Origin of the sequence: Caldalkalibacillus thermarum (genome assembly GCF_014644735.1) — a bacterium.
GTDB classification, from domain to species: Bacteria; Bacillota; Bacilli; order Caldalkalibacillales; family Caldalkalibacillaceae; genus Caldalkalibacillus; species Caldalkalibacillus thermarum.
Map to the genome: position 1 here is coordinate 1 of NZ_BMKZ01000012.1, position 54156 is coordinate 54156.

A 54156-nucleotide genomic window follows, 5' to 3' on the forward strand; every position below is an offset into this window, starting at 1 on the left:
GTCTCGCTTTCTCTGCTATTCTTTCTAATTTTGTTGTCATGGCTAGGTTTCCCCTTCCTTTGGATGAAGGCCTGTATCCTCCCTTTGAATGGAGCCCATGTTGCCTTAGAAAGATTCCATTTCTGCTTGACCGCTTCCCCACGTAGCAGGCTCTCCCTGCCTCAGAGTACTATCAGTCAGTAAGACTTCCAGCAGGTCATCAGGTATCCCTTGCTTTGTTAGGCTTGTTCAACCCTATCCACTCAGGTGGAAGCCTGCTGGATCTCCCTTGTTCCCAAGGAGCCCATGGGCAGCATGCCGTAGGTACGAACCCCGGAAGCAACAGTCATCCCCTCGCCTTAACGGTGATGCTGTTTCTGCTTTCCCCATAGAGAAATAAGGTCAGCTACTTCGAGCACGTGTGATTTCGGGGCTAATAATCCTGTTCACTTTATTCCGGCCTACTGCCTTCCTGTCTACGCTTCGCCGTACATGTTACCATGCACCACGCAAGACTCGGTACAGGACTGCTGGCTAAGCTTTATCCTGGTAGCCATTTCAGACTACTTGTGCTCCTTGAACTTGCAAGGCGCAACTCTCACACCACCTAGCATGCGGGTCGCTACTCTTCGGTTCGCCAATCTTGACGAACATCGAAATATCTCTCCGTTAAACTCCTAAGCCCTTGCGCAAGCCAGTAGGCTTTGCTGAGGGCTTTATGCAATTGAGGTGTCTTGGTCGTTCGCCATGCTCCTTTACGGGTATTGGCGATTTCGAACACTTCGTGTTCTTTAAGNAGCCTATCCATCCCATCATGTATTGATTCAGTTTCTTGATTCGTTCCTCCATTGATATGCTCCAGTTTGGATTGGTCAGCTGTCGTATCTTGTTCTTAAAGCGTTTGGTCACGTAAAATATCTCGAAGTCTTAGGAGAAACGTCCAATGCAATCTCCTTTTCTTGAAGTCCGTTGCTAACGGCCCCCGGATCGCGGCCGCCATGTCCAGGGTCAATGAAGATTTTAGTCACTATTTTTCGCCTCCTTCACGCAATTTTTCAATTGCCCCCTTTAGCTTTTCTGGTGCAGGAACCCCAATCCGCCCTACGTTCTCCAAGATGCTTATACCTTCATTAGCAATATAGAAAAAAATGGCCAGATCTCTGAACAGGGTAGCCTCTCCTCCCAGCGAAACGTCTACAAGATGTCCGACTGCCACTACAGCAAAAATAGCGACTTTTTTGGCAATGCCTCGTAATCCCACTTCGCTGTTCAGTTTTCCGTCCAGTGCAGATGCAATTACTCCGGAAGCATAGTCTATCACAACGAATACGAGCAGAATTGATAGCAACATTGACCAACCTCCAAACAAAAAAGAGGCGACCGAGCCGCCCACTGCAACGATCCACTTAAACAAAATTTCAGACATTTTCCTCCCCTCCTTGTTTAGGAATTAGCGAGTGTGTAGAGCATATGATCCTGGGTTGTTAGTGATATAATTGACATCGACATATAGCCCAAACGTCTCTTGCACCGTACCGTTTGGTCTGATATAGCCCCAACACCGTACCATGTTTAAGTTTACGGATCGTTTTTCGTTTGATCGAGTAAATCCTTGTCCTCCTCCTATGATGACTCTGTGATCCGAACTCAGCCATCTATCCGTTTCCCATGACGTCCCTAGATTATTTAAAGGTCTGGCCAGCCTCGTTTGTTTCCGCAAACCATAATGAGAACCTTTTCCTCCTTCAGTCCAATGCGCATAACGGTCTCCATATACCCTCCAATTAAATTGCGATAACACGTAAATCCTATCTCCTCTATCATTCGCAGTTTCAACGGGATTGGGAGGGTATGATCTTCTATTGCTTAAGATAAAACCATCTCTCCATGCTCTTTCGTTATAGTTGTAATAATAGAATAAATGCAGATACGGAGCCCCTCCTTCTTCGCTATAAGGCCAAACATTTCCTGTGAAAAAAATCAACTGACCATTTACAACAGGCGACCCAGGAAACCCAATAACATCGGAGTTATTCCCACCGTTCCGGTGACGGTAAACATAGGCAAGCGCCATGTTTTCATCTCCTTTCACAGATATCCTAAATCCAATAAAAAACACCCCACAAACGGGGTGTCAGTATATATGCGATCTGTCGTTTTCAGTCGGCCTCTCATACTTGTCTTCAGGATCATAAGGCTGGATGTTATTCTCCTCTCTCCACCGATTTAGTTCCTCCAGCGTTTTAGCCGATCCACCAAGTATCAGATCTACATCATTTTCGTTGATCAGGTTGGCATTTCTGACTAATTCCCTCCGGCCTTCAGCGTTGTTGACAAACATGTGTAACACATGATGAGTAGTGTATATATACCATCTAATATGCTCAGGAAGCTGTTCCAGCTGTTCAATCATCTCTGGTGTGAGCGATTCCTGCAGTCTTCTCGTCACCTCATCAAATGGGCCGTCAATATGATACGTTTCAAAACTCACCAAGTGTTCTTGCCCTTCAACCTCATCTTTGTAACCCTCACTACTGGGCTTATTCACCTCGCTGGCACTCATATCCGGTTCTTCCTTGACTTCCTCCACCACACCACAACCTGCCAAAAACAGCAAGGCAACGAAAACCGTCAATAACGGTTTCCGGCACATGATGAATCCCTCCTTGTTTTTGCCTGATTATTTCCAGTTTACCACCACCTTTCAAGGTACACAAATTAAGTTTTATATTGCGCCGGGCAGATAAGTAAACACCCTGGGATCTTCTTGCCCCAGTGTCCACATGGCTACACCTTTGCAACCATATTCCCGAATGAAACCAAGCGTTTTAATAAACCCTTCAAGATCACTGTTCCAGGCGATCGAAAACTCGGAACCATCACCGACATAGAAGTTTCTCAACCAGACCCCGGCATCAACCATCCGGATCCTCACTTTTTTCTCACCAATCCAGGATGGAACATTCACCACTGGCAAATTGTCGAGTCGTTGTCAATTTCAATCCCCAAGCCTTCATCCGGATCAAAGACGCCATACACCAAATAACCCCACTCGTCATAGTTATAGGGACGATCTTCTTCAAAGGCAATGTATTCCTCCCCGTCCACAATAGCTGCGATTTTTTCCATTGGTTCATATCGGTCGTTTGTGCGATTTGTAGCTGGTAACATTTTACCCTGGTGTCGTTGGCATACACGCCGTGAGCCCCCCTGGACAATGAACCAGGCAACGATCCGGAATAATCAATGTATTCCGTTGAACCAACCAAGATTTTAATGCGGCCGTTATAAACACGGACGGTTAAGGTATACCGGTTCCCTAGTCCACAGGCCAAGGTTTGGGACATTGGTGCAGTCGCCAGCATCTGACTGGATCCATTGCTTTCATAAGTGAGCCGTACGGTTTGATTCCGATAATCCAGTTGCGCTATATAACCATTTTCAACGCCGCCAGGGTTTCTGGCATATCAATGTTGTCTATCCGATGGTGGGCCGCCTCTGTTCTTTCTTCAAGCTCCTTGATCTTCTTTTCATGCTCAACAAGTTTCTGGGCAGCCATCAGCATGAGTTCAGCTGGTGTTTTCAGTTGTTCCAGGGAGTATTGACCTGTTTTGCGGATGGTTGGGAGCACATCTTTTGTCACCCATTTCCTGAATGCGCGGGCCTCTGGTTTGCGACTCTCAAGAATCACATCATATAGTCCGTCTTCGTTGATGATAGTCATTTGCTGTATTCCATCAGGTGTCTCAAGGGGGTGATTTGAAATCACATCCTTTGACAACCTGCGTTTAACTCCAGCTACTTGACCAAGATCAAGAATGTGGCAAACATCTTTCAAAACAAACCAAGGCTCGCCGTCTTTGACTACCGTTCTTACCTGTTGGCCGTGATAATCAAAGATGTGTTGTAGCTGATTCAAATAGATAACCCCCTTTTATGCAGTTGATTTCTTAGCGTTTTTCGCTACACTTTCGTCAAAAAAATATTCCAACGGAACATTAAAATGATCCGCAATCATACGTAGTTCTAACGCAGTAAAGGGCTGCTTCCCAGTCTCTTTTCTGTTATATTGGTATACGCTGCGGAACCCTAGAAGATCAGCAAACTCCTTCTGGGAAAGTTTTTGTTTCTTCCGCAGTTCCTTGATTTTGTCTAGATCAATCCTCACAAACCACACCTCCTGAAATTTTAATTATAGCGATTTCCGCAATACTCAATTACATTATAATTAGCGAGTATCGCAAAGTCAAGTATTTATTTGCGATTTTCGCGAAATAAATTTTCAATATACGCTATAATGGTATAATATTATTGCATAAATTGCATATTTCGCATAAGGCGGAGATAAATATGAGTGAGAATGTACTTGGTAAAAGATTAAGAAAACTACGAGAAAAAAGAGGCTTATCTCAAAAAGAGGCAGCAAAGAGATTTGGCATCTCAAATTTCGCTTTATCTAGATATGAAAACGGGACAGCTAACCCAGACCCAGATCTGATCGCTAAATTCAGTGAGTTCTATGATGTTTCTTCTGACTATATCCTTGGCCGCACAGACAATCCCGCCGGTGTCATCCGTGAAGATGGATCGGAAACAGACGTGTATCAGATGCTTATGGAGAATGACAAGTCGCTTACTCTGAACGGCAAGCCACTCACGGATGAACAAAAAGAAATCCTGTCAATAGTGATGGAAAAGCTTGCTGAGGCTGACGAAGATGAGGAAAAGTTTTTAGCGCGGCTCCTTAGGAGGCTATTGGCTGGAGAGTCAGCTAGGGAGATAAAGAAGGATATAAACAAATAAAAAAAATAGAAACAACCCAAGCAACAACTTGTTTATTTTATTGGGGGATCTAAAATTGGAATGGAAGAGAAGACCAACTATACTAGAATATTGGCCAAAAAACGTTGATGTTTTAATGGGTATGGATGAAAACGGGACCGCAGAATTAAAAGGTGTTAAGCGAAGAATAAGGAATGAGCAAGAAGTTCCAGACAATGAAAAGTACTTCACCCTTACAGGGGTTGCAATTAATTTGGATAGTTACTCTAAATTTAAGGAGCATGTTAATAAAATTAAATTTAAACATTGGGAAAACGGAATGGCCGATTACAAAGGTACGATGAAAAGAGTATGCTTTCATTCTAGTGAAATAAGAAAAAGAAAACATCCTTTTGACACTATTGATTATGAAGAATTTATGAATGATATATCAAAACTAATATCAAGTACAAATATAAGGATCATATCTTCTACCGTTAATAAAGAAGCCCATTACAAAAAATATGGAGAAAGAGCTGATCATCCTTATCCCCTTGCTGTTAGATTTATTCTTGAAAGATATTGCAAAAAATTAAACGAAACAAACCAGAAGGGCATCATTGTTTTAGAATCAAGAGGAAAAAAAGAGGATAAATTTGTTCTGAAGCATATATTACAAATAATAGAAAATGGAACTTATTACAATCCAGCAAGTCACTTTAAAAGTCTCGTAGGTGTTTATTTCAATCCAAAATGGTGGGCAGCTGATGATTCGAAATCATCGTTTGTAATTCTGGAGCTTGCTGATTTGGTTTCATATCCAATTCACAAGTTTGCTAGAAGCAATTGCATCGTTAAGGATAGGGCCTTTTTAAATATTGAAGAAAAACTTACCAATTACCCTAATTACATGGGCTGGGGAATAAAAATTTTTCCTTAAAAAAATTAAAACCGCCACAGCCATTAGGCTGGGCGGGCGACCGGCATACACCGATCCCTTAACTGAGTTAATCAGTTATTAACATTATGTTCAAGATTACAAAAGAGTATACATAACCTTTTAATCTTTGTACTCTAATTTTATGACATTAACATAGAATTCGTCAACTGGTAAGTCAAAAATAGGTACAGAGTATCATTTTAAAGACATTTGTTTACAGCCTTAATTTTTTATCCTGTTCCGAACATATATTCCTAAGGGGGTAACATGATGAAAGGACACGTCCGAAAACGCGGTAATAAATGGTGCTTTGTACTTAATGTCGGGCGTAAGCCAGACGGATCTAGAAACCGCAAATGGTTCAGTGGCTATAACACCAAGAAAGAAGCAGAAAAAGCGTGCGCTGAGATGATTGCACAATTGACCTAAAGCACATATGTTGAGCCAACCAAAAAACAGTGGCAGAGTACATGCAGGAATGGCTGGAATACAAAGAAAAAAGCTGCGTCCGACAACCCTGGACACATATCAACGTTTGATTAATAATCACATCATCCCTCATATCGGAATGATCAGGATGGACAAGCTACACGAGACAAATATAGAGGACTTATATGACTATCTTCGTGAAGAAAAAGAGCTTGCAGAATCAACCATTGTCAAAATCCATGCAGACATCCTCAAACCGGTTTTTAAGACGTGCTGTCAGGTATCGTATTCTCCACCACAACCAGCAGACATTGAGGATCCGCCGAAACATGGGAAACCTCAGATAAATGTATGGAATCAAGAAGAAATGAACGCCTTTCTTGATGCAGCTAAAGGTGATTGGATGTATCCCGTTTTTCACCTTTCTTTAAATACTGGCATGAGAATCGGCGAAGTCCTTGGCCTTCAATGGAAACATGTTGACTTTGATAAAAAGTTGATTTATGTACGCCAATCACTGACGGCAAAAACACGTGAACTAACAAGTCCTAAGACTGAATCAAGTATACGCGATGTTCCGTTTGATGATATCACGTCTAAGATACTCAAAAATCAAAAGTCCGCTATAAATGAAAAAAAGTTGCGAGCCGGCAGCAGTTACAATGATCAGGATTTTGTATTTGTGTCTGGCGAAGGGGCTCCATTACTTCAAAGTAATGTTCGTCGCAAATTTAACAGTTTAATCAAAAAAGCTGGAGTACCTAAAATCCGCATTCATGACATGCGCCACACCTGGGCCACGTTGCAGCTGATGACCGGGACAGATATTAAGACAGTCAGTTCGATCCTGGGCCATTCTTCGGTATGGTTTACCTATGATACCTATGCCCACGTTCTGCCTGAGATGCAAAAACTGGCTGTGGAAAATCAACTCCAGATTATCCAGCGAAAAACTTAACAATTTTTGGATGGTTGCAAAATGGTTGCAATCGAGAGTATAAGCAAAAACGGCGGGGCAGCTGATCGCTTCAAACCCCGCCGTTATGGGCTTTGTCGTATGTATGGAGCTTCCAGCCGGACTTGAACCGGCGACCTCTTCCTTACCATGGAAGCGCTCTACCGACTGAGCTATGGAAGCAAATGGCTCCGCAGGTAGGATTCGAACCTACGACCAACCGGTTAACAGCCGGCCGCTCTACCACTGAGCTACTGCGGAACAACGTTGTCCAACCTGACGACGAATATAAGTATACAACGTTTAGTTCAGTTTTGCAAGGGGTTTTTTTAAACCATTTTTTACTTTTTCGGGTACCATTTCTACCCCTGTTTGAAACTAGTGCGTACGTATTTGGACAGCTCGTGAGGCGGAACAAAGCGGCCATATAAACGGAAGATCAGTTTATATCGCTCTTCCATCGCCCGTCTGACCAGCCCCTCAATGCGCTCATCCTCCAGGTCTAAGAGCAGCTCTTCCAATTCCTTTTTCAACAGATACTCGATCTCCTGCGCTTCTTTCCGTGTCAGCATTAATCCCAGCATCGAGGCGGACACACTCCCTATGTCAAATCTCTGTTTTTGGTATGTCCCAAAACACCCCTTTTTATAAATTATGGGCGCAGAAAATCAAACTCCAAGCACAAACAAGTGGATTAATAACGGTGTGATAAAACTTTCAATCACAGCGGCCACAAACAAAACCAAGATCAAAATGAGGGTCAAGCGGGCGAGCCCCCTTACTCTTTGCTTCAGTACGGGTACGGTTTGCTCACGCCAAAACGTGCCCACATCACTTCTTGTGTTGCCGAATAAATGGGACAATAGCTGGCCTGGACCAAACAGCCAACCTAACAGTCTAAAGCCTAGAAACATGCCCATCCCCCCTGCTACAAAAATGGCCGGCAGCTCCAACAAGCCATGGGGCAAAATCCCAAAGATAAACATGCGTAAGGGTGACACTTCATCTCCCAAGGCCGAATGGACCAGGACATACCCCACAGCCAAACCGTTCATCAGCAAGGAGAAAATAGGCACAAAAACTAAAAACACACCTACAACGATCATGGTGATGGCAGCCAGCACATTATTCTTGAAAATCACCCACATCATATTGACTGGGTTCGGATTGTCAGCCAATTCTCGGGCAATGTTCTCCAACTCCTCTATAAAAGGGGTAATTGCCTTTTCAAAAACCTCATCGAAGACATATCCTAAAACCACACCTGTGCCAAAAATCAGTAAGGCCGCCCACAGATACGCTTTACTCTCCCTTAATAAAGTCTTCAACTCTGACACATCATCACCCCATGTTCCAATCATATTTGGACAACACTGGACATACATTTAATTGTAGACGACATGGACAGGAGGGAAAAGGGTTGAACACGTTTTGGGTGATCAATGGACAAAAAGTAAAAAAATACATTCTCCTGATCATCGCTGCCCTGTTTACAGCAGGCGTGATCTATGTGGAGAGAGATGCCATGAGCGTCTTTTCCTCCCAATTAAACCCGGTCCAATCCAAAGCCGATGAACCGCAAGCCATATACCGTGTACCAACCGACGAAAAGAAACTGGCCCTGACCTTCGACATCTCCTGGGGGCAAGAGAACCCGGGACTGATTCTGGATGCCCTGGCCGAAAATGGAGTGGATAAAGCCACCTTTTTCCTCTCTTCTCCCTGGGCTGAACACCACCCGGAAATTGTCCAGCGCATCAAGGAGATGGGTTTTGAGATTGGCTCCCATGGCCACAAACATATCAACTACACCCGCTTAAAGAATGAAGAGATACGGGAACAAATCTTAAAGGCGCACCGTATGCTTAAATCTGTTACCGGCCTTACCCCGACCCTTCTCCGTCCCCCCAACGGAGACTTTGACAAACGCGTGCTGCGCATTGCCGACGAGCTGGGTTATACGGTTGTGCTGTGGCATACCAATTCAAATGATTGGATGAACCCGGGGGTAGACCGGATCGTGCATAATGTCGTTTCCAACGTCCAGCCGGGAGATATTGTGCTGTTGCATGCCAGTGATTCCACCAAACAGACCCATCAGGCATTACCGGAAATGATCCGCCGGTTAAAAGCAGAGGGGTACCACTTTGTAACCGTCACTGAGCTGATCACCGGCACTGAAAGCCAGATTAAGGAACTGGATTGATGAGCACAAAGCGCCTAGATCCCGCTAAGCGCTTTTTTTCTTGGGCTCAGCCGTTAAACGGTGCAGCCATAGCAGTTGCCACACATTACACACAAAGAGGGTACACAGCATTAACATGACCCAGATGGGATCATTAATTACCAAAGCGGGTACTGCTTCAACCGTGGTGACGACAAACAGCACAAACAAAGCCGGGACAAAAGCATTTTCATTGGTTTGTTGCGCTTTAATATAAGCAAAAACAAGAGATACTATTAATAACACAGTGGGCAAAATCACATAATTCAGCCACGTTTCCTGGTGTGTGGCAAAAGCGGTGTAACGGAAATAGACCAGGTCAAAAAAAGTGAACAGAATCAAGACAATCTGCGTATAATGCCACACTTTTTTAGATTTGAATAAACCAAGTGCCAAGCGGTTAACCAGTAAGTAGGCAAAAAAGCCCATCTGGCTGATGGCACTGAAGGTCATGCCGACAGCAAATAAAAAGATCGCCCCAGCCAAAAATTCTTCTGCCGAGGAAGTAATCGCCTGAAATCCTTCCCAGTTAATCAGAGTGCTGGTCGCCAGAATGGTCAATCCGCCAACCAGCAATGTTGTCACAAATAAAAACAGCCATTTTTTAAACGTCAGTTTAACTCACCAACTTTCCTGTAACCGATTAGGAAAATGTCCATTTACGATTGTATCAAAAAGTATAATTTGGCGCTAGCGATGCATATTAAAGGTGAGTAACAGGAAAGGGGATTTTAGTCCATGGTTAGCCGCTTCCCAGCAATCGTCCAAGGAAAGTGGTGCTGGCTGTTTATCTTGTGGGCGAGTGCCATGATGGCCATATCTACTTTAACGGCTTGTGCACCCGTGGAAGAACAAGTCAGTCCCGACTACAAGGAAACCAAACAGATGGTGCTGGATATTTTACAAACCGAAGAAGGCAAGAAAGCGATTCAGGATATCCTCAAAGAAGATGAATTTAAACAGCAACTGCTGATCGATGAACCGGTCGTGAAAAAAACCATTCAAGATACTTTGCTCCAAGCCGACAATAAAGAAAAATGGCAGCAGCTCATGCTCGATCCGAAATTTGCCCAAAAGTACGCCAAACAGTTGGAAAACGAGCACAAACGGCTGCTGAAAGACTTAATGAAAGATCCCGAGTATCAGGCTGCTATGATAGACATTCTCAAAGACCCGGAAATGGAAAAACAGTTTGTTGAAGTGGCCAAATCACAAGCGTTTCGGCAAGAAACCATGAACATCATGAAAGAGGCCCTGCAAAGCCCCTATTTCCGCCTGGAGCTTTTGCAACTGTTAAGCCAGGTGGCCAAAGAGATGGAAGGACAGCAGCAAGGGGGCCAGGGTCAACAACAGCAAAGTGACCAAGGCGGTGGCGGAGGAGAACAATAGTCCTAAAAAAAACAGGCGGCAAATACCGCCTGTTTTCCGTTTAGGCATGATGCGCTCGCTATTTTGCTTGAACCTCTAAACGCTGTACAATTTTTTCCGCCATGCGGGCATAAATCTGGCCGATGACTGAATCTTCGGGGTAAATGGAGGGTGAGGGGTTATCAACGTCTGCTTGCTGATCGGGCTGTCCCAGGGGCACTTGGGCCAACAGCTCTGTTTTCAGCACTTCGGCTAACTTTTGGCCTCCCCCGCGGCCAAAAATGTAATCTTTAGAGCCGTCAGGCAATTGATAGTAAGCCATATTTTCCACCACACCCAAAATCTCATGTTTTGTTTTGATCGCCATGGCTCCTGCCCTGGCTGCCACAAAGGCAGCTGTCGCATGGGGAGTGGTCACAATAATTTCTTTGCTCTGGGGGATCAAGGTATGTACATCCAGGGCCACATCACCCGTTCCTGGAGGCAAATCCAGTATCATGTACTCCAACTCGCCCCAGTGGACCTGGCTGAAAAAGTTGCGCAACATTTTACCCAGCATAGGCCCCCGCCAAATCACCGGGGAATTGTCCTCCACAAAGAAACCCATGGACATCACTTTAACCCCGTGTTTTTCAACAGGGAGAATCATATCGTCAATAACGGTCGGGCGCTGGTCAATGCCCATCATGTCCGGTACGCTAAAACCGTATATATCGGCATCAATTACACCTACCTTTTTGCCCATGCGGGCCAGTGCCCTGGCAAGATTGACCGTCACCGTTGATTTACCTACGCCACCTTTGCCGCTGGTGACGGCAATAAATTGGGTTTTGGAATCAGGCGCCAATAAGGGTGAAAGAGGAGGTTGCCCTTGCCCGCTCTGGGCACCTGGCCCCGCTCCAGCTTCCTGACGCAGCCGCTGGGCTAATGCTGCTCTTTCCTGATCGGTCATGGAGCCAAAGGTCACTTTAACCTGGTTGGCACCAATCTCTTTCAATTTATTGACAACATCTTTTTCTATGGTCGCTTTTAACGGGCAACCGGATATGGTTAAGACCACCGTTAAACCCACATTATTATCTTGGTCGACTTGAATATCCCGGATCATATTCAATTCAACCAAACTCTTATTCAATTCCGGATCCTTAACCTCTTTTAATGCGTCCAAGATCCTTTGTTCAGTTAACATAGAAAGCACCTCTTTTTACTCCACATTTTTATCTTTAGTATAACACATCTGCCCGGAGTAAAGCATCACGGCTCCTGCTAGCCAAACATCCCGGCGAGCCCTAGGGGAATTCCAAACTGTTTTCGTCACTGTAATAACGCAGAATGCCTTCATAAATGGCAAAGGCCACTTTTTTTTGATAATCTGCTGTAGCGAGCAAACCGGCTTCATGGGGATTGGACAAAAAGCCCACTTCAACAAGGATGCCTGGAATTTGACTGGCTTTCAAAATATATACTTCCTGATTCTTTTTGGCATGGCGATTGGTATTTTCCAGGTTGCGGATCAGTTCATCCTGGACAAAACGGGCCAACCGCTCACTTTCATCCCATAGCGGGTTATAAAAGGTTTGTGCCCCTCTCCAGTTGGGTGAAGAGATACTGTTGAGGTGAATGGAGACAAACAGATCCCCTTGACTCCCATTGATCAATTTGACCCTGTTCATTAAATCTTCCTTCTTCCTCCGTCCCAGGCGGTGGGCTTCTTCTGAAGCAAGCTCCATATCCGTCTCCCTGGTCATAATGACAAAAGCTCCCGCTTGCTGGAGCAGATCGCGCAAATAAATGCTGATGGCCAGAGCCACTTCTTTTTCCACCACACCCGAGCGGCTGACTGCTCCCCCGTCTCTGCCACCATGTCCGGGATCAATGATGATAATCTGTCCGGTTAAGGGGAGGCCCAGGGCAGATTTTGTCCCACGGTCAATTGCCTCATTCAGCATGTATAAACCCAAAGCCATGACAATGCTGACAGTCATGATGAGGACAAGTTTTTGTTTCATCACCCACTCCCCCTTGTCCTTACATATATACGAGCGGCAGGACAGGGTTATGCAAAAAAAGCCCCAAACCCAACAAGGTTTGAGGCTGTATAACTGATCCAGCAACGTTTTTTAACGTTTGGAGAATTGGGGCGCGCGGCGTGCTTTTTTAAGACCGTATTTCTTACGCTCTTTCATCCGCGGATCACGTGTCAGGAAGCCAGCCTTTTTCAACGCAGGACGCAATTCAGGATCAGCTTCTAAAAGCGCACGGGAGATACCGTGACGAATGGCGCCGGCTTGACCAGTAAAACCCCCGCCTTTAACATTGACAAGCACATCGTATTTCCCTTCGGTTTCTGTCAGCTCAAGGGGCTGTCTGACAATCTTTTTTAACGTTTCCAAACCAAAGTAATCATCGATGTCCCGTTTGTTAATGATGATTTTTCCGTCACCAGGGACAAGGCGCACACGTGCAACGGCTTCTTTACGACGTCCGGTACCGTAATATGTTACTTGTGCCAAAATGAATACCCTCCCTTACAGTTCAAGAACTTCCGGTTTTTGTGCTTGATGCGGGTGTTCGCTTCCGGCATAAACGAACAGTTTTTTCGCTTGCTTGCGTCCGAGGGGACCTTTGGGCAACATTCCTTTTACCGCAGACTCAATCACACGCTCAGGTTTGTTTTGCAACATTTCGGCTGCTGTAAATTTCTTTAAACCGCCAGGATAGCGGGAATGGCGATAATAAATTTTCTTCTGCAACTTATTACCTGTCAGATGCACTTTATCTGCATTGATAACAATCACAAAGTCGCCGGTGTCTACATGGGGTGTATATTCAGGTTTATGTTTTCCTCTTAAAATGCTAGCGACCTTAGAAGCTAAACGTCCCAGTGTTTGGCCTGCTGCATCTACCACATACCACTTGCGCTCAACTTCGTTGGGCTTAGCCATATACGTGGTACGCATGTTGTTCCCTCCTTGTTTCCGATTCCATCTATCTGACACTCTGCCATCTATTTTCAATCCACGTAACGGGGCTATTCAGTGGAAAGAAAAATACCAAACTATATAATACTACATCTGCTTTTGGGAGTCAACTTGCTCAATAAAAGACACGCCACAAAAACAGCCCCTCAGGAGGTGCAGTGGGCCCGGCCAAGTTGCGGTCCTTTTCCTTTAAGGCCCGCTCTACATCGGCTGGCGACTTTTTCCCTTTACCCACTTCAATTAAGGTTCCAACGATAATGCGGACCATGTGATACAAAAAACCGGTTCCTCTGCAAATGACGGTGATCATTTGCCCTGCTCTGGGCTCCCCGCCAGCAGTTGGACAATAGGCCCATCCCGGCCACACAACTTCCCGATCAAGGCCCGGCTTGGCTTGTTCAGCCTGTGTGCCCCGCCCAACAGGGAGAACTTCCAATGTCAGCTTGTCAATGGTTCTCACTTTGTCTGCCACTTCCGTTTTCGCTGAGCTGAAGGCTGTAAAGTCGTGGGTGCCTTCGAACAAGCGGCCCGCTTCTTGCATCAGGGTGACATCCAAAGGCAAGGGCACGTGATAACTATACTGTCTGACAAAAGGGTCGTGGACAGGCGCATTGCAGATAAAATAGCGATACTCTTTACCGCGCACATCGTAACGGGCATGGAAAGAAGCAGGTACTTTCTCCGTGCGCAGGATGCGGATATCCCCTGGCAACTGGGCATTGAGGGCTTTAGTCCATTCATTCTCTTCCAAAGCAAGGCTGCTCTCAAAGTGGATCACTTGTCCCCGGGCATGGACTCCAGCATCTGTCCGGCCAGAACCCACCACTTGTACCGGGTGGCGATGCATGCGCTTTAAAACCGCTTCAAGCTCGCCTTGAATGGTCACCGCATTTGGTTGGCGCTGGAATCCGGCATAAGCGGTTCCATCATAGGCTACGGTACATTTCCACTTGTGGACGCCAGTGGTTTGTTCACTCATTATACCACCTCAATCATGATCAGCAAGAGACAATAAGTTCCTGTGACCGCTAGAGCAGCATAATCCCTGGGCTGCATTTTCAATTGCCTGAACTGGGTCCTTCCCTCTGCCCCCCGGTAACCGCGAGCTTCCATGGCCAGGGCCAGATCCTCGGCTCTTTTAAAGGCAGAGAGAAACAAGGGGATGATAATTGGGATAAGCGCGCTGACCCGTTCCCAAAGCGTCCCTGAGGCAAGCGGAGCCCCCCGGGACAACTGTGCTTTGATGATTTTATCCGCTTCTTGCCACAAAACAGGAATAAAGCGCAGGGCAATGGCCACCATCAAGGCCAGCTCATGAGCCGGGAAACGCCACTTGGCCAAAGGCTTCAGCATCCGTTCCAAGCCGTTGGTCAAAACAAGGGGCGGTGTGGTAAGGGTAACCAAAGAAGCAATAATGACCAAGAGCACAATCCGGTAGGTGATGACTGCCCCTTGAATGACCCCGCCTTCGTATACAGAGAGGGCTCCTAACGTCCACAACACCTCCCCTTCGCGGGTAAACCAAATGTGAAAGATATAGGTCACAGCCAATATGATCCACACCGGTTTTAAACCGCGCCAAATAAAAGTCCAGGGGATACGGGACAAAAACACAGTACCCAACACAAAAACGGAAGCCAGAGCATAGGATAACCCCTGGCTGGCTGCAAAAATCGTGACGACCACCAAAAAGACGGCCACCAGTTTGGTCCGGGGATCCAGACTGTGAACAAGAGACTGACCGGGCACATATTGGCCGATGCTGATCATGCCTAATCTGCTCATACTTCTACCCTAGCTCCTTTGACATAGCGGGCAATTGTGTTGAGGATCGTTTCCTTTTTGGTTGAAGTAAGGGGAATGGGCTCCTTCAGCCGTTGATTTAATTCCTGCACCAGCTCGATGAGAGAGGGAATCTCCAAACCTAGTTGACGCAACTGTTCAGTATACTGAGTAAACAAGGCCAGAGGAGTGGTTTGCCATTTGACCCGCCCTGCTTCCATGACCACCACTTCATCTGCATATTCGGCCACATGGTCCATCTGATGTGTGACCAAAATCACCGTTTTGCCCCGCTCTTGTTTCCAGCGGACCATCATCTCCAGGATTTGCTGCTGGCCTTCCGGATCCAAACCGGCTGTCGGCTCGTCCAAAATAAGGATATCCGGCTGCATCACCAGCACCCCGGCAATCGCTACCCGCCTTTTCTCCCCTCCGCTCAGTTCAAACGGTGACCTGCTGAGATAGGAAGGAGCCAGTCCTATTTTGTCCAGCACCTGACGGACACGCATGTTAATCAATTCTTCCGGCCAGCCCAGATTTTTGGGGCCAAAGGCAATATCTTTTTCCACCGTTTCTTCAAATAATTGATGCTCCGGATACTGAAAGACCAGTCCTACGGATTCATGGAGAATGGGAATCTTCTTCTGGCCTGCTTCAAGCTTATGGGGGCCAACCTGTACATAACCTTCCGAGGGCTTGAGCAGCCCGTTAAAATGCTGAATCAGCGTGGATTTGCCCGAACCGGTCTGTCCCACAACGGCCACCAGCCGGTTAGCTTTGATGCGAATATTAACATCCGTCAAGACCCGTTTGGCAAACGGGGTACGCGGATGATAGATATAACCTAAGTCTTTTGTGATAATCTCCATAGCGCCTCAACCAGCTCTTCTTTCGTGTAAATGTCAGCGGACAGGGGTAAGCCTTGTTTTTGCAGTGCCTCTTTTACTTCTACAACAAAAGGGAGTTGCAAACGGTGAGCCCGTAACAGGTCAGCCTGATTTAAAACGTCCTGAGCCGGGCCATCGGCCACCAGCTCACCCTTGGAAAAGAGGACAACACGCTCAGCCTGTACGGCTTCATCCATGTCATGGGTGATGGTCACCACAGTCATTCCTTCCTGATGCAGTGTTTTAACCAGGCTCAGCACTTCCTTGCGCCCCACGGGGTCCAGCATAGAGGTCGCTTCATCCAAAATCAGCACCTCCGGCTGCATGGCCAAAACGGAGGCAATGGCCAAGCGTTGTTTTTGGCCGCCGGATAAATGATGGGGCTCCTGTTCCCGATAGGCCCACAAGCCTACCTTTTCCAAACAGCTGCGAATGATGGGCAGCATTTCCTCCCGGGGAACACCCAGATTTTCTAAGCCAAAGGCCACATCATCCAGCACGGTGTTACCCACCAATTGATTTTCAGGGTTTTGAAACACCATGCCCACGATGCGACGAATGTGCCACCGCTCTTCTACACAAACCGGATTAAGACCCTTGACCTTAATGGTGCCGCTGTCAGGCATCAGCAAGCCGTTCATTAATTTGCCAAGCGTTGATTTTCCAGAACCGTTAGGGCCAATAATGGCCACCCACTCGCCTTTTTTGATAGAAAAGGACAGGTTGTGGATAAAGGGGGCTTTTTCATTGGAATCATAGGAAAAGCAGACGTCTTCAAAATAAATCATGCAACCACCCGATGTTTGTAACATTTTGACCCTTATTGATGAGTTAACCTCATTATAACAAACGGTAACTCAATGGTACAAAAAAAGGGCAATGACAGAAACCAGTTTTGATTCTGTCCTCACCCTTTTGGCTGAGACAAATGGGTCTGTATCAAATTAGGCACACTGCTTAATGTTTAAACGCGCATACGATCTATTTAACGAGTTCAAGATATACCATAGGCGCTCCGTCTCCGCGGCGTGGACCAAGTTTCAGGATGCGTGTGTAGCCACCTTGACGGTCTTCATAACGTGGGGCAATGTCATCAAACAGCTTCTGAATGGCATCCTTGCCTGTCTCAGCGTCGGCTACTTCTTTGCGGACAAAAGCAGCCACCTGACGGCGGGCATGAAGATCTCCACGCTTAGCGAGGGTGATCATTTTCTCAGCGATGGAACGCACATCTTTTGCTTTTGCTTCAGTGGTTTCAATGCGTTCATAAATAAACAGGTCCGTTACTAAATCGCGCAACAGAGCTTTGCGAGCGCCAGTTTTGCGTCCTAATTTTCGAGCCATCTTGCTTCCCCCCTTGTAGCAAATATTCTGCTCAACTTAGTTCAACATCTTTTATACAGACTTAATCATCTTTGCGCAAAGACAGTCCCAATTCGGCCAGTTTGGACTGCACTTCTTCCAAAGATTTTTTCCCGAGGTTGCGAACCTTCATCATGTCTTCTTCCGTTTTTTGGGTCAGCTCTTGAACGGTATTAATCCCCGCCCGTTTTAAGCAGTTATAGGAGCGTACCGATAAGTCGAGTTCTTCGATGGTCATTTCCAGTACTTTTTCTTTTTGATCTTCCTCTTTTTCAACCATAATTTCAGCTTCTTGCGCTTCATCTGTCAGGCCGATAAAAAGAGCGAGATGCTCTGACAAGATTTTGGCTCCCAGGCTGACTGCTTCTTCCGGGCGCAAACTGCCGTTTGTCCACACCTCTAAGGTGAGTTTGTCATAGTTGGTCACCTGACCCACACGGGTATTGGTTACCTGATAGTTCACTCTGGAGACGGGAGAATAAATCGAGTCAATGGCAATAACACCAATGGGGTGATCGGGGCGCTTATTCGCTTCCGCTGGAACATAACCCCGGCCCCGTCCTGCTGTGATTTTCATATGAAGTCTGGCACCTTCAGCCAGAGTGGCAATATGAAGGTCTGGGTTTAAAATTTCCACGTCACTGTCATGGCGAATATCGGCAGCGGTAACAACACCTTTTCCTTCCGCATCAATTTCCAGGGTTTTCTCCTCATCTGTATGAATCTTAAGGGCCAGCTGCTTAAGATTCAAAATGATTTCCGTCGTGTCTTCCACAACCCCTTCAATGGTGGAAAACTCATGCAAGACACCATCAATTTGAACCGTGCGGCAAGCGGCCCCCGGAAGTGAAGAGAGTAACACGCGACGCAAAGAGTTGCCCAGTGTGGTGCCATATCCTCTTTCCAATGGTTCCACTACAATCTTACCATAGGTGCCGTCCTCCGCCGTTTCTACCACTTCAACCCTCGGCTTTTCGATTTCTATCATCCAACGAACCCTCCTTCAAAACGCCAAATCGCCTGCAAGACACAATTCGCTTACCATTCCATTATGGCACAAACCAAGGCAATTTATACCATATACCGCCGATAAATGCTTGGACGGCCGGTTGCCAGTATCCTTGCCTCAGACGCGACGGCGTTTTGGCGGGCGACACCCGTTGTGCGGAATAGGTGTCACGTCTTTGATCGTGTTCACCTCAAGACCAGCAGCTTGAAGAGAACGGATAGCTGCTTCACGCCCGGCTCCAGGACCTTTAACCATCACTTCAACTTCTTTCATGCCATGTTCCATTGCTGATTTGGCCGCTGCTTCTGCTGCCATTTGTGCTGCAAAAGGCGTGCTTTTGCGTGATCCTTTAAACCCAACGTTACCGGCACTGGACCAAGCAATGGTGTTCCCGTGTTTGTCCGTAATGGTCACGATGGTATTGTTAAAAGTAGACTTAATATGGGCAATGCCAGATTCCACATTTTTACGGTCCCGACGTTTAACACGCGTTCTTGTTTTAGCCATAACCTAACCCTCCTTTAGATTTATTTTTTCTTGTTGGCCACCGTACGGCGAGGACCTTTGCGCGTGCGGGCATTGGTTTTGGTACGTTGACCGCGTACCGGCAATCCGCGGCGGTGACGGATGCCACGATAGCAGCCGATCTCGATTAAACGCTTGATGTTGAGGGACACTTCGCGGCGAAGATCCCCTTCAACAGTCAAGTTGCGGTCAATGTAGTCACGAATTTTAGCCGTTTCTTCTTCTGTCAGATCACGCACACGCGTATCTGGATTGACGCCGGTTTCCTGTAAAATTTTCTTGGCAGTGGAGCGGCCGATCCCATAAATGTAGGTTAAGGCGATTTCAACGCGCTTATCTCGGGGAATATCGACACCTGCAATACGTGCCATTTGACTGTACACCTCCTAGCCGTTGTTTTATCCTTGACGTTGTTTATGCTTTGGATTTTCACAAATGACCATAACGGTCCCTTTGCGGCGGATCACTTTGCATTTTTCACATATCGGTTTGACGGATGGTCTTACTTTCATGTTAAAACCTCCTTTTGTTGGCTAGAGCCTTGCCAAAAGCAAACAGGTTATTTGTAACGGTAAGTGATTCGACCACGGGTCAGGTCATAAGGAGATAATTCAACAGTCACTTTGTCTCCAGGCAAGATGCGAATGAAGTGCATTCTGATTTTTCCAGAGACATGGGCCAGCACCTTATGACCATTCTCTAATTCTACACGGAACATGGCATTGGGTAAAGGTTCGATCACAGTGCCTTCCATCTCAATCACATCTTCTTTGGCCATGGAATCACTCTCCTTTCTCCTCGTCGTTTAGGGTTTCTTTAAACTTGTTCAAAGCGAAGCGTAGTTTGCCATTTGTGACTCGCCCTGTTTCCTGGATGCTCTCTTTTACAACGGTTGCGACATGGCGACAAAGCTGAAGATGCTTGATGTTCTTTTTCTTGGGAGAGTCAAATTTGCGTTTGTTGCCATCGGCAATCAGCACAAAGCGCTCATCCAAAATTTTAATGACAATAGCATATTGTCCAGCATCTCTCCCACGCAGGATACGAACGACTTGGCCAATCTGGGGTAATGATTGTGAATCGGTCACAATGGGTCACCTACCCCTTAAAGTTTAGTCAGGATCTCATATCCTGTTTCCGTAATGGCTATGGTGTGCTCAAAATGAGCACAGTTTCGCTTGTCTTGGGTCACAACCGTCCAGTTATCATCTAAGGTGCGCACATGCCGGGTACCGGCATTGACCATCGGTTCGATGGCCAGTACCATGCCGGGTTTTAAGCGGGGTCCCCGGTTGGGCGGACCAAAGTTGGGGATCTGCGGATCTTCATGAAGCTTGGTGCCGATCCCGTGCCCCACATATTCCCGGACAATGGAGAAACCGGCGGCTTCCACATAGGTTTGAATCGCATGGGAAATGTTGGACAAGCGGGCACCGGGCTTTGCTTCAGCCAACCCTTTGTACAGCGATTGCTCCGTAATGGTGAGCAGACGCTGGTCCTCCTCACTGATTTTCCCAACCGGATACGTCCAGGCAGAGTCACCATGATAGCCTTTGAAATTGGCGCCCACATCAATGCTGATGATATCGCCTTCTTTTAGTTTGCGCTCCGACGGAATACCATGAACAAGTTCTTCGTTAACCGAGGTGCATATACTGCCAGGAAAGCCTCCATAACCTTTGAAGGAAGGCGTTGCTCCATGTGACCGAATCACTTTCTCCGCCAGGGCATCGAGCTCTTTGGTTGTAATCCCAGGTTCTATGACTTCTTGTAATGCTTGGTGCACCAGAGCTACAATACGCCCTGCTTCTCTCATAAGCTCAAGTTCTTGCTTGGATTTGGTGACAATCATGGTGTCTGACCTCTTAAAATCGTGGTGATGTCGCCAAATACCTGCTGAATGTCTTGCTCTCCGTTAACTGTGCGCAGATAACCTTTCTGCTTGTAGAAGTTAAGGAGTGGTTCTTGCTGCTTCAGGTTCACCTCAAGGCGTGTTTGAACCGTTTCTTCACTGTCATCATCACGCTGGTAGAGTGAACCTCCACACCTGTCGCACACACCTTCTTGCTTCGGAGGGTTGAATAACACGTGGTAAGTGGCACCACAATCACGACAAATGCGCCGGCCGGTCAAGCGTTTCAACAATGTTTCCTGGGCCACTTCAATATAAATCACATGATCCAATTTCCGGCCGGATTTTGCCAATATATCATCCAATGCTTCTGCTTGAGCCACGGTACGGGGGAAACCGTCAAGCAAAAAGCCTTGTTTACAATCATCTTTGGCTAATCGTTCTTTAACAATACCTATGGTGACTTCATCAGGGACCAGTTCCCCCCGGTCCATATAGGCTTTAGCCTCCCGACCGAGCGGGGTTCCGTCTTTGATGGCACCGCGGAACATATCACCCGTCGAAATATGCGGAATGCCAAAGGTGTCAACAATCTTTTCCGCCTGGGTTCCCTTTCCGGCCCCCGGCAAACCCATGAGTACAAGATTCATCAAACCCCTCCACATACTAAAGATGGTTTATTTAATAAACCCTTTATAGTGGCGCTTCACCAGCTGGCTGTTGACCTGCTTCATGGTCTCTAAAGCCACGCCGACCACAATTAAGAGCGCTGTACCTCCGATGGTCACCGTAGGAGGCAGGTTGGCCAGGGCTGAGAAAAAGACAGGTAAAATAGACACAGCTGCCAAGAATAGGGCGCCAGCCAGTGTGATGCGGTTTAAGATGCGTGTCAGATAGGTAGATGTTGTTTTGCCGGGACGAATGCCAGGGATATAGCCGCCATGCTTCTTCATGTTTTCCGCTATCTGTATAGGGTTGATTTGCACAAACGTATAGAAATAGGTGAAACCAATGATCAGAATCACGTAGAAAAACATCCCAATCGGGCTGGTATAGTCAAAATGATTAATCACCCAATCCGCTATGGGGTTTCCGGCAAAAAACATGGCTATTGTTGGCGGGAAGAAGATTAAGGACATGGCAAAGATGACCGGAATCACCCCTGCGGCATTAACCTTCAGCGGGATATGGGTGGATTGCCCACCATACATGCGCCGTCCGACCACGCGCTTGGCATATTGGACCGGAATTTTGCGCACACCTTGTTGAATATAGATCACGCCAGCCACAACGGCTAACACAACCAAGGCCAGAATGACCACTTTGAGAACACCAAAGAAAATGTTGGCTCCTTCACCAAACTCACTGAGATAAATTTGATTCAAGCTACTCGGTATGGCTGCCACAATTCCAGCAAAGATCAAGATGGAGATACCGTTGCCAATGCCTTTCTCGGTAATTTGTTCACCCAGCCACATCAGGAAAGTGGTGCCTGCTGTTAAAATCACGGCAATATACAAATAGGTGCCCAAACCGGGGTTGACCACGAGGCCAGGAAACAAGTTGTTAAAGCCAATGGACATCCCAATGGCCTGAACAAAGGCGAGTACGACAGTGCCATAACGGGTAACCTGAGCCAGTTTACGCCGTCCGGCTTCCCCTTCCCGGGCCCATTGGGCAAACTTAGGAATCACGTCCATGGTTAACAGTTGCACAATAATGGAGGCCGTAATATACGGCATGACCCCCATGGCAAAAATGGAGAAACGCTCCAGGGCTCCCCCGCCTAAAATGCTGATAATCCCCAACACATTGGCTTGGTCATACAGATTGATCACATTGGGATTAACGTTGGGTACGGGGATAAAAGCCCCGATGCGAAAGATAATTAACACCAGCAGGGTAAAGATGATTTTGCGCCGAAGGTCTTCCACTTTCATAATGTTGGAGATTGTGGCAAACATTAAATCACCTCAGTTTTTCCACCGGCAGCTTCAATTTTTTCGATGGCGGATTGGGAGAATTTGTTGGCTTTCACCGTTAACTTCACCTTAAGCTCGCCGTCGCCCAGGATTTTAAGGCCATCTTTTAAGTTTTTAACGATACCGATTTCTTTTAGCAGCTCAGGTGTAACAGTAGTGCCTTCTTCAAAGCGGTTGAGCGTCTCCAGATTAACAATGGCATACTCTTTGCGGGTCGGGTTGTTAAACCCTCGCTTGGGCAAGCGGCGGTATAATGGCATTTGACCACCTTCAAAGCCAGGACGAACGCCTCCACCCGCACGGGCCTTTTGCCCTTTTGTTCCGCGACCTGCTGTCTTACCCATGCCGCTGCCAATGCCTCGGCCGACACGTTTACGTGCTTTGCGAGATCCAGGTGCTGGTTTCAATTCATGCAGTTTCACAACGATACACCTCCTCTGTGCTCAGTGGCTGTTTTATTGCTCCACTTCTTCGACTTCAACCAAATGGCTCACTTTATTGATCATGCCGCGGATGGCAGGATTATCTTGATGCACCACAGTTTGATGGCGTTTTTTGAGTCCTAAAGCTTCAATAGTCTTCCGTTGATCGGGTTTACGACCTATCACACTGCGTTTGAGGGTGATCGCCAATTTTTTTGCCATCTGTTCTCCCTCCTTATCCTAACAGTTCCTCAACGGTCTTACCCCGTAGTCTGGCTACTTCTTCAGCTGTTTTGAGGCGCTGCAAGCCTTCAAAGGTAGCCCGGACCATATTAATGGCATTGGAGCTGCCCAGTGATTTGGTCAAGATATCTTGTACGCCAGCCAGTTCCAAAACGGCACGGACAGGACCCCCGGCAATAACTCCCGTACCTTTTGAGGCAGGTTTCATCAGCACTTTTCCGGCACCGTGATGACCGATGATTTCATGGGGAATGGTGGATTTAACAATAGGCACTTTAATCAAATTTTTCTTCGCTGCTTCAATTCCTTTGCGGATCGCATCCGGTACCTCACCTGCTTTACCTAAGCCGAAACCAACATGGCCATTGCGGTCTCCTACCACAACCAGTGCACTAAACCGGAAGCGACGGCCACCTTTAACCACTTTGGCCACACGCTTAATGGCGACGACTTTTTCTTCCAGTTCTAGTTTATTAGGGTCGATCTGCATGTTTTTCCCTCCTTTGAACATTAGAATTGCAAACCACCTTCGCGAGCAGCATCAGCCAGTGCTTTGACACGGCCATGATAGAGGTAGCCGCCGCGATCGAATACGACCTTTTGGTATCCTTTTTCGATCGCACGCTTGGCCAGCAAGGCACCTACCTGCTGAGCTGCTTCTATATTACCGCCATACTCAATCTTATCGCGCAACTCTTTATCTAAAGTGGAAGCCGAGACAAGTGTTCTTCCTTCCATATCATCGATGAGCTGGGCATAGATATGTTTCGTAGACCGGAACACATTCAGGCGTGGACGTTCCGGTGTCCCGAACACTTTGCGTCTCACCCGGGCATGGCGCTTTTTACGCGCTTTATTTTTGTCCACTTTTGTGATCATGGCTTACCCTCCTTTACTTACCTGTCTTACCTTCTTTACGGCGAACATGCTCTCCTTCATAGCGAATCCCTTTGCCTTTATAAGGCTCGGGTTCACGCACAGCGCGTATCTTGGCGGCCACAGCACCGACACGCTCTTTGTCAATGCCTTTTACTGTGATTTTGGTTTGGGAAGGAACCTCGATCTCAATGCCTTTTTCAGGCACAATCTCAACGGGATGAGAGTAACCCACGTTTAGCACCAGCTTATTGCCGCTTTTTTGGGCACGGTATCCAACCCCAACAAGTTCCAGGCTTTTTTCATATCCCTTGGTCACACCCTCCACCATGTTGGCAATCAGTGAACGGGTCGTGCCATGCAGGGATTTGTGCAGCTTATCGTCAGAAGGTCTTTCAACGACCACTTGATTGTCTTCAACACTAATTTGCATATCAGGATGAAATTGGCGGGAAAGTTCACCCTTCGGTCCTTTGACGGTCACTTCATTACCGTTAACCTTAACCTCTACCCCATCTGGGATTTGGACCGGCTTTATGCCAATGCGTGACATAAAAACACCTCCGTTTCTGCTCTGTGTTTACCAGACGTAAGCGATAACCTCGCCGCCTACATTTTGCCGGCGTGCTTCTTTGTCAGTCATGACACCTTTGGATGTGGAGATAATCGCAATGCCCAAACCGCCCAAAACGCGGGGAAGTTCATGACTTTTAACGTAGACGCGCAAGCCTGGTTTACTAATCCGTTTCAATCCGGTGATGACCCGTTCATTGTTCGGTCCGTATTTTAGATAGATACGGATAATCCCTTGTTTGTTATCTTCAATATATTCCGCATCACGAATAAATCCTTCGCGCTTTAAAATCTCCGCAATTTGCTTTTTCAGATTAGAAGCCGGTACTTCTATATATTCGTGACGAACAGCATTTGCGTTGCGAATACGTGTCAGCATATCAGCAATAGGATCTGTCATTGCCATTCCAAATTACCTCCTTCCTTCCCAAGCTCGGGATTACCAACTTGCTTTTTTCACACCAGGAATTTGACCTTTGTAGGCCAATTCACGGAAACAGATACGGCACAACCTAAATTTACGGTAAACCGAATGGGGGCGGCCGCAACGCTCACAACGGGTGTAAGCACGCACTTTAAATTTCGGCTTCCGCTTGGCTTTGGCGATCATGGATTTTTTGGCCACTTTGTTGATTCCCTCCTTCTGTCACGTGTTTGAGATTTAACGGGATCTGCCGCTACATTTCTCCGTTGTTTACTTTCTGAAAGGCATACCCATTTCATCAAGCAAGGCTCTGCATTCTTCATCCGTTTGGGCTGTGGTCACAATCACCACATCCATGCCGCGCACTTTGTCAATTTTATCGTAGTCGATCTCAGGAAAAATCAGTTGTTCTTTCAAACCTAACGTGTAGTTTCCCCGTCCGTCAAAGGATTTAGGGGATACGCCTCTAAAGTCACGCACCCGGGGCAAAGCAACATTAAACAGTTTATCCAGGAAGTGATACATCCGTTCCCCGCGCAGGGTCACTTTGGCACCGATAGGCATCCCTTCGCGAATTTTAAAACCGGCAATGGACTTTTTGGCGCGGGTAATCACCGGCTTTTGGCCTGTGATGGCTTGAAGGTCAGCAACAGCGCCGTCCAGCACCTTGGGGTTGTGAGCTGCTTCTCCAATTCCCATGTTGATCACAACTTTTTCAATCTTAGGCACTTGCATGACGTTTTTATAATTAAACTTTTGCATGAGCGCAGGAACGACTTCATTGCGGTATTTTTCCAGCAATCTTGCTGCCATGAGTGACAACCTCCTTTCAAACTCCATTATTTATCCAATGGCTCACCGGACTTTTTGGCGATGCGTACTTTTTTGCCGTTTTCCAGCACTTTGTACCCCACGCGGGTTGGCTCGCCTGTTTTCGGATCGAGCGGCATCACATTGGAAACATGAATGGGCGCTTCTTGGGTAATAATGCCCCCTTGGGGATTGGCCTGATTGGGTTTTTGATGTTTTTTGACCAGATTAACCCCTTCAACCAAAACACGGTTTTTGCGGGGATAAGCGGCAATGACGCGCCCCTTCTTTCCTTTGTCTTTACCGGCAATCACCATGACGATATCGTCTTTTTTGACATGCATCTGTTGTGCACCTCCTACCTGTCAATCTCAGGTTGTGATCGTTCCATCCCTTTTATCGCTTTCTCACTTAAAGCACCTCAGGGGCAAGGGAAATAATTTTCATAAAGTCTTTGTCACGCAGCTCACGAGCCACTGGGCCGAAAATACGTGTGCCGCGGGGACTTTTATCATCACGTACGATGACGGCAGCATTTTCATCAAAGCGAATATAAGATCCGTCCTTGCGGCGAACACCTTTTTTGGAGCGCACAACGACTGCTTTGACCACATCACCTTTTTTAACAACGCCTCCGGGTGTTGCATCCTTCACCGAGCAGACAATCATATCTCCGATATTGGCATATTTGCGACCGGAACCACCAAGCACTTTGATGCACAAGAGTTCTCTTGCTCCGGTATTGTCAGCCACTTTCAAACGAGTCTCTTGTTGAATCATCCTAAGACCTCCTCTCTGCTAAGCCATTTCGTTAGGAAAGGCGAGTGAATCCTTAAATGATGACACCTTCTTCGACGATTTCAACCAGACGCCAACGCTTCTCTTTGGACAGCGGACGAGTTTCCATGATTTTTACAATGTCGCCCACTTTAGCCTGATTGTGTTCATCATGGGCTTTATATTTTTTAGTGTATTTCACACGCTTTTTGTACAGCGGGTGCATTTTGTACGTTTCAACAGCGACCGTAATGGTTTTGTCCATTTTATCACTGACGACTCTTCCGATTTGAACTTTGCGTCGATTACGTTCTGCCATCTTGCAACCCCCTTTCGATTATTTGGAGTTAATGCCCAGTTCCCTTTCGCGCAACACAGTTTTTGCTCGGGCAATGTCTTTGCGTACCTGACGAATGCGTGCCGTATTGTCCAGTTGTCCTGTTGCCAATTGAAAACGAAGGTTAAACAACTCTTCCTTTAAAGCAGCAATTTTTTGCTCGATTTCGGCCGTGGTCATGTTACGGAATTCGCTAGCTTTCATTGTGCTCACCACCCACACCTTCACGTTTGACAAACTTCGTTTTGATCGGAAGTTTGTGTGAGGCTAATCTTAAAGCTTCACGGGCAACTTCTTCAGGCACGCCGGCCAGTTCAAACATCACTTTGCCAGGTTTGACAACAGCAACCCATCCTTCCGGAGAACCTTTACCGGAACCCATGCGCACCTCCAACGGCTTCTTCGTGTAGGGCTTGGATGGGAAAATCTTGATCCATACCTTACCGCCACGTTTGATATAGCGTGTCATGGCCACACGGGCAGCTTCAATTTGGCGGTTGGTGATCCAGGCAGGCTCAAGAGCTTGCAAGCCGTATTCGCCGAAGGTAACTTCTGTGCCGCCTTTGGCGCGCCCTTTCATTCTGCCGCGATGCTCTTTACGGTATTTAACACGTTTCGGCATTAGCATGATTATTGACCTCCTTCCGCTCTCTTCTTTCTCTTTTGAGGCAGAACTTCTCCACGGTAAATCCATACTTTGACGCCAATTTTTCCGTAAGTGGTGTCCGCTTCAGCGGTACCATAGTCAATATCCGCACGCAAGGTATGCAATGGAACTGTTCCTTCGCTATAACCTTCACTGCGGGCGATGTCTGCACCACCCAAACGACCGCTCACCATCGTTTTGATCCCTTTAGCCCCGGCACGCATGGTGCGTTGAATCGCTTGTTTCATAGCCCGTCTGAAGGAGATCCGGTTTTCGATCTGACGGGCAATGTTTTCGGCCACGAGTTTAGCATCAAGATCAGGCTGCTTGATTTCGCTGATATTTAAATGAACCCGTTTGCCCGTCATTTTATTTAAAGCTTTTCTTAACGCTTCAACTTCGGAGCCGCCTTTACCGATCACCATTCCAGGCTTAGCCGTATGAATCGTAATGTTAACGCGGTTGGCTGCACGCTCAATTTCAATGGTAGAGACAGCCGCGTCTTTTAATCTCTCTTCAATGTAGTTGCGAATCTTAAGGTCTTCATGCAAGTAGTCGGCATATTCTTTCTCGGCATACCATCTAGATTCCCAGTCACGGATAATGCCGATTCTGAGGCCCTTTGGACTTACTTTTTGACCCACGCATTAACCCTCCTTCTTTTCAGTCAATACAACGGTAATGTGGCTCGTACGCTTATTTATCCTGCTTGCACGCCCCATGGCACGCGGGCGGAAGCGTTTCAAAGTCGGACCTTCGTCACAATAGATTTTGCTGATCACCAGATTGTCGGGATCCATGTTATAGTTATGCTCTGCATTGGCAACCGCCGATTTTAACAGTTTTTCCACCACCGGGGATGCTGCTTTGGGTGTGTGTCTTAAAATGGCGATTGCTTCTCCGACCTCTTTCCCCCGGATCAAGTCGATCACAAGGCGAACTTTGCGAGGAGCAATCCGCACGTATCTGGCTACTGCTCTTGCTTCCACGAGTCATAACCTCCCCTCATGCTTAGCGCTTCGTTTTCTTGTCGTCACCCGCATGGCCCTTAAATGTGCGGGTTGGCGCAAATTCTCCAAGCTTGTGGCCGACCATATCTTCTGTAATGTAAACCGGAACATGTTTGCGTCCATCATAAACGGCAATGGTGTGTCCGACAAACTCAGGAAAAATCGTAGAACGTCTGGACCAGGTTTTGATCACTTTCTTTTCGTTTTTTTCATTCAGCTCTTTAATCTTTTTCATTAAGTGGTCATCGACAAAAGGTCCTTTTTTTAAGCTGCGACCCATAGAAATGGTCCCTCCCTTCAAACACTGCTTTTTAAGTTCTTATTTTTTCCGACGGCGAATAATATACTTGTCAGACGGATGATTTTTCTTGCGTGTCTTATAACCCAGTGTTGGCTTGCCCCAAGGCGTCATTGGTGACTTCCGTCCAATTGGCGCTTTACCTTCACCACCACCATGCGGGTGATCAACCGGGTTCATGGCAGATCCACGCACAGTTGGACGTCTTCCCAGCCAACGGGCACGGCCTGCTTTACCAATGCGCACAAGCTCATGATCAACGTTACCCACTTGACCGATCGTGGCCCGGCATTCCTTGCGGATCATGCGCACTTCTCCTGAATTCAGGCGGACAATCGCATAATCTCCATCTCTACCAAGCAGCTGGGCTTCCGTACCAGCAGCACGAACCAGCTGGCCGCCTTTACCAGGCTTCAGTTCGATATTGTGAATCACCGTACCGACAGGAATGTTTTCCAAAGGCAAGGCATTGCCCACTTTAATGTCCGCTTGCGGGCCAGATTCAATGATGTCACCTACTTTTAGCCCTTTGGGATGAATAATATAGCGCTTTTCACCATCGAAATAGTGAATAAGAGCAATGTTTGCTGAACGGTTAGGATCATATTCAATGGTAGCCACTCGGCCGGGAATGCCATCTTTATCCCGTTTGAAGTCAATAATCCGGTATTTGCGTTTATGACCACCGCCTCTGTGACGAGTGGTAATCCGCCCTTGGTTGTTGCGTCCCGCTTTTTTGGTTAACGGGGCTAGCAAGGATTTTTCAGGCTGGTCGGTCGTAATCTCTTCAAATGTGGAAACGGTCATGTTACGGCGACCAGGGGAAGTTGGTTTGTATTTTTTTATACCCATCCTTAAGTCCTCCTTTCATCTTGTTGACTTAAGCACCTTCAAAGAACTCTAATGGTTTGCTGTCCTCAGAGAGCTGGACAATCGCTTTTTTACGGCGAGGTGTAAACCCGCTGAACCGACCAAAACGCTTCGGTTTTTTCTTCATATTAATGGTGTTCACCTTGACTACTTTAACGTCAAAAATTTGCTCCACAGCTTTCTTAATTTCCGTCTTGTTAGCTTTAACGTCCACTTCAAACACGTATTTTTTTTGTTCCATCAAATCAGTGGAGCGCTCAGTAATGATCGGCCGCTTAATAATGTCGCGAGGGTCTTTCATTATTGAAACACCTCCTCCACTTTGGCTACCGCATCCTTAGTGATGATCAAGGTGTCGTGGGCTAAAACATCCAGCACATTAATGCCTTCGGCGGTGACAAATGTGACACCCGGAATGTTGCGGCTGGATAAAGCGACGTTGTCATCATAGTTATCAGTCACAATTAACGCTTTGCGGTTCACATCTAAATTTTTGAGGATGTTGACCATTTCTTTTGTTTTGGGTTTCTCCAGCGTCAACTGGTCCAACACCTTGATTTCATCGTTTTTCACTTTGGATGACAGAGCCGATTTAATTGCTAAGCGGCGAACTTTTTTCGGAAGTTTATAGCCGTACTTGCGCGGTGTAGGCCCAAACACAACGCCACCGCCAACCCATTGCGGCGCGCGGATGGAACCGTGACGGGCACGTCCAGTCCCTTTTTGTCTCCAGGGTTTGCGTCCACCGCCCCGAACAGCAGCACGGTTTTTAGTGGCATGTGTGCCGGCTCTCATGGAGGCGCGCTGCATTACAACTGCATCATGAAGCACATATTGGTTAGGCTCAATGCCAAAAACACTGTCTGCCAGTTCAATCTCACCGACTATAGAGCCGTTTTGATTGTATAGGGTTACTTTAGGCATGATGTTTCCTCCTTTCATCCGAACATTAACCATTATGCCTTGACAGAAGACCGAACCATGACATAGCTGTTTTTAGGCCCGGGCACGGAACCTTTCACCAACAGCAGGTTACGTTCAGGATCCACTTTAATCACTTTAAGTTTTTGAATGGTCACCCGGTCACCGCCCATGCGTCCAGGTAATGGACGACCTTTGAAAACACGCATCGGATCGATAGCACCCAAGGAACCAGGACCGCGGTGATAACGGGAACCGTGTGACATTGGTCCGCGGGAAAATCCATGGCGTTTAATTGCACCTTGGAATCCTTTCCCCTTAGATGTCCCAGTCACATCTACATATTCTCCGTCTTTAAAAATATCGACTTTCACTTCCTGACCAACTTCATATTGATCTAAATCTACGCCACGAATTTCTTTAATGTAGCGCTTAGGTGTAGTGTTTGCTTTAGCAGCATGCCCTCTTTCGGGACGGTTGGCACGGTGTGCCTTTTTATCTTCGAACCCAAGCTGAATGGCTTCGTAGCCGTCATTTTCCTGGGTTTTCTTTTGCATGACCACACACGGACCAGCTTGGATAACCGTTACAGGAATAAGCGTCCCGTCTTCTGCAAACACTTGGGTCATGCCCAGTTTTTTACCTAAGATACCCTTGGTCATGAAGTCCACCTCCTAATCATATTCTCAGCTCTTATTTTACTCGCTTGTGTGAACCATTTCCTATCAGTCGTCTTTATATCTATCCGCCGCTTTTAACGGATATGTTACAATTTGATTTCAATATCAACACCGCTCGGCAGATCCAGGCGCATCAGAGAATCTACGGTTTGCGGCGTGGGATTTAAAATGTCAATCAAACGCTTGTGAGTTCTCATTTCGAATTGCTCACGGGAATCTTTGTACTTGTGCACAGCACGCAAAATGGTGTAGACCGTTTTTTCAGTCGGCAGCGGAATCGGGCCGGAAACCTCAGCTCCGGAACGCTTGGCCGTGTCTACGATTTTCTCTGCAGACTGATCCAGAATTCTGTGATCATAAGCTTTCAAGCGGATTCTGATTTTTTGTTTTGCCATTTTTGTCCCTCCTTTTCGCCCAATTTAAAATCAGACCTACTCTGCAGAAATTATCCGACACCTCCCATGGCAAAGGGGCCGGGTGTGTCGGTAACCTCCTGCTTCATCGCACCCTTAAAAACCAACAAATCTTATTATACCGAATGATTAAAGGGGACGCAAGCAAAAATCCAAGCTTCTCCTGTCTGGCACTTGACTATCTTATAATAAATAAAAGTAAAATGCAAGGCACAACTCTTTTGGGGGACTTGGAAGATACAGGGTATAAGCAGATCAGGATATGAAAATAAACCATGATAACACAATATGTCTCACAAAAAAGAGGCTATTGGCCGGATCACCAATAGCCTCTTTAATTTTACGCTATTTCAGACTTGTGTCTGCAATTACTCAATGATTTCAGTAACGGCACCGGCACCTACAGTGCGTCCACCTTCACGGATCGCAAAGCGAGTACCGTCTTCAATAGCGATCGGAGAGATCAATTCAACTTCCATTTCTACGTTGTCCCCAGGCATAACCATTTCTACGCCTTCGGGCAACTTGATGATGCCGGTTACGTCAGTGGTGCGGAAGTAGAATTGAGGACGGTAGTTAGAGAAGAATGGAGTGTGACGTCCACCTTCTTCCTTGCTCAACACGTAAACTTGGCATTTGAATTTTTTGTGTGCTTTTACGGTGCCGGGTTTAATCAATACTTGGCCGCGCTCTACTTCATCACGGTTGACACCACGCAACAGGGCACCGATGTTGTCACCAGCTTGAGCTTCGTCAAGAATTTTACGGAACATCTCTACACCGGTAACAGTGGTTTTCTTAGGCTCATCTCTCAAACCAAGAATTTCTACTTCGTCACCCACTTTAACAACACCGCGCTCAACACGGCCAGTAGCAACGGTTCCGCGGCCAGTGATGGAGAACACGTCCTCAACCGGCATCAGGAACGGTTTATCCACATCACGTTCAGGTGTCGGGATATATTCGTCTACAGCATCCATTAATTCAAGGATTTTTTGAGCCCATTCACCAGTAGGATCTTCCAGTGCTTTTAAAGCAGATCCTTTAATGACAGGCACGTTGTCCCCGTCGAATTCGTATTCGTTGAGCAGGTCACGCACTTCCATTTCAACAAGCTCCAGCAATTCTTCGTCGTCAACCATATCACATTTGTTCAGGAAGACAACGATAGCAGGTACGCCGACCTGACGGGACAACAGAATGTGCTCACGAGTTTGGGGCATCGGGCCGTCGGCAGCAGATACAACCAGGATGGCACCGTCCATTTGAGCAGCACCGGTGATCATGTTTTTAACATAGTCAGCGTGACCCGGGCAGTCTACGTGAGCATAGTGACGTTTGTCTGTTTCATACTCAACGTGTGCAGTAGAAATGGTGATTCCGCGCTCGCGCTCTTCAGGTGCTTTGTCGATGGCATCATAGGCTTGAGCTTGAGCTTTACCGGTTTGAGCCAATACAGTGGTAATGGCAGCAGTTAAGGTTGTTTTACCATGGTCAACGTGACCAATCGTACCAACGTTGACGTGCGGCTTGGTACGTTCGAACTTTTCTTTAGCCATTATGATGTTCCTCCTTTAATTAAGAGAATTATTTTTTAAGTTTTTAAGTATGGGATTTTATAGGAGTTAAGAAAGGATTCATCACCATGTGGTGATCCAGCTGAATCCTTTCTTAGCTTACAACATGATAACTGGGCTTGACAATAGCTGTGCCTGTTATGCTTTTGATTTTTCCACAATGGCATCAGCAATGTTCTTGGGTGCCTCTTCGTAGTGATCAAAGACCATCGTGTATGTGCCGCGCCCTTGTGTTTTGGAACGCAATGTGGTAGCATAGCCAAACATTTCAGACAAGGGCACCATCGCTCTGATCACCTGGGCGTTGCCGCGAGTATCCATTCCTTCTACCCGTCCGCGGCGGGCGTTAATGTCACCCATGACATCACCCATGTATTCTTCAGGCACAACGACTTCCACTTTCATAATGGGTTCGAGCAAAACAGGATTACATTTTTTAGCTGCTTCTTTCAAAGCCATGGAAGCGGCGATTTTGAAGGCCATCTCACTGGAGTCCACATCATGGTAACTTCCATCAAAGAGTGTAGCCCTCAAGTCAACCATAGGATAACCGGCTAACACACCGTTTTGCATTGCCTCTTCAATACCTTGCTGTACGGCAGGAATGTACTCTTTAGGCACAACCCCACCAACAATTTTGTTGACGAATTCGAAGCCTTGTCCTCTCTCAAGCGGTTCAAATTCAATCCAAACGTGGCCGTATTGACCGCGTCCACCAGACTGACGGATGAACTTGCCTTCCACTTTAGCTGATGTGGTAAAGGTTTCTTTATAGGCCACTTGCGGATTCCCGACATTGGCCTCAACTTTAAACTCCCGCTTGAGACGGTCGACAATGATATCCAAGTGCAGCTCGCCCATACCGGCAATCGTGGTTTGGCCGGTTTCTTCATCGGTTTCGGTACGGAATGTGGGGTCTTCTTCGGCCAGCTTAGCCAAAGCAATGGCCATCTTTTCTTGGTCCGCCTTGGTCTTAGGCTCAATCGCCAGTTTAATGACGGGCTCTGGGAAGGTCATGGACTCCAGGATAACCGGATTTTTCTCATCACACAATGTATCCCCTGTTGTCGTATCTTTCAACCCCACAGCAGCGGCAATGTCTCCGGCGTAAACTTCGGAGATTTCTTCGCGGTGGTTGGCATGCATTTGCAGGATACGCCCAATCCGCTCCCGTTTGCCCTTCGTGGAGTTAAGCACGTAAGAACCAGATTTCAGCGTACCAGAGTAAACACGGAAGAACGTCAATTTACCCACATAAGGATCGGACATGATTTTGAAAGCTAAAGCAGCGAAAGGTGCGTTGTCATCAGCCTCACGGGTCACCTCCTCCTTGCTGTCCGGCAGCTCCCCTTTAATGGCCGGAATATCCAGCGGAGAAGGCAGATAATCAACAACACCATCTAACAAGAGTTGTACCCCTTTATTCTTATAAGAGGAACCACAGAACACGGGATAAAACTCCAGGTTACATGTCCCCTTGCGTAATGCCGCTTTGATTTCTTCAACCGTCAGCTCTTCACCTTCAAGATATTTCATCATTAATTCTTCATCGGTTTCAGCTACGGTTTCAAGCAGGTAGGTGCGCCATTCTTCAGCTAATTCCTTATACTCGTCGGGGATCTCACGGGCCTCACTGCGTGTACCCAGATCATCCAGGTAGTAGTAGGCTTTCATAATGACTAAGTCAATAATCCCCTGAAAGGTATCTTCTGCTCCGATGGGAAGCTGAACAGGAACAGGCTTAGCTTGCAGGCGCTCCTCCAAACTTTTGACAGACGCCAGAAAATCGGCACCTACAGCGTCCATTTTATTGACATAGACAATGCGGGGCACATGATAGGTGGTCGCCTGGCGCCAAACCGTCTCCGTTTGCGGTTCAACACCGCTTTTAGCATCCAGAATAGCGACCGCTCCATCTAATACGCGCAGGGAGCGTTCAACTTCAACGGTGAAATCGACGTGCCCAGGTGTATCGATAATATTGATCCGGTGACCCTTCCATTGCGCAGTGGTGGCAGCAGAGGTGATCGTAATCCCGCGCTCTTGTTCTTGTTCCATCCAGTCCATTGTTGCCGCACCCTCATGAACTTCTCCGATTTTGTGTGTGCGGCCGGTATAGAACAAGATGCGCTCGGTCGTGGTTGTTTTCCCTGCGTCAATATGGGCCATAATCCCGATATTGCGCGTCTTTTCTAAGGAGAACTCCCTAGGCATACCTTCTTCTCCTTTCTGAACAATGTAGCCTCAACTTACCAGCGATAGTGGGCAAAAGCTCGGTTGGCTTCAGCCATTTTATGCGTATCTTCACGTTTCTTAACCGCAGCACCCGTGTTATTCGCTGCATCAATAATTTCGGCAGCCAAGCGTTCCTCCATGGTTTTCTCCCCGCGCAGACGGGCATAGTTGACAATCCAGCGCAAACCTAAAGAAATGCGTCGTTCAGGGCGCACTTCAACTGGCACTTGATAGTTGGCACCACCCACACGGCGCGCTTTAACTTCCAAAACAGGCATCACATTCTTTAACGCCTGCTCAAAGACTTCCATCGGGTCTTTACCTGTGCGCTCACGGACAATATCGAAGGCACGGTAAAGAATACGTTCAGCTTTCCCTTTTTTCCCGTCTTTCATAATGCGGTTGATTAAGCGGGTAACCAGTTTGCTGTTATAGATTGGATCAGGTAGTACGTCTCGGCGTGGCACAGGACCTTTGCGAGGCATCGTGTCTCCCTCCTTTTTGACCATTTTTGTGTTGGATAGCAGCGGCTTAAGCCGCGCCATCCGATCCTTCTCACCTTTGTCGTGATTCCTTTGTCTTTTAACCTATCAGCTGGATAATCAATCAATGCTCTTATTTCTTCGGACGCTTCGTTCCGTATTTGGAACGGCCTTGTTTGCGGTCTTGAACACCAGCAGTATCCAAAGCCCCGCGAATAACACAACGCTGTGCTCCTGCAAGTTGTGGCCGATACCAGGGATATATGCGGTAACCTCAATGCCGTTGGTTAAACGTACACGGGCATACTTACGCAGAGCAGAGTTTGGTTTTTTAGGCGTCATGGTGCCTACACGTGTACATACCCCGCGCTTTTGAGGTGAACTCAAGTCAATTTGTTCTTTGCGGAAACTGTTGTAACCTTTTTGCAAAGCAGGTGATTTGGACTTGGTCACTTTTACTTTACGACCTTTGCGTACGAGCTGGTTAATTGTTGGCATATTTACACCTCCTTCCAATTCATGCACACAGATCCGGGTGGTTCATCCTGGATAAAAGTAAAGTTTTTGTTCAGGCACAATGGCCTGAACAAAAACATGCTGTCCATTACTTTTCGATGACCACACTGCTTGCGCCAACATCAATGCCGCACACTTTGCCAAGTTTGCGCATGGAATCAACATAACTCACGGGGACTTGATGGTTTTCACACGCCGCTTTGATACGGGAAATCAACTGTGGGTCAGCATCTTGGGCGATGATCACCTCTTTGGCTTCTCCCCGCTCAACCGCTTTTAACGTTTGCTTTAAACCCACTTTCACTTTTTGTGCCTGCTTCACTTTTTCATAAGACATAAGCATCCTCCAAAGCGACAGGACTTTCTGACACACAGTTGATATAATATCATCCTCGACTTTGCCTGTCAATATCATTTTTCCACGGCAACAGGTTCATCCTGGTTCACTTCGGGTGTTTGCTTTTCCTGATCTTTAGCTTTTTGTTGCTCCTCCGCATGAACCACTTTGGTCAAGCGGTATCGGGCCATGCCCGTGCCAGCCGGAATCAGCTTGCCGATGATCACATTCTCTTTCAAGCCCAAGAGCGGATCACGTTTTCCTTTGATCGCTGCATCAGTCAAGACACGCGTCGTTTCCTGGAAGGAAGCAGCGGACAGGAAGGAGTCCGTTTCAAGGGATGCTTTGGTAATGCCCAGCAGAACGGGCCTTGCAGTGGCCGGACGCCCGCCTTGGGCAAACATTTTGGTATTCGCATCTTCATACTCGTGGACATCAATCATGGCTCCCGGAAGGAGATCCGTATCGCCCGGGTCGATGACCCGCACTTTGCGCAGCATCTGGCGGACCATCACTTCAATATGTTTGTCGCCGATCTCAACCCCTTGCATGCGGTACACTTTTTGGACCTCTTTCAAGAGATAGGTTTGCACGCCCCGTACACCTTGTACTTTAAGCAGTTCCTTCGGATCAACGGAACCTTCGGTCAAGTCTTGACCGGCGACTACTTTGTCACCAACACTCACCTTGAGGCGGGAACCGTACGGGACAGGATAACTGCGTGCTTCCACTTCACCTTGGACCACAATTTCACGGTGGTCTTTCACTTCTTTGATCTCGATCACTTCACCGTCCACTTCAGAGATTACCGCTTGACCTTTTGGATTACGGGCCTCAAACAACTCTTGCACCCGGGGCAAACCTTGGGTAATGTCATCGCCGGCAACACCACCCGTGTGGAAGGTGCGCATGGTCAGCTGAGTACCTGGTTCACCGATGGACTGGGCAGCAATAATACCCACAGCCTCACCGATTTCAACCAAGTTTCCAGTGGCCAGGTTGCGTCCGTAACACTTCTGACAAACGCCGTGTCTTGTGCGGCAAGTAAAGACGCTGCGAATCCGTACTTTGGTAATGCCGGCCTGTTCAATTTTGGCGGCAATATCCTCTGTTATCATTTCATTGGGACGAACCAGCACTTCGCCGGTTTCCGGATGCTTCACCGTCTCAAAAGCCAAGCGGCCCACAATCCGTTCAGTGAGCGATTCGATCACTTCCCGGCCGTCTTGCAAGGCGGTGACATCCACACCCTGGTCTGTTCCGCAATCGGCTTCGCGCACAATCACATCCTGGGCCACATCGACCAGTCGGCGTGTCAGGTAACCGGAGTCTGCTGTCTTCAACGCCGTATCAGCCAACCCTTTGCGAGCCCCGTGGGTGGAGATAAAGTACTCCAACACGGTGAGCCCTTCCCGGAAGCTGGACTTAATCGGCAACTCAATAATCCGCCCAGAGGGGTTGGCCATTAAACCGCGCATACCGGCCAGCTGGGTGAAGTTAGAGGCGTTACCCCGCGCACCGGAATCTGCCATCATATAGATCGGGTTGAGCGGATCCAGAGATTTCATCAACTTCTCTTGAATCTCATCTTTTGCTTTGCTCCAGATCGCGATCACTTTGTCATAACGTTCTTCCTCGGTGATTAAACCGCGCCGGAACTGTTTAGTGACCACGGCTACCTCTTTTTCAGCCCGTTCCAGAATTTCTTTCTTTTCTTCTAAAACGACGATATCGGCCATGCCAATCGTAATGCCAGCTTTGGTTGAGTAAGAGAAGCCCAGATCTTTCAAGCGGTCCAGCATTTTGGATGTTTCAGTGATCTGGTAGCGTTTGAACACCTCGGCGATAATATCGCCCAAAAACCCTTTCTTAAAGGGCTGAACAAGGGGCATGCTGGCGATTTTTTCTTTGACATTGACACCCTTGTCATAGATAAAGTATTTGTCAGGTGTGTTCTTTTGCAAGTTCTCTTTGGTCGGTTCATTAATGTACGGGAATGACTTGGGTAAAATTTCGTTAAAGATGATTTTACCCACCGTCGTAATCAGCAAGGCGTTTTTCTGTTTTTCAGTAAAGGAATCTTTGTTCAGCGAACCTGCTTTGATGGCGATCCGGGTGTGCAGATGAACATAGCCGTTCTGGTAAGCCGAGATCGCTTCAGCGGGACTGTGGAAAATACTCCCTTCCCCGATAGCCCCCGCTCTCTCCATGCTGATGTAATAGTTGCCCAGTACCATATCCTGTGACGGTGTCACGACGGGTTTACCATCTTTAGGATTCAAAATATTTTGGGCCGCCAGCATCAAAATGCGGGCTTCAGCCTGGGCTTCGGCCGATAAGGGCACATGCACCGCCATCTGGTCGCCATCAAAATCGGCGTTGTAGGCCGTACACACCAGCGGGTGCAGTTTAATGGCCCGGCCTTCAACCAGGACGGGTTCAAAGGCCTGGATGCCCAAGCGGTGCAGAGTTGGCGCGCGGTTTAACAGCACGGGATGCTCTTTGATGACATCTTCCAAAACATCCCATACTTCAGGATTGACGCGCTCCACCTTGCGCTTGGCGCTCTTGATGTTGTGGGCAATTTCACGGCGGACAAGCTCCTTCATCACGAAGGGCTTAAACAACTCCAACGCCATCTCTTTGGGCAAACCGCACTGATACATTTTCAACTGCGGACCCACCACAATCACGGAACGGCCGGAATAGTCCACACGTTTACCCAACAGATTTTGACGGAAACGCCCTTGCTTACCCTTTAACATATGGCTTAATGATTTCAAGGGGCGGTTTCCTGGTCCGGTTACCGGCCGGCCCCGGCGGCCATTGTCGATCAGGGCATCAACCGCTTCTTGCAGCATCCGTTTTTCGTTTTGGACAATGATCTCCGGAGCGCCAAGATCCAAAAGGCGCTTTAAGCGGTTGTTACGGTTAATCACCCGGCGGTACAAGTCATTCAAGTCAGAGGTGGCGAAACGGCCACCGTCCAGCTGGACCATGGGGCGCAGCTCAGGCGGAATGACCGGCAAGACATCCAAAATCATCCACGACGGATGATTACCTGAGTTTCTAAAAGCTTCCAGAACCTCCAAGCGCTTAATCGCACGGTTGCGGCGCTGGCCCTGGGCTGTCTTTAGTTCTTCCTTCAACATCTCTACTTCTTTATCGAGGTCCAGATCTAAAAGTAGCTCCTTAATCGCTTCAGCTCCCATCCCTGCTTTGAACGCCTGGCCGTATTTTTCACGGTAACTGCGGTATTCCTTTTCGGATAACAACTGTTTCTTCTCTAAAGGTGTTTCACCGGGATCAATCACGACATAAGAAGCAAAGTAAATGACCTCTTCCAGAGCCCGGGGGCTCATATCCAGCGTTAAACCCATGCGGCTCGGAATGCCTTTGAAATACCAAATATGGGAGACTGGGGCGGCCAGTTCAATATGCCCCATTCTCTCACGCCGTACTTTGGAACGTGTCACCTCTACGCCACAACGGTCACAGACAACTCCTTTGTAACGGACACGTTTGTACTTACCGCAGTGGCACTCCCAATCTTTGGTAGGACCAAAAATTTTCTCGCAAAACAGGCCTTCTTTTTCCGGCTTCAAAGTGCGGTAGTTGATGGTTTCCGGTTTTTTCACTTCCCCGTAAGACCAGGAGCGAATCTTGTCCGGTGACGCCAATCCAATTTGCATATACTCAAAATTATTAACGTCGATCAAGGAGCATACCTCCCACGTTTGTCAGGTTTAGTCAGATGGTCCTTTACCGGCAAGAAGCCTCTTATTTCGCTTCCTGCGCTCCAGCGTTAGCCTGATTGCTCTCCCCTTGGTCTTCATCTTCGTCAAATTCCAGCATGTTGATCTCCTTCTGGTCGGAGGAGAGGATTTTCACATCCATACCCAAGCTTTGCAGTTCTTTGATTAAGACCTTAAATGATTCAGGCACGCCAGGTTCAGGCACATTTTCTCCTTTGACGACGGCTTCATATGTTTTGACACGGCCGATCACATCGTCGGACTTAACGGTCAAAATTTCTTGCAAGGTGTAGGCCGCACCGTACGCTTCAAGCGCCCATACTTCCATCTCACCAAAACGCTGTCCCCCAAACTGGGCTTTACCACCCAGGGGTTGCTGGGTAACCAGCGAATAGGGGCCGGTGGAGCGGGCGTGAATTTTGTCATCGACCATGTGGGCCAGTTTAAGCATGTACATGATGCCGACTGAAACACGGTTGTCAAATGGCTCGCCTGTTCTTCCGTCATACAAAATTGTCTTTCCGTCTTTCTCCATCCCCGCCTCTTCCATGATGCTCCATAAATCTTCCTCATTGGCACCGTCAAAGACCGGGCTGGCAATGTATTCACCAAGCAGTTTCCCCGCCATGCCAAGATGCAGCTCCATCACCTGGCCGATGTTCATCCGTGAGGGAACCCCCAGCGGATTCAGCATGACATCCAGGGGTGTACCGTCAGGCAGATAAGGCATGTCTTCCACTGGCAGGATACGGGCAATCACCCCTTTGTTACCGTGACGGCCAGCCATCTTGTCCCCTTCAGCGATTTTCCGTTTCTGGGCAACATATACGCGTACAAGCTGATTAACGCCTGGAGGCAGTTCATCCCCATTTTCCCGGGTAAACACTTTCACATCCAAGACGATACCTGAACCTCCATGAGGGACACGCAGGGAAGTATCCCGCACTTCCCGGGCTTTTTCACCAAAAATGGCATGCAGCAGACGCTCTTCAGCCGTCAGCTCGGTCACTCCTTTGGGGGTTACTTTGCCGACCAGAATATCTCCGTCCTTAATCTCTGCTCCGATGCGCACGATCCCCCGCTCATCCAGATTCTTCAAGGCATCTTCACCCACGTTGGGAATGTCACGGGTGATCTCTTCCGGTCCCAGCTTGGTATCCCGGGCTTCAGACTCATATTCTTCAATGTGAATAGAGGTATAGACATCCTCTTTAACCAAACGTTCACTTAAGATGACCGCATCCTCAAAGTTGTATCCTTCCCAGGTCATAAAGCCGACCAGCACGTTTTGCCCCAGGGCCAGCTCTCCCTTTTCCATGGAAGGACCGTCAGCGATGATGTCCCCCTTTTCCACCCTGTCTCCTTCCCGGACAATGGGACGCTGGTTATAGCACGTACCCTGGTTGGAACGCACAAATTTTAACAGCTTATATTTATCCAACTCTCCCTTTACTTCCTGTCCGTCCACGTTTTCAATACGGCGGACCCAAATCTCTCTGGCCGTAACCCGCTCCACAATACCTGAGTGTTTGGCGATGACCGCAGCTCCGGAATCTCGGGCAGCTTTATACTCCATCCCTGTGCCCACAATGGGGGCGCGGGGCTTTAACAGTGGCACAGCTTGACGCTGCATGTTCGCACCCATTAAAGCCCGGTTGGAGTCATCGTTCTCCAAGAACGGAATACAAGCTGCCGCAACAGAGACCACCTGTTTAGGTGAAACGTCCATATAATCGACGCGGTCCTTGGACACAGTTAATATTTCCTCTTTATAACGGGCCACAATCTCATCGGATATAAAGTTTCCTTCTTCGTCAAGAGGGGCGTTGGCCTGGGCAATCACATAGTTGTCTTCTTCGTCCGCTGTCAGATATTCAATTTCGTTAGTGACCCGGTGAGTTTCAGGGTCCACTTTGCGATAGGGCGTTTCAATAAAGCCGTACTCATTGATACGGGCATAGGTAGACAAAGAGTTAATCAAACCAATGTTCGGCCCTTCAGGTGTCTCAATTGGACACATCCGCCCATAGTGGGAGTGGTGAACGTCGCGCACTTCAAAGCCGGCCCGCTCCCTGGTCAAACCACCGGGGCCGAGGGCAGACAAACGGCGTTTATGGGTTAACTCCGCCAACGGGTTGGTTTGATCCATGAACTGGGACAACTGGGAGCTGCCAAAAAACTCCTTGACAGCAGCAATAACCGGGCGAATATTGATCAAGGCCTGCGGTGTGATTGCACTGACATCCTGGATGGACATGCGCTCACGAACCACACGTTCCATGCGGGCCAAACCGATGCGGAACTGGTTTTGCAACAGTTCGCCAACAGAGCGCAAACGGCGGTTACCCAGGTGGTCAATATCATCAGTGTTACCAATGCCGTGCAGCAAGTTGATAAAATAGCTGATCGAAGCAATAATGTCAGCAGGCGTGATATGCTTCACTTTTTTATCAACCGGTCCGTTGGCAATGATGCGCACGATTTCGCCGCTTTCATCTTCCCGGGGTGAAAACACGTCAATGGTTTGCACAGTGATCTCATCTTCAATGACGCCACCGTAAGGCTTATATTTGCGCATACCAATTCCCTTTTCCAAATAGGGCATGATGCGGTCCAGCGTGCGCCGGTCAATCAGCTGGCCTGCTTCAGCTATAATTTCCCCTGTTTCCGGATCCACCAGGGTTTCAGCCAAACGCTGGTTAAACAGCCGGTTTTTAATGTGCAGTTTTTTATTGATTTTATAACGTCCCACACTGGCCAGATCATAGCGCTTGGGATCAAAGAAGCGGGATTCCAGCAAGCTTTTGGCATTTTCCACCGTAGGCGGTTCACCGGGGCGCAAGCGCTCATAGATTTCGATCAGCGCCTTTTCAGTGGAATCGGTATTATCCTTTTCCAGCGTTTGACGCAGATAAGGGTCTTCTCCTAAAAGGTTGATAATCTCATGATCGCTGCCAAAGCCAAGCGCACGGAGCAACACAGTAACAGGAAGCTTCCGTGTTCTGTCAATGCGCACATAGATCACGTCTTTGGCGTCGGTCTCAAACTCAAGCCAGGCCCCGCGGTTGGGGATCACCGTGGCCGTGTAGCCCACTTTGCCGTTCTTATCCACTTTTTCACTGAAGTAGACACTAGGTGAGCGCACCAGCTGGCTGACAATGACACGCTCCGCTCCGTTGATAATAAAAGTGCCTGTTTCCGTCATGAGCGGGAAGTCGCCCATGAACACATCCTGTTCTTTAACCTCACCCGTTTCTTTATTGATTAAACGCACCTTAACGCGCAAAGGTGCGGCATAAGTCACATCACGCTCTTTTGCTTCGTCTACGGTATATTTGGGTTCTCCTAAGCTATAATCGATAAACTCCAAGACGAGGTTTCCTGCAAAATCTTCAATGGGGGATATTTCGTCGAACAACTCTTTTAATCCTTCTTCCAAAAACCAGCGATAAGAGGAATGCTGAACTTCAATCAGGTTGGGAAGATCCAGAACCTCCTTGATGCGCGCAAAACTCCTTCTTTGGCGGTAACGTCCGCATTGAACAAGCTGAGCCATCTTTTCACCCCTCATTGTAAGTAATCTCCAAAACACAAAAAAGGATCAGCTTACAGCTTAAGAGACCCCTGATTGACAGACATGCTCTATTCTATTAGCTTGCCCCAAAAAAATAACGTTCATACCTTTTTGAGGATAACCACTTGACAAATGGAAAAAAAGGTGTTCTTTTTGACCATACTATATTTCGCATTTTATAACAATAACATAATTTAAATGGACAGTCAATGGTTTATGTTAACGATGTTTTCCTTTTAAACGGATGATTTAATGGCCTTAATGATACGGTACCCCTTCTTTTTCTCTACTTCGTCCACTTGTTCGAAAAGACTCTCCAGTTTTTTAACTGCTGAAGGAGCCCCCTGCTTCTTTTGCACAACGATCCACAATACGCCTCCAGGCTTGAGTGCCTCATAACTTTCTTCAAACAACCTGAATACTGTCGCTTTGCCGGCCCGGATGGGCGGATTGGACAAAATCGCATCAAACGGATATTGCTTGACAGCTTGCAAGAGATCGCTCTCTTTGACCATCACGTTGTCAATGTGATTAAGACGGGCATTCTTTCTTGCCAACTTGACGGCTCGGCAGTTAATATCGACCATGAACACCTGGCGCCGGTCTGATTCCTTGGCTACCGCTAACCCGATGGGACCATAACCGCAACCTACGTCCGCAATGCGTCCCTCCTTAGGGAGCTCAGCCGTTTCAACCAACAGGCGGGTCCCAAAGTCGACCTTCTTTTTGGAAAATACACCCCGGTCCGTATACAGGCGCAACGCCTGTCCCCTTAAAGTCACCTCGATCAAGGCCAGTTGATGGCCCACCTCAGGGTTTTGGGTATAGTAATGCTCTGTCATTTCGTCAAGCCACTCCCTTTTGCTTTGAAGGCATACAACTGTTGTTACTTGCAAAAAACCCGCTGTTAAACACAGCGGGTTTACATGCGTTTATTTCAGTTCAACAGTTGCACCGGCTTCTTCAAGTTTGGACTTGATTTCTTCAGCTTCTTCTTTGGATACACCTTCTTTGATTGGCTTCGGTGCTTCGTCAACAAGGGCTTTTGCTTCTTTCAAGCCAAGGCCTGTAATTTCACGAACCACCTTGATAACGTTAATCTTGGAGCCACCGGCATTAGCCAGGATAACGTCAAATTCAGTTTGCTCTTCTTGAGCAGCACCTGCTGCGGCAGCACCAGCAACAGCAACTGGAGCAGCAGCTTCAACACCGAATTCTTCCTCAATGGCTTTAACCAATTCATTTAATTCAAGCACAGTCATTTCTTTTAACGCATCAATAATTTGTTCTTTCGTCATGACAACTTCCTCCTTAGTTTGATTTTTATGCTTGGGTCGAACTCAACTTCATATCTGTATACAATCACAGGTCCGGCATCAGACTAACCTGCTTGAAAACTGCCTCTTTCCGTTTTTCCGTAAGAGGTTTATGCCTCCGCTTGCCCGCCTGCTTCTTCTTTCTTTTCAGCCACAGCTTTAACCACAAGGGCAAAGTTGCGGACAGGTGCCTGCAGCACGCTGAGCAACATAGCCAGCAATCCTTCGCGAGACGGCAGGTCAGCTAATTCTTCTACTTTCTCTTTGGTGACGATTTGCCCTTCCACCACACCAGCTTTGATTTCCAGCTCTTCATGATCCTTGGCAAACTTATGCAAAATTTTTGCTGCCGCAATCGCATCCTCAGGGCTGAAAGCCATTGCGGTCGGACCAACCAGATATTGATCCAGTTCGGTTAAATCTATGGCTTGTGTCGCCCGGCGGGCCAAGGTGTTTTTATACACTTTAAGCTCACAGCCGGCTTCCCTTAACTGTTTGCGCAATTCAGTGACAGCCGCCACATCAAGACCACGGTAATCAACTAAAATCGTCCCTTTAGACTCGCGCAATTTGGTGGCAATATCTTCAACAATCTGCTTCTTTTGCTCCAGTGCTGTTCCCATGCTCACACCTCCTGATCGATAACTAAACAAAAAAATCCTTCGCCTGTAGACAGACGAAGGATAGGATTTCTCTTGGGGCTATCCGCAAATTGAAGAAACCTGACCCACGCCTCGGAAGGATATTAAGCCCAGCAGGGCACCTTCTGTCTACGGCATGTCTAAGCATGTGCTATTTAATTGGACACAAGTAAGATGGTATCACTTCAGGTGACAAAAGTCAAGTTCATCTTAAACGATTTATATTAACCGGCAAATTTCGCCGTGTTCACACGAATGCCAGGACCCATCGTTGAACTGAGTGACACATTGCGCAGATAGGTTCCTTTGGCGGCAGCAGGCTTCGCTTTAATCAAAGCTTCCATTACGGTGTTAATATTGTCGACCAGTTTGGCCGTATCAAAGGAGACTTTGCCAACCGGAACATGTACGTTGCCAGCCTTATCTACGCGGTACTCAATTTTACCGGATTTAATTTCTTCAACAGCTTTGGCCACTTCAAACGTAACCGTACCCGTTTTAGGGTTGGGCATTAAACCTTTCGGACCCAGAATCCGCCCCAGCTTACCGACTTGGGCCATCATATCGGGAGTGGCTACAACCACATCAAAATCAAACCAACCCTGGCTGACTTTATTGATCAAATCTTCATCGCCTACATAGTCCGCCCCAGCTTGTTCCGCTTCCTTGGCTTTTTCACCTTTGGCAAAAACAAGCACACGCGGCGTTTTGCCTGTGCCATGGGGCAGGACAACGGCTCCGCGGACTTGTTGGTCAGCTTTTTTAGGATCGACACCCAATCTTACAGCCAATTCTACCGTTTCGTCAAATTTTGCTGGAGCTACTTTTTTGACCAATTCAACGGCTTCTTCCAAATCATATGCTTTTTCCTTGTCTATCAGCTTGACAGCTTCTTGATACTTCTTGCCTCGTTTTGCCATCTTCCATCCTCCTTAGTGGTAATAGCGGATTAACCTCCCACGTCATTCAAGCCAGATGAGGCAGGCTGCCAAGCACAGGAGCAAACGCCACCCCCAGCCAGCCTGCCTCTCGCCTGCCTCAGTCTTCAATCACGATCCCCATGCTGCGTGCTGTTCCTTCGATCATGCGCATCGCAGCCTCAATATTAGCAGCATTCAAGTCAGGCATCTTCATTTCGGCAATTTCACGGACCTTGTCCCGCTTAATCGTGGCCACTTTTGTTTTATTCGGTTCACCTGAGCCTGACTCAATACCAGCAGCTTTCTTTAAAAGAACTGCGGCAGGCGGCGTTTTAGTAACAAAAGTAAAGGAACGGTCTTCATATACCGTAATCTCAACCGGAATGATTAACCCCGCTTTATCTTGCGTTTGGGCATTAAACTCTTTGCAGAACCCCATGATGTTAATCCCGGCCTGACCCAAGGCAGGACCAACAGGCGGTGCAGGGTTTGCCTTGCCAGCGGGGATCTGCAGTTTAACGACTTTGATCACTTTTTTAGCCACAACAAACACCTCCTTATCCCTAGAACACATAAAAGTTAACATAACTCTCGTGAACTTTCAATCTTTTTCCCCAAAAATATGAGCGACGGACAACTGGAAAATCTTACACTTTTTCCACGTTGGCAAAGTCAAGCTCAACAGGCGTTTCCCGTCCGAACATATTGACCCTGACTTTCACTTTTTGCTTTTCGTTGGAAATTTCCTCGATGGTGCCGATAAAATTAGCAAACGGGCCCTCTTTTACTTTTACGTTATCTCCCACCTGGAAGTCAACTTTGACTTTCGACTCGTGAATGCCCATCTGCTTCAACAGGGCGTCTACCTCTTCCGGCAACAGGGGAGTGGGCTTGGAACCACCGCCATAGGAACCGATAAACCCAGTGACCCCAGGAGTATTGCGCACAACATACCAGGAGTCATCGGTCATGATCATCTCCACGAGTACATAGCCCGGAAACTTCTTCTTCATGACCTTTTTCCTTTGACCGTCTTTAATTTCGGTCGTTTCCTCCTGGGGAACAAGGACACGGAAAATTTTATCGGACATGTTCATGGTTTCCACACGCATTTCTAAATTCTTTTTGACCTTATTTTCATAGCCGGCATACGTATGCACCACATACCATCTTTTTTCCATTATGAGTCGGACGTGTGTCCAATCCTCCCTTTGGATTAGTTGCCAAAGAATAGCCGCAGCAAGCTAGAAAGCCCCAAATCAATAATCGCAAAGTAAACCGTCATAAAGGCCACGGTCACTACAACGACAGTCGTATAGCTGATCATTTCTTTACGGTTGGGCCAGCGTACCTTTTTTAATTCTAACCAACAATCGCGGAAAAAAATACCAGTTTTCTTAAATCCATTGCCGATTCTAGCCAGGAAGCCCATAGTGCCACCCCCAATTTCATATCCTCTTACTGCGCTGGTCTATTTCGTCTCACGATGCAAGGTGTGTGCATTGCAAAACTTGCAATACTTCTTCAGTTCGATACGCTCTGTGTTCGTCCGCTTATTTTTTTCGGTTGTGTAGTTCCGTTGTTGACACTGGGTACATGCCAAAGTCACCGTGACACGCATCAGGCACTGCCTCCTCTCATAACAACGTCACAATCTATTTTATAGAGAACAGCCTAGGTTTCTAGACAAACAAAAAATGCATGCAAAGACATGCCTACCAACATACTTTATCACAGCTTAGCCTCACATGTCAATTTAAGCCCTGAACATTTTTAAGTTGCGTATAACACTAAATGTGGTTCCAGACAAGGTCAATGTGAAACAATAAAAAAACACCAAACACAGGAACTCCTGCCTGGTGTTGAGGGATTACGCATTTTCTTCCCGGACCTGAAGGTATCGTTCAAGCTTGCGCTTCACCCGTTGTAATGCATTATCAATCGATTTAACGTGACGGTTCAGGTCTACAGCGATTTCCTGATACGACCGGCCATCTAAATAGAGCATGAGCACCCGGCGTTCCAAATCGCTTAAAATCTCACTCATCTTGACTTCAATATCATCAAATTCTTCCTGATTGATGATTAACTCTTCCGGATCCGATACCCTTGTGCCAGACAAAACATCCATTAGCGTCCGGTCTGACTCATCGTCATAAATAGGCTTGTCCAGTGAAACATAGGAGTTGAGGGGAATATGTTTTTGGCGGGTAGCGGTTTTAATGGCTGTAATGATCTGCCGGGTGATGCACAATTCAGCAAAGGCTTTAAATGAGGTCAGCTTGTCCTCTTTATAATCACGGATGGACTTGTACAGGCCGATCATACCTTCTTGAAAGATGTCTTCCCGGTCAGCACCGATCAAAAAGTAGGAGCGGGCTTTGGCCCGAACAAAGCTTTTATATTTATTGATCAGGTATTCAAGCGCCCTAAGGTCCCCTTGCTTAACCAGTTCCACCACTTCTTCGTCAGGTAGTTGTTCGTAGTCAGGTGCTTTGTTTTCCTTTTCCTGGCACTGTGCGCGCAACGCGATCCCTCCGAGCCCTTGTGTGTGTATGACTATTATACCGAAGCCCGTAAACCGCGTCAACACAAGGCTAGCCTTCTCTTCTCCACTTTTCAAAAATTTCTGCCATCTCCTTTGTAAGCGGAAATTTTGATTTGGGCTTATGCTGATATTTGTCTTGGACGTCTTGGCGGATCCTGGCCTCCACATGATTCAGCTCGGTTAACAGCTCCCGGGCCGATTTGCGCAGAGCTCCTTCACCAAAGACAATGCGCTGCTCCGTGTAATCAGAGGTGGCCACATAAATTTGGCGTTGAACACGCCTTAAGCGCCGCACCAATTTTTCAATACATTCATCGGCCGTTTCTTTTTCCTTGGTGAAAATCACCTCAATGTTACGTTCCCTGTACACCTTGCCAATTCCAGGAACCAGATGGGCATCAAAAACGACATAGACTTTTGTTCCTGTATAACCCTGATAATCAGCCAGTTTATCCAGCAGCCAATCGCGGGCATCTTCCAAACGATTCCGGTCAAAGGGGAGCATGTCTTTCGCAGCGCCAATCACGTTATATCCATCCACAATCAAGATTTCCTCCACACGCCATCCCTCCTACGAGACTGGATGGCGCTGACGGTAAACTTCAAACATTAAGACAGAGGCGGCCACAGAGGCATTTAGCGAGCTTACCCGGCCAGCCAGCGGAATCTTAACATGATAGTCACATTTTTCACGGACCAGGCGGCTGATGCCTTTGCCTTCATTACCAATCACCACAGCCACCGGCACGGTAAAGTCAGCCTGGCGGAAGTCCTGTTGGGCATCCGTTGCTGTGCCACACACCCAAATATGCCTGGTTTTTAATTCTTCAATCGTCTGAGCCAAATTGGTCACCCTGGTGACCGGTACATAGTGAATAGCTCCAGCTGAAGTTTTGGCCACAGTGGCCGTCAAACCGGCCGACCGCCGCTTAGGGATAATCACGCCGTGGGCGCCGGTGGCATCCGCCGTCCGCAAGATGGAACCCAGGTTATGGGGGTCTTCGATGCCATCCAAAATGAGGAAAAAGGGCGGTTCATTCCGCTCCGCTGCCCGCTTGAACAAGGTGTCTAGCTCTGCGTATGTATAAGCCGCCACAAAGGCAAGAACACCTTGGTGCGCCATTTCTCCCGTCACTTGGTCGATTTTCTTCCGGGGCACTTGCTGAACCACAACACCCTGTTCCTTGGCCTGACGAATCAACTCTGTCAGCCCGGCCCCCTTACTTTCCTTGGCTATCCATAGCTTGTTCAGGGGATGCCGGGCCCGCAAAGCTTCTAACACCGGATTTTTTCCTGCGATCCATTCCTGCTTCACAATGCATTTTCATTCCCTTCTATAATGGCATAAGCCTGTTGAATCAAGGTCTCCAGCCGCTGTATGCGCTGCTTTAAATATAAATAACCAATCAAGCTTTCAAAGGCGGTTCCCAAACGATAGGTGGCCAGATCAGTATGCTTGGGGACCGTGCGCACCTTGGCATTTCGTCCCCTCCTGACAATGTCTAGTTCTTCCTCCGTCAGCACGTTCTCCTCCAGCCAGCAGCTTAACACTTTGGCCTGTGCTTTGGCCGATACATAACGGGTCGCCGCCTGATGCAGGCGGTAGGTTTGTGTTTTCCCCAGTTCTAACAGGTGTACACGGACGTACACCTCATACACGGCATCCCCCACATAGGCCAAGGTTAAACCATTATACAAATGGGGGGAGTGGGGGAGTTTGGGCATAAAGGGTCTCATCTTTCATCCATCACCTTCTGCGCCAACGGACACCTTGGGGGGTATCTTCCAAAATGATGCCCCGGGCAGCTAATTGGTCCCGGATGCGATCCGCTGTGGCAAAATCTCTGGCCTTGCGCGCTTTATTCCGTTCTTCAATCAAACGCTCTATTTCCTCGTCCAACAACGCTTGTTCTTCCTCCAGCTTCAAGCCCAGGACGCCTGCCAGTCCAACCAGAGTATCCCGGAATGACTTCAACACGGCGGGATGGCCTTCCCCTTGGTTTAAATAAGTGTTGGCTTCTCTGGCCAGCTCAAACAGGACACTGATCGCATTGGCCGTATTAAAATCATCATCCATCGCCTCTTCAAACTTCCTTTTGCCTGTTGCCACGGCTGGGTGCTCTTCATCTGGCGCGCCAGCGGCAGAGCTTTTGAGGGCATGTTCCAGGTTGGCCACTGCCGTCTTCAGGCGTTCAAGACCGTTTTTAGCCTGGTTCAACAGTTCCTCACTGTAGTTGATCGGGCTGCGGTAATGGCCGGTAAGCATAAAGAAGCGTAACACTTGCGGATCATGCCGGCTTAAAAGGTCGTTAACCCGAACCACATTGCCCAATGATTTGGACATTTTTTCCTGATTGATCGTCACCATGGCATTATGCATCCAGTACCGGGCGAGTGGCTTGTGGGTTAAGCCTTCCGTCTGGGCAATCTCATTTTCATGATGGGGAAAGGTCAAGTCTAAACCACCACCGTGGATGTCGATGGTCTCTCCCAAGTATTTTTTAATCATGGCCGAGCATTCAATGTGCCATCCAGGCCTGCCTTTTCCCCAGGGGCTTTCCCAGAACACTTCACCCGGTTTGGCCTTTTTCCATAAAGCAAAGTCGAGGGGAGACTCTTTATTTTCATTCACCTCAATACGCGCCCCGGCCAAGAGCTCCTCCGTATTTTGCTGAGACAGCTTGCCGTACTCCTTAAACTTATGTGTACGGTAATAAACATCCCCATCAGCTTCATAAGCCAGGCCTGCCTTGATCAAATCCTCGATAAAGGCAATGATCTCCTTCATATTTTCCGTAACCTTGGGATGGGCGGTGGCTGGCTTAATGTTTAATTGCTGAGCGACGTCCAAGTACGCCTTAATATACGTTTCAGCCACCTCTTTGGCTGACTTGCCCTCTTGTTGGGCTGCTTTGATGATTTTATCATCCACATCGGTAAAGTTTTGTATATAAGTGACCTCATATCCCTTGTATTCAAAATAGCGGCGCACCGTATCAAAGAAGATGGCCGGGCGGGCATTGCCAATATGAATGTGGCTGTACACCGTCGGACCACACACGTACATCTTTACTTTACCCTTTTCAACAGGCACAAACGGCTCCTTGGCACGCTTCAGCGTATTATAAATCTTAATGGACATGGGCATCCTTTCCTTTCTTTAATTCTTCCACTTCTTTTTTCAATTTATTAATTTCTTGCTCCATACGGCGCAACATATCCGCTACTGGGTCAGGCAGGTTGACATGATCCAGATCATGGGGAACCCGTTCACCATCCTGAACCACGACGCGCCCGGGTATGCCGACCACCGTTGAGTTGGGCGGAACATCTTTCAGCACCACAGAACCAGCCCCCACTTTGGAATGATGACCAATGGTAATGGCCCCCAGCACTTTGGCCCCGGAAGAGATCAACACATGGTCTTCAATTGTGGGATGGCGCTTCCCCTTTTCTTTTCCGGTTCCCCCCAGTGTCACACCTTGGTAAATGGTGACGTAGTCTCCTATTTCACAAGTTTCGCCAATGACAACCCCCATGCCATGGTCAATAAACAAGCCTTTGCCAATTTTAGCTCCAGGATGAATTTCAATACCGGTTAGAAAACGGTTGAATTGGGAGATGAATCTGGCCAAGAAGTAGAATTTGCGTTTATAAAGGGCATGTGCCAGCCGGTGCAACCAAATGGCATGCAAACCGGAATAAGTAAACACCACCTCAAGGGTGCTCCTGGCCGCCGGGTCACGGTCAAAGACGGCCTGAATATCTTCTTTGAGCGTTTTCCAAACAGACATCGGTACCCCTCCTTTACCATTCCTTTCATTTTCAGGGATATCAAGCAAAAAACCGCCTCTGACTGACAGAGACGGTTTGACCCGCGGTTCCACTCTGCTTAAACATTCACCTGCCCTTTGCCCCT

At 47.6% G+C, this 54156-nt stretch carries 76 protein-coding genes, 2 tRNA genes, 1 pseudogene and 1 other annotated feature; of the genes and pseudogenes, 6 read left to right on the plus strand and 73 right to left on the minus strand.

Annotation, left to right across the window (positions count from 1 at the left end; genetic code table 11):
- Window positions 1-648: 648 nt before the first annotated feature.
- The 8 genes from IEW48_RS06290 to IEW48_RS06325 form a co-directional block, all read right to left on the minus strand.
- On the minus strand, window positions 649-888 hold the full coding sequence (locus tag IEW48_RS06290; RefSeq protein ID WP_229703965.1) for a group II intron maturase-specific domain-containing protein: 240 nt from the start codon (window positions 886-888) through the stop codon (window positions 649-651).
- On the minus strand, window positions 885-1007 hold the full coding sequence (locus IEW48_RS06295; RefSeq protein ID WP_276529771.1) for an N-acetylmuramoyl-L-alanine amidase: 123 nt from the start codon (window positions 1005-1007) through the stop codon (window positions 885-887). The genes IEW48_RS06290 and IEW48_RS06295 overlap by 4 nt, the downstream gene beginning before the upstream one ends.
- A complete protein-coding gene (locus IEW48_RS06300) occupies window positions 1007-1405 on the minus strand; it encodes a phage holin family protein (RefSeq protein WP_188623068.1) in 399 nt (132 codons plus the stop codon). Before IEW48_RS06300 ends, IEW48_RS06295 begins: the two co-directional genes overlap by 1 nt.
- Before the next feature lie 708 nt (window positions 1406-2113).
- Complete coding sequence (locus tag IEW48_RS06305) at window positions 2114-2632, minus strand: hypothetical protein (RefSeq protein WP_188623069.1); 519 nt, start codon at window positions 2630-2632, stop codon at window positions 2114-2116.
- A gap of 72 nt (window positions 2633-2704) precedes the next feature.
- Window positions 2705-2914, minus strand: coding sequence for a hypothetical protein (locus tag IEW48_RS06310; protein WP_188623070.1), 210 nt, complete (start codon window positions 2912-2914; stop codon window positions 2705-2707).
- A 29-nt stretch (window positions 2915-2943) separates the two neighbouring features.
- On the minus strand, window positions 2944-3108 hold the full coding sequence (locus tag IEW48_RS06315) for a hypothetical protein (protein ID WP_188623071.1): 165 nt from the start codon (window positions 3106-3108) through the stop codon (window positions 2944-2946).
- Window positions 3109-3406: 298 nt separating this feature from the next.
- Complete coding sequence (locus tag IEW48_RS06320) at window positions 3407-3898, minus strand: BRO-N domain-containing protein (RefSeq protein WP_188623072.1); 492 nt, start codon at window positions 3896-3898, stop codon at window positions 3407-3409.
- 15 nt (window positions 3899-3913) lie between these two features.
- Window positions 3914-4147, minus strand: a complete 234-nt coding sequence (locus tag IEW48_RS06325) for a helix-turn-helix domain-containing protein (RefSeq protein ID WP_188623073.1) — start codon at window positions 4145-4147, stop codon at window positions 3914-3916.
- 182 nt (window positions 4148-4329) lie between these two features.
- Between IEW48_RS06325 and IEW48_RS06330 the strand changes: the two genes are divergently transcribed.
- From IEW48_RS06330 to IEW48_RS06345, 4 genes are all read left to right on the plus strand, one after another.
- Window positions 4330-4782 (plus strand): helix-turn-helix domain-containing protein, encoded by a 453-nt coding sequence (locus IEW48_RS06330; protein WP_188623074.1) that lies wholly within the window; start codon window positions 4330-4332, stop codon window positions 4780-4782.
- A 55-nt stretch (window positions 4783-4837) separates the two neighbouring features.
- Window positions 4838-5680, plus strand: a complete 843-nt coding sequence (locus IEW48_RS06335; protein ID WP_188623075.1) for a DUF3800 domain-containing protein — start codon at window positions 4838-4840, stop codon at window positions 5678-5680.
- Window positions 5681-5950: 270 nt separating this feature from the next.
- Window positions 5951-6109 (plus strand): Arm DNA-binding domain-containing protein, encoded by a 159-nt coding sequence (locus IEW48_RS06340; RefSeq protein WP_188623076.1) that lies wholly within the window; start codon window positions 5951-5953, stop codon window positions 6107-6109.
- Window positions 6110-6158: 49 nt separating this feature from the next.
- Window positions 6159-7067 (plus strand): tyrosine-type recombinase/integrase, encoded by a 909-nt coding sequence (locus IEW48_RS06345; RefSeq protein WP_188623077.1) that lies wholly within the window; start codon window positions 6159-6161, stop codon window positions 7065-7067.
- Window positions 7068-7171: 104 nt separating this feature from the next.
- Here IEW48_RS06345 and IEW48_RS06350 read toward each other — a convergent pair.
- From IEW48_RS06350 to IEW48_RS06365, 4 genes are all read right to left on the minus strand, one after another.
- A tRNA-Thr gene (locus IEW48_RS06350) sits at window positions 7172-7247 on the minus strand.
- Window positions 7248-7250: 3 nt separating this feature from the next.
- Window positions 7251-7325: transfer RNA gene (locus tag IEW48_RS06355), tRNA-Asn, on the minus strand.
- Window positions 7326-7426: 101 nt separating this feature from the next.
- The gene (locus IEW48_RS06360) at window positions 7427-7648 is read right to left on the minus strand and encodes a hypothetical protein (protein WP_007505885.1); all 222 of its coding nucleotides are present in this window, start codon (window positions 7646-7648) and stop codon (window positions 7427-7429) included.
- An 84-nt stretch (window positions 7649-7732) separates the two neighbouring features.
- Window positions 7733-8401, minus strand: a complete 669-nt coding sequence (locus IEW48_RS06365; RefSeq protein WP_007505886.1) for a stage II sporulation protein M — start codon at window positions 8399-8401, stop codon at window positions 7733-7735.
- 83 nt (window positions 8402-8484) lie between these two features.
- Between IEW48_RS06365 and pdaB the strand changes: the two genes are divergently transcribed.
- The gene (pdaB, locus tag IEW48_RS06370) at window positions 8485-9270 is read left to right on the plus strand and encodes a polysaccharide deacetylase family sporulation protein PdaB (protein WP_188623078.1); all 786 of its coding nucleotides are present in this window, start codon (window positions 8485-8487) and stop codon (window positions 9268-9270) included.
- Window positions 9271-9294: 24 nt separating this feature from the next.
- Here the strand turns inward: pdaB and IEW48_RS06375 are convergent, their stop codons facing one another.
- Window positions 9295-9873, minus strand: coding sequence for a KinB-signaling pathway activation protein (locus IEW48_RS06375; RefSeq protein ID WP_229703966.1), 579 nt, complete (start codon window positions 9871-9873; stop codon window positions 9295-9297).
- A 153-nt stretch (window positions 9874-10026) separates the two neighbouring features.
- On the opposite strand from IEW48_RS06375, the gene gerD reads away from it, so the two are divergent.
- Window positions 10027-10677: a spore germination lipoprotein GerD gene (gerD, locus tag IEW48_RS06380; RefSeq protein WP_229703967.1), complete on the plus strand. Its 651-nt coding sequence runs from the start codon at window positions 10027-10029 to the stop codon at window positions 10675-10677.
- 58 nt (window positions 10678-10735) lie between these two features.
- Here the strand turns inward: gerD and salA are convergent, their stop codons facing one another.
- From salA to epsC, 60 genes and pseudogenes are all read right to left on the minus strand, one after another.
- On the minus strand, window positions 10736-11845 hold the full coding sequence (gene salA, locus IEW48_RS06385) for an iron-sulfur carrier protein/transcriptional regulator SalA (RefSeq protein ID WP_188623079.1): 1110 nt from the start codon (window positions 11843-11845) through the stop codon (window positions 10736-10738).
- Between the two features lie 100 nt (window positions 11846-11945).
- Entirely contained in the window at window positions 11946-12665 is a 720-nt protein-coding gene (cwlD, locus tag IEW48_RS06390; RefSeq protein ID WP_007505891.1) for an N-acetylmuramoyl-L-alanine amidase CwlD, read from the minus strand.
- 111 nt (window positions 12666-12776) lie between these two features.
- A complete protein-coding gene (gene rpsI, locus IEW48_RS06395) occupies window positions 12777-13169 on the minus strand; it encodes a 30S ribosomal protein S9 (RefSeq protein WP_188623080.1) in 393 nt (130 codons plus the stop codon).
- A 15-nt stretch (window positions 13170-13184) separates the two neighbouring features.
- A complete protein-coding gene (gene rplM, locus IEW48_RS06400) occupies window positions 13185-13616 on the minus strand; it encodes a 50S ribosomal protein L13 (protein WP_188623081.1) in 432 nt (143 codons plus the stop codon).
- Between the two features lie 136 nt (window positions 13617-13752).
- Window positions 13753-14616, minus strand: coding sequence for a tRNA pseudouridine(38-40) synthase TruA (gene truA / locus IEW48_RS06405; RefSeq protein WP_188623082.1), 864 nt, complete (start codon window positions 14614-14616; stop codon window positions 13753-13755).
- Entirely contained in the window at window positions 14616-15422 is an 807-nt protein-coding gene (locus tag IEW48_RS06410) for an energy-coupling factor transporter transmembrane component T family protein (protein ID WP_188623083.1), read from the minus strand. Before IEW48_RS06410 ends, truA begins: the two co-directional genes overlap by 1 nt.
- On the minus strand, window positions 15419-16288 hold the full coding sequence (locus IEW48_RS06415; protein ID WP_188623084.1) for an energy-coupling factor transporter ATPase: 870 nt from the start codon (window positions 16286-16288) through the stop codon (window positions 15419-15421). Before IEW48_RS06415 ends, IEW48_RS06410 begins: the two co-directional genes overlap by 4 nt.
- Window positions 16264-17094, minus strand: a complete 831-nt coding sequence (locus tag IEW48_RS06420; RefSeq protein ID WP_188623085.1) for an energy-coupling factor transporter ATPase — start codon at window positions 17092-17094, stop codon at window positions 16264-16266. The genes IEW48_RS06415 and IEW48_RS06420 overlap by 25 nt, the downstream gene beginning before the upstream one ends.
- A gap of 193 nt (window positions 17095-17287) precedes the next feature.
- Entirely contained in the window at window positions 17288-17650 is a 363-nt protein-coding gene (rplQ, locus tag IEW48_RS06425; RefSeq protein ID WP_188623086.1) for a 50S ribosomal protein L17, read from the minus strand.
- Between the two features lie 61 nt (window positions 17651-17711).
- Window positions 17712-18656: a DNA-directed RNA polymerase subunit alpha gene (locus IEW48_RS06430; RefSeq protein ID WP_188623087.1), complete on the minus strand. Its 945-nt coding sequence runs from the start codon at window positions 18654-18656 to the stop codon at window positions 17712-17714.
- 138 nt (window positions 18657-18794) lie between these two features.
- Window positions 18795-19184, minus strand: coding sequence for a 30S ribosomal protein S11 (gene rpsK / locus IEW48_RS06435; protein WP_007505900.1), 390 nt, complete (start codon window positions 19182-19184; stop codon window positions 18795-18797).
- A gap of 20 nt (window positions 19185-19204) precedes the next feature.
- Window positions 19205-19573 (minus strand): 30S ribosomal protein S13, encoded by a 369-nt coding sequence (gene rpsM, locus IEW48_RS06440; RefSeq protein WP_188623088.1) that lies wholly within the window; start codon window positions 19571-19573, stop codon window positions 19205-19207.
- A 27-nt stretch (window positions 19574-19600) separates the two neighbouring features.
- Entirely contained in the window at window positions 19601-19714 is a 114-nt protein-coding gene (gene rpmJ / locus IEW48_RS06445; RefSeq protein WP_007505902.1) for a 50S ribosomal protein L36, read from the minus strand.
- 47 nt (window positions 19715-19761) lie between these two features.
- Window positions 19762-19980: a translation initiation factor IF-1 gene (gene infA / locus IEW48_RS06450; RefSeq protein WP_007505903.1), complete on the minus strand. Its 219-nt coding sequence runs from the start codon at window positions 19978-19980 to the stop codon at window positions 19762-19764.
- Window positions 19981-19984: 4 nt separating this feature from the next.
- On the minus strand, window positions 19985-20290 hold the full coding sequence (locus IEW48_RS06455; RefSeq protein ID WP_188623089.1) for a KOW domain-containing RNA-binding protein: 306 nt from the start codon (window positions 20288-20290) through the stop codon (window positions 19985-19987).
- A gap of 17 nt (window positions 20291-20307) precedes the next feature.
- Entirely contained in the window at window positions 20308-21054 is a 747-nt protein-coding gene (gene map, locus IEW48_RS06460; RefSeq protein WP_188623090.1) for a type I methionyl aminopeptidase, read from the minus strand.
- A complete protein-coding gene (locus IEW48_RS06465) occupies window positions 21051-21704 on the minus strand; it encodes an adenylate kinase (RefSeq protein ID WP_007505906.1) in 654 nt (217 codons plus the stop codon). The genes map and IEW48_RS06465 overlap by 4 nt, the downstream gene beginning before the upstream one ends.
- A gap of 27 nt (window positions 21705-21731) precedes the next feature.
- A complete protein-coding gene (secY, locus tag IEW48_RS06470; RefSeq protein ID WP_188623091.1) occupies window positions 21732-23018 on the minus strand; it encodes a preprotein translocase subunit SecY in 1287 nt (428 codons plus the stop codon).
- On the minus strand, window positions 23018-23458 hold the full coding sequence (gene rplO, locus IEW48_RS06475; RefSeq protein WP_188623092.1) for a 50S ribosomal protein L15: 441 nt from the start codon (window positions 23456-23458) through the stop codon (window positions 23018-23020). Before rplO ends, secY begins: the two co-directional genes overlap by 1 nt.
- Window positions 23459-23491: 33 nt before the next feature.
- Window positions 23492-23680, minus strand: coding sequence for a 50S ribosomal protein L30 (gene rpmD / locus IEW48_RS06480; RefSeq protein WP_007505909.1), 189 nt, complete (start codon window positions 23678-23680; stop codon window positions 23492-23494).
- A 13-nt stretch (window positions 23681-23693) separates the two neighbouring features.
- Window positions 23694-24191, minus strand: coding sequence for a 30S ribosomal protein S5 (gene rpsE, locus IEW48_RS06485; protein WP_007505910.1), 498 nt, complete (start codon window positions 24189-24191; stop codon window positions 23694-23696).
- A gap of 20 nt (window positions 24192-24211) precedes the next feature.
- A complete protein-coding gene (gene rplR / locus IEW48_RS06490) occupies window positions 24212-24580 on the minus strand; it encodes a 50S ribosomal protein L18 (RefSeq protein WP_188623093.1) in 369 nt (122 codons plus the stop codon).
- 13 nt (window positions 24581-24593) lie between these two features.
- Window positions 24594-25130: a 50S ribosomal protein L6 gene (gene rplF, locus IEW48_RS06495; protein WP_188623094.1), complete on the minus strand. Its 537-nt coding sequence runs from the start codon at window positions 25128-25130 to the stop codon at window positions 24594-24596.
- Between the two features lie 27 nt (window positions 25131-25157).
- Window positions 25158-25556 (minus strand): 30S ribosomal protein S8, encoded by a 399-nt coding sequence (gene rpsH, locus IEW48_RS06500; RefSeq protein ID WP_007505913.1) that lies wholly within the window; start codon window positions 25554-25556, stop codon window positions 25158-25160.
- A gap of 33 nt (window positions 25557-25589) precedes the next feature.
- On the minus strand, window positions 25590-25775 hold the full coding sequence (locus IEW48_RS06505; RefSeq protein ID WP_007505914.1) for a type Z 30S ribosomal protein S14: 186 nt from the start codon (window positions 25773-25775) through the stop codon (window positions 25590-25592).
- A 69-nt stretch (window positions 25776-25844) separates the two neighbouring features.
- The gene (rplE, locus tag IEW48_RS06510) at window positions 25845-26387 is read right to left on the minus strand and encodes a 50S ribosomal protein L5 (protein WP_007505915.1); all 543 of its coding nucleotides are present in this window, start codon (window positions 26385-26387) and stop codon (window positions 25845-25847) included.
- 26 nt (window positions 26388-26413) lie between these two features.
- Window positions 26414-26728 carry a 50S ribosomal protein L24 gene (gene rplX, locus IEW48_RS06515; protein ID WP_007505916.1) on the minus strand — a complete coding sequence of 105 codons (315 nt, stop codon included), beginning with the start codon at window positions 26726-26728 and terminating at the stop codon, window positions 26414-26416.
- Between the two features lie 67 nt (window positions 26729-26795).
- Complete coding sequence (rplN, locus tag IEW48_RS06520; RefSeq protein ID WP_007505917.1) at window positions 26796-27164, minus strand: 50S ribosomal protein L14; 369 nt, start codon at window positions 27162-27164, stop codon at window positions 26796-26798.
- Between the two features lie 52 nt (window positions 27165-27216).
- Window positions 27217-27480 (minus strand): 30S ribosomal protein S17, encoded by a 264-nt coding sequence (rpsQ, locus tag IEW48_RS06525; protein ID WP_188623095.1) that lies wholly within the window; start codon window positions 27478-27480, stop codon window positions 27217-27219.
- 18 nt (window positions 27481-27498) lie between these two features.
- Window positions 27499-27702: a 50S ribosomal protein L29 gene (rpmC, locus tag IEW48_RS06530; RefSeq protein ID WP_007505919.1), complete on the minus strand. Its 204-nt coding sequence runs from the start codon at window positions 27700-27702 to the stop codon at window positions 27499-27501.
- A complete protein-coding gene (gene rplP, locus IEW48_RS06535; protein WP_007505920.1) occupies window positions 27692-28126 on the minus strand; it encodes a 50S ribosomal protein L16 in 435 nt (144 codons plus the stop codon). Before rplP ends, rpmC begins: the two co-directional genes overlap by 11 nt.
- A gap of 2 nt (window positions 28127-28128) precedes the next feature.
- Window positions 28129-28788 carry a 30S ribosomal protein S3 gene (gene rpsC / locus IEW48_RS06540; RefSeq protein WP_007505921.1) on the minus strand — a complete coding sequence of 220 codons (660 nt, stop codon included), beginning with the start codon at window positions 28786-28788 and terminating at the stop codon, window positions 28129-28131.
- A 3-nt stretch (window positions 28789-28791) separates the two neighbouring features.
- A complete protein-coding gene (rplV, locus tag IEW48_RS06545) occupies window positions 28792-29133 on the minus strand; it encodes a 50S ribosomal protein L22 (protein ID WP_007505922.1) in 342 nt (113 codons plus the stop codon).
- A 22-nt stretch (window positions 29134-29155) separates the two neighbouring features.
- Complete coding sequence (gene rpsS, locus IEW48_RS06550) at window positions 29156-29434, minus strand: 30S ribosomal protein S19 (protein ID WP_007505923.1); 279 nt, start codon at window positions 29432-29434, stop codon at window positions 29156-29158.
- A gap of 39 nt (window positions 29435-29473) precedes the next feature.
- Window positions 29474-30304, minus strand: a complete 831-nt coding sequence (gene rplB, locus IEW48_RS06555) for a 50S ribosomal protein L2 (protein WP_007505924.1) — start codon at window positions 30302-30304, stop codon at window positions 29474-29476.
- Window positions 30305-30332: 28 nt separating this feature from the next.
- A complete protein-coding gene (gene rplW / locus IEW48_RS06560; protein WP_007505925.1) occupies window positions 30333-30623 on the minus strand; it encodes a 50S ribosomal protein L23 in 291 nt (96 codons plus the stop codon).
- On the minus strand, window positions 30623-31246 hold the full coding sequence (gene rplD / locus IEW48_RS06565) for a 50S ribosomal protein L4 (protein WP_007505926.1): 624 nt from the start codon (window positions 31244-31246) through the stop codon (window positions 30623-30625). The genes rplW and rplD overlap by 1 nt, the downstream gene beginning before the upstream one ends.
- Before the next feature lie 32 nt (window positions 31247-31278).
- A complete protein-coding gene (gene rplC / locus IEW48_RS06570) occupies window positions 31279-31905 on the minus strand; it encodes a 50S ribosomal protein L3 (RefSeq protein ID WP_007505927.1) in 627 nt (208 codons plus the stop codon).
- A gap of 104 nt (window positions 31906-32009) precedes the next feature.
- Window positions 32010-32318, minus strand: a complete 309-nt coding sequence (rpsJ, locus tag IEW48_RS06575) for a 30S ribosomal protein S10 (RefSeq protein WP_007505928.1) — start codon at window positions 32316-32318, stop codon at window positions 32010-32012.
- Window positions 32319-32704: 386 nt separating this feature from the next.
- Window positions 32705-33895, minus strand: coding sequence for an elongation factor Tu (gene tuf / locus IEW48_RS06580; protein WP_188623096.1), 1191 nt, complete (start codon window positions 33893-33895; stop codon window positions 32705-32707).
- 156 nt (window positions 33896-34051) lie between these two features.
- Entirely contained in the window at window positions 34052-36127 is a 2076-nt protein-coding gene (gene fusA, locus IEW48_RS06585; RefSeq protein WP_188623097.1) for an elongation factor G, read from the minus strand.
- A gap of 35 nt (window positions 36128-36162) precedes the next feature.
- Window positions 36163-36633 (minus strand): 30S ribosomal protein S7, encoded by a 471-nt coding sequence (rpsG, locus tag IEW48_RS06590; protein WP_042685906.1) that lies wholly within the window; start codon window positions 36631-36633, stop codon window positions 36163-36165.
- A 130-nt stretch (window positions 36634-36763) separates the two neighbouring features.
- A pseudogene (rpsL, locus tag IEW48_RS06595) lies at window positions 36764-37128 on the minus strand (30S ribosomal protein S12).
- Window positions 37129-37234: 106 nt separating this feature from the next.
- Window positions 37235-37483: a 50S ribosomal protein L7ae-like protein gene (locus IEW48_RS06600; protein WP_188623098.1), complete on the minus strand. Its 249-nt coding sequence runs from the start codon at window positions 37481-37483 to the stop codon at window positions 37235-37237.
- 74 nt (window positions 37484-37557) lie between these two features.
- Window positions 37558-41202: a DNA-directed RNA polymerase subunit beta' gene (rpoC, locus tag IEW48_RS06605; protein ID WP_188623099.1), complete on the minus strand. Its 3645-nt coding sequence runs from the start codon at window positions 41200-41202 to the stop codon at window positions 37558-37560.
- 61 nt (window positions 41203-41263) lie between these two features.
- Window positions 41264-44794: a DNA-directed RNA polymerase subunit beta gene (gene rpoB, locus IEW48_RS06610; protein ID WP_188623100.1), complete on the minus strand. Its 3531-nt coding sequence runs from the start codon at window positions 44792-44794 to the stop codon at window positions 41264-41266.
- A 254-nt stretch (window positions 44795-45048) separates the two neighbouring features.
- On the minus strand, window positions 45049-45654 hold the full coding sequence (locus IEW48_RS06615) for a class I SAM-dependent methyltransferase (RefSeq protein WP_188623101.1): 606 nt from the start codon (window positions 45652-45654) through the stop codon (window positions 45049-45051).
- Window positions 45655-45744: 90 nt separating this feature from the next.
- On the minus strand, window positions 45745-46110 hold the full coding sequence (rplL, locus tag IEW48_RS06620) for a 50S ribosomal protein L7/L12 (protein WP_007502216.1): 366 nt from the start codon (window positions 46108-46110) through the stop codon (window positions 45745-45747).
- Window positions 46111-46238: 128 nt separating this feature from the next.
- Entirely contained in the window at window positions 46239-46751 is a 513-nt protein-coding gene (gene rplJ, locus IEW48_RS06625) for a 50S ribosomal protein L10 (RefSeq protein ID WP_188623102.1), read from the minus strand.
- Window positions 46752-46770: 19 nt separating this feature from the next.
- Window positions 46771-46922, minus strand: a sequence feature (ribosomal protein L10 leader region).
- 71 nt (window positions 46923-46993) lie between these two features.
- Complete coding sequence (rplA, locus tag IEW48_RS06630) at window positions 46994-47689, minus strand: 50S ribosomal protein L1 (protein ID WP_007502214.1); 696 nt, start codon at window positions 47687-47689, stop codon at window positions 46994-46996.
- Window positions 47690-47807: 118 nt separating this feature from the next.
- Window positions 47808-48233 carry a 50S ribosomal protein L11 gene (gene rplK, locus IEW48_RS06635; RefSeq protein WP_007502213.1) on the minus strand — a complete coding sequence of 142 codons (426 nt, stop codon included), beginning with the start codon at window positions 48231-48233 and terminating at the stop codon, window positions 47808-47810.
- Between the two features lie 103 nt (window positions 48234-48336).
- Complete coding sequence (gene nusG, locus IEW48_RS06640; protein ID WP_188623103.1) at window positions 48337-48870, minus strand: transcription termination/antitermination protein NusG; 534 nt, start codon at window positions 48868-48870, stop codon at window positions 48337-48339.
- A gap of 35 nt (window positions 48871-48905) precedes the next feature.
- Window positions 48906-49121 (minus strand): preprotein translocase subunit SecE, encoded by a 216-nt coding sequence (gene secE / locus IEW48_RS06645; RefSeq protein WP_188623104.1) that lies wholly within the window; start codon window positions 49119-49121, stop codon window positions 48906-48908.
- 39 nt (window positions 49122-49160) lie between these two features.
- Window positions 49161-49310 (minus strand): 50S ribosomal protein L33, encoded by a 150-nt coding sequence (gene rpmG / locus IEW48_RS06650; protein WP_007502210.1) that lies wholly within the window; start codon window positions 49308-49310, stop codon window positions 49161-49163.
- A 249-nt stretch (window positions 49311-49559) separates the two neighbouring features.
- Window positions 49560-50216 carry an RNA polymerase sporulation sigma factor SigH gene (gene sigH, locus IEW48_RS06655; RefSeq protein ID WP_042684049.1) on the minus strand — a complete coding sequence of 219 codons (657 nt, stop codon included), beginning with the start codon at window positions 50214-50216 and terminating at the stop codon, window positions 49560-49562.
- 70 nt (window positions 50217-50286) lie between these two features.
- Window positions 50287-50796, minus strand: coding sequence for an NYN domain-containing protein (locus IEW48_RS06660; RefSeq protein ID WP_188623105.1), 510 nt, complete (start codon window positions 50794-50796; stop codon window positions 50287-50289).
- Between the two features lie 12 nt (window positions 50797-50808).
- The gene (gene rlmB, locus IEW48_RS06665; RefSeq protein WP_188623106.1) at window positions 50809-51552 is read right to left on the minus strand and encodes a 23S rRNA (guanosine(2251)-2'-O)-methyltransferase RlmB; all 744 of its coding nucleotides are present in this window, start codon (window positions 51550-51552) and stop codon (window positions 50809-50811) included.
- Window positions 51549-51974 carry a Mini-ribonuclease 3 gene (locus IEW48_RS06670; protein ID WP_276529772.1) on the minus strand — a complete coding sequence of 142 codons (426 nt, stop codon included), beginning with the start codon at window positions 51972-51974 and terminating at the stop codon, window positions 51549-51551. Before IEW48_RS06670 ends, rlmB begins: the two co-directional genes overlap by 4 nt.
- Window positions 51975-51984: 10 nt before the next feature.
- On the minus strand, window positions 51985-53379 hold the full coding sequence (gene cysS / locus IEW48_RS06675) for a cysteine--tRNA ligase (protein ID WP_188623107.1): 1395 nt from the start codon (window positions 53377-53379) through the stop codon (window positions 51985-51987).
- Window positions 53369-54031: a serine O-acetyltransferase EpsC gene (gene epsC, locus IEW48_RS06680; RefSeq protein ID WP_007502777.1), complete on the minus strand. Its 663-nt coding sequence runs from the start codon at window positions 54029-54031 to the stop codon at window positions 53369-53371. The genes cysS and epsC overlap by 11 nt, the downstream gene beginning before the upstream one ends.
- Window positions 54032-54156: the final 125 nt, after the last annotated feature.

Coding starts and splice junctions, on each gene's coding strand:
- IEW48_RS06300 (WP_188623068.1), bottom strand. CDS start 1,405: ATGTCTGAAATTTTGTTTAAGTGGATCGTTGCAGTGGGCGGCTCGGTC.
- IEW48_RS06305 (WP_188623069.1), bottom strand. CDS start 2,632: ATGTGCCGGAAACCGTTATTGACGGTTTTCGTTGCCTTGCTGTTTTTG.
- IEW48_RS06315 (WP_188623071.1), bottom strand. CDS start 3,108: ATGGAAAAAATCGCAGCTATTGTGGACGGGGAGGAATACATTGCCTTT.
- IEW48_RS06330 (WP_188623074.1), top strand. CDS start 4,330: ATGAGTGAGAATGTACTTGGTAAAAGATTAAGAAAACTACGAGAAAAA.
- IEW48_RS06340 (WP_188623076.1), top strand. CDS start 5,951: ATGAAAGGACACGTCCGAAAACGCGGTAATAAATGGTGCTTTGTACTT.
- IEW48_RS06345 (WP_188623077.1), top strand. CDS start 6,159: ATGGCTGGAATACAAAGAAAAAAGCTGCGTCCGACAACCCTGGACACA.
- IEW48_RS06360 (WP_007505885.1), bottom strand. CDS start 7,648: ATGCTGGGATTAATGCTGACACGGAAAGAAGCGCAGGAGATCGAGTAT.
- gerD (WP_229703967.1), top strand. CDS start 10,027: ATGGTTAGCCGCTTCCCAGCAATCGTCCAAGGAAAGTGGTGCTGGCTG.
- salA (WP_188623079.1), bottom strand. CDS start 11,845: ATGTTAACTGAACAAAGGATCTTGGACGCATTAAAAGAGGTTAAGGAT.
- cwlD (WP_007505891.1), bottom strand. CDS start 12,665: ATGAAACAAAAACTTGTCCTCATCATGACTGTCAGCATTGTCATGGCT.
- rplM (WP_188623081.1), bottom strand. CDS start 13,616: ATGCGTACCACGTATATGGCTAAGCCCAACGAAGTTGAGCGCAAGTGG.
- truA (WP_188623082.1), bottom strand. CDS start 14,616: ATGAGTGAACAAACCACTGGCGTCCACAAGTGGAAATGTACCGTAGCC.
- IEW48_RS06410 (WP_188623083.1), bottom strand. CDS start 15,422: ATGAGCAGATTAGGCATGATCAGCATCGGCCAATATGTGCCCGGTCAG.
- IEW48_RS06415 (WP_188623084.1), bottom strand. CDS start 16,288: ATGGAGATTATCACAAAAGACTTAGGTTATATCTATCATCCGCGTACC.
- IEW48_RS06420 (WP_188623085.1), bottom strand. CDS start 17,094: ATGATTTATTTTGAAGACGTCTGCTTTTCCTATGATTCCAATGAAAAA.
- rplQ (WP_188623086.1), bottom strand. CDS start 17,650: ATGGCTCGAAAATTAGGACGCAAAACTGGCGCTCGCAAAGCTCTGTTG.
- IEW48_RS06430 (WP_188623087.1), bottom strand. CDS start 18,656: ATGATAGAAATCGAAAAGCCGAGGGTTGAAGTGGTAGAAACGGCGGAG.
- rpsK (WP_007505900.1), bottom strand. CDS start 19,184: ATGGCTAAAACAAGAACGCGTGTTAAACGTCGGGACCGTAAAAATGTG.
- rpsM (WP_188623088.1), bottom strand. CDS start 19,573: ATGGCACGTATTGCAGGTGTCGATATTCCCCGAGATAAGCGCGTTGAA.
- rpmJ (WP_007505902.1), bottom strand. CDS start 19,714: ATGAAAGTAAGACCATCCGTCAAACCGATATGTGAAAAATGCAAAGTG.
- infA (WP_007505903.1), bottom strand. CDS start 19,980: ATGGCCAAAGAAGATGTGATTGAGATGGAAGGCACTGTGATCGAACCT.
- map (WP_188623090.1), bottom strand. CDS start 21,054: ATGATTGTCACCAAATCCAAGCAAGAACTTGAGCTTATGAGAGAAGCA.
- IEW48_RS06465 (WP_007505906.1), bottom strand. CDS start 21,704: ATGAATCTTGTACTCATGGGTTTGCCGGGGGCCGGAAAGGGAACCCAG.
- secY (WP_188623091.1), bottom strand. CDS start 23,018: ATGTTTGCCACAATCTCCAACATTATGAAAGTGGAAGACCTTCGGCGC.
- rpmD (WP_007505909.1), bottom strand. CDS start 23,680: ATGGCAAAAAAATTGGCGATCACCCTCAAACGCAGTGTGATAGGTCGT.
- rpsE (WP_007505910.1), bottom strand. CDS start 24,191: ATGCAGATCGACCCTAATAAACTAGAACTGGAAGAAAAAGTCGTCGCC.
- rplR (WP_188623093.1), bottom strand. CDS start 24,580: ATGATCACAAAAGTGGACAAAAATAAAGCGCGTAAAAAGCGCCATGCC.
- rplF (WP_188623094.1), bottom strand. CDS start 25,130: ATGTCACGCATTGGCATAAAGCCGGTCCAAATCCCAGATGGGGTAGAG.
- rpsH (WP_007505913.1), bottom strand. CDS start 25,556: ATGGCAATGACAGATCCTATTGCTGATATGCTGACACGTATTCGCAAC.
- rplE (WP_007505915.1), bottom strand. CDS start 26,387: ATGGCAGCAAGATTGCTGGAAAAATACCGCAATGAAGTCGTTCCTGCG.
- rplX (WP_007505916.1), bottom strand. CDS start 26,728: ATGCATGTCAAAAAAGACGATATCGTCATGGTGATTGCCGGTAAAGAC.
- rplN (WP_007505917.1), bottom strand. CDS start 27,164: ATGATTCAACAAGAGACTCGTTTGAAAGTGGCTGACAATACCGGAGCA.
- rpsQ (WP_188623095.1), bottom strand. CDS start 27,480: ATGGCAGAACGTAATCGACGCAAAGTTCAAATCGGAAGAGTCGTCAGT.
- rpmC (WP_007505919.1), bottom strand. CDS start 27,702: ATGAAAGCTAGCGAATTCCGTAACATGACCACGGCCGAAATCGAGCAA.
- rplP (WP_007505920.1), bottom strand. CDS start 28,126: ATGCTAATGCCGAAACGTGTTAAATACCGTAAAGAGCATCGCGGCAGA.
- rpsS (WP_007505923.1), bottom strand. CDS start 29,434: ATGGGTCGCAGCTTAAAAAAAGGACCTTTTGTCGATGACCACTTAATG.
- rplB (WP_007505924.1), bottom strand. CDS start 30,304: ATGGGTATAAAAAAATACAAACCAACTTCCCCTGGTCGCCGTAACATG.
- rplW (WP_007505925.1), bottom strand. CDS start 30,623: ATGAAAGACCCTCGCGACATTATTAAGCGGCCGATCATTACTGAGCGC.
- rplD (WP_007505926.1), bottom strand. CDS start 31,246: ATGCCTAAAGTAACCCTATACAATCAAAACGGCTCTATAGTCGGTGAG.
- rplC (WP_007505927.1), bottom strand. CDS start 31,905: ATGACCAAGGGTATCTTAGGTAAAAAACTGGGCATGACCCAAGTGTTT.
- rpsJ (WP_007505928.1), bottom strand. CDS start 32,318: ATGGCAAAACAAAAAATCAGAATCCGCTTGAAAGCTTATGATCACAGA.
- tuf (WP_188623096.1), bottom strand. CDS start 33,895: ATGGCTAAAGAAAAGTTCGAACGTACCAAGCCGCACGTCAACGTTGGT.
- fusA (WP_188623097.1), bottom strand. CDS start 36,127: ATGCCTAGGGAGTTCTCCTTAGAAAAGACGCGCAATATCGGGATTATG.
- rpsG (WP_042685906.1), bottom strand. CDS start 36,633: ATGCCTCGCAAAGGTCCTGTGCCACGCCGAGACGTACTACCTGATCCA.
- IEW48_RS06600 (WP_188623098.1), bottom strand. CDS start 37,483: ATGTCTTATGAAAAAGTGAAGCAGGCACAAAAAGTGAAAGTGGGTTTA.
- rpoB (WP_188623100.1), bottom strand. CDS start 44,794: ATGGCTCAGCTTGTTCAATGCGGACGTTACCGCCAAAGAAGGAGTTTT.
- IEW48_RS06615 (WP_188623101.1), bottom strand. CDS start 45,654: ATGACAGAGCATTACTATACCCAAAACCCTGAGGTGGGCCATCAACTG.
- rplL (WP_007502216.1), bottom strand. CDS start 46,110: ATGACGAAAGAACAAATTATTGATGCGTTAAAAGAAATGACTGTGCTT.
- rplJ (WP_188623102.1), bottom strand. CDS start 46,751: ATGGGAACAGCACTGGAGCAAAAGAAGCAGATTGTTGAAGATATTGCC.
- rplA (WP_007502214.1), bottom strand. CDS start 47,689: ATGGCAAAACGAGGCAAGAAGTATCAAGAAGCTGTCAAGCTGATAGAC.
- nusG (WP_188623103.1), bottom strand. CDS start 48,870: ATGGAAAAAAGATGGTATGTGGTGCATACGTATGCCGGCTATGAAAAT.
- secE (WP_188623104.1), bottom strand. CDS start 49,121: ATGGGCTTCCTGGCTAGAATCGGCAATGGATTTAAGAAAACTGGTATT.
- rpmG (WP_007502210.1), bottom strand. CDS start 49,310: ATGCGTGTCACGGTGACTTTGGCATGTACCCAGTGTCAACAACGGAAC.
- IEW48_RS06670 (WP_276529772.1), bottom strand. CDS start 51,974: ATGAGACCCTTTATGCCCAAACTCCCCCACTCCCCCCATTTGTATAAT.
- cysS (WP_188623107.1), bottom strand. CDS start 53,379: ATGTCCATTAAGATTTATAATACGCTGAAGCGTGCCAAGGAGCCGTTT.
- epsC (WP_007502777.1), bottom strand. CDS start 54,031: ATGTCTGTTTGGAAAACGCTCAAAGAAGATATTCAGGCCGTCTTTGAC.